60 protein-coding genes (2 of these 60 running past the window's edge) are annotated in these 56,354 nt (G+C 64.6%); 28 read left to right on the top strand and 32 right to left on the bottom strand.

The annotated features are described in order from the left end of the window. Together QTI04_RS24195 and QTI04_RS24200 are read left to right on the top strand one after the other, a co-directional pair. Positions 1-322 carry the end of a helix-turn-helix domain-containing protein gene (locus QTI04_RS24195; protein ID WP_286617829.1) on the top strand. The gene continues 506 nt to the left of window position 1, outside the view, so 322 of the gene's 828 nt are visible here — the last part of the coding sequence; its start codon lies beyond the left edge, outside the window; the stop codon is at positions 320-322. Positions 323-436: 114 nt separating this feature from the next. Then, complete coding sequence (locus QTI04_RS24200; RefSeq protein WP_286599485.1) at positions 437-937, top strand: pyridoxamine 5'-phosphate oxidase family protein; 501 nt, start codon at positions 437-439, stop codon at positions 935-937. Between the two features lie 69 nt (positions 938-1,006). Here QTI04_RS24200 and QTI04_RS24205 read toward each other — a convergent pair whose 3' ends face one another. The 5 genes from QTI04_RS24205 to QTI04_RS24225 all read right to left on the bottom strand — a co-directional run bounded on the left by QTI04_RS24205 (position 1,007) and on the right by QTI04_RS24225 (position 7,053). Then, positions 1,007-3,592: a bifunctional aconitate hydratase 2/2-methylisocitrate dehydratase gene (locus tag QTI04_RS24205; RefSeq protein ID WP_286617830.1), complete on the bottom strand. Its 2,586-nt coding sequence runs from the start codon at positions 3,590-3,592 to the stop codon at positions 1,007-1,009. Between the two features lie 71 nt (positions 3,593-3,663). After that, positions 3,664-4,227, bottom strand: a complete 564-nt coding sequence (locus tag QTI04_RS24210) for a hypothetical protein (protein WP_286599481.1) — start codon at positions 4,225-4,227, stop codon at positions 3,664-3,666. Between the two features lie 27 nt (positions 4,228-4,254). Then, positions 4,255-5,277 carry a CoA ester lyase gene (locus tag QTI04_RS24215; protein ID WP_286599480.1) on the bottom strand — a complete coding sequence of 341 codons (1,023 nt, stop codon included), beginning with the start codon at positions 5,275-5,277 and terminating at the stop codon, positions 4,255-4,257. After that, the gene (gene tam, locus QTI04_RS24220; protein WP_286617831.1) at positions 5,274-6,053 is read right to left on the bottom strand and encodes a trans-aconitate 2-methyltransferase; all 780 of its coding nucleotides are present in this window, start codon (positions 6,051-6,053) and stop codon (positions 5,274-5,276) included. Before tam ends, QTI04_RS24215 begins: the two co-directional genes overlap by 4 nt. A 13-nt stretch (positions 6,054-6,066) precedes the next feature. Next, the gene (locus QTI04_RS24225) at positions 6,067-7,053 is read right to left on the bottom strand and encodes a malate dehydrogenase (protein WP_286599478.1); all 987 of its coding nucleotides are present in this window, start codon (positions 7,051-7,053) and stop codon (positions 6,067-6,069) included. Between the two features lie 192 nt (positions 7,054-7,245). Between QTI04_RS24225 and QTI04_RS24230 the strand changes: the two genes are divergently transcribed. The 19 genes from QTI04_RS24230 (at position 7,246) to accD (ending at position 26,597) form a co-directional block, all read left to right on the top strand. Continuing rightward, on the top strand, positions 7,246-8,007 hold the full coding sequence (locus tag QTI04_RS24230; protein WP_286599477.1) for a GntR family transcriptional regulator: 762 nt from the start codon (positions 7,246-7,248) through the stop codon (positions 8,005-8,007). 135 nt (positions 8,008-8,142) lie between these two features. Next, on the top strand, positions 8,143-8,589 hold the full coding sequence (gene sdhC / locus QTI04_RS24235; protein WP_286617832.1) for a succinate dehydrogenase, cytochrome b556 subunit: 447 nt from the start codon (positions 8,143-8,145) through the stop codon (positions 8,587-8,589). An 11-nt stretch (positions 8,590-8,600) separates the two neighbouring features. Continuing rightward, positions 8,601-8,966, top strand: coding sequence for a succinate dehydrogenase, hydrophobic membrane anchor protein (sdhD, locus tag QTI04_RS24240; protein ID WP_286599473.1), 366 nt, complete (start codon positions 8,601-8,603; stop codon positions 8,964-8,966). A gap of 87 nt (positions 8,967-9,053) precedes the next feature. After that, positions 9,054-10,862: a succinate dehydrogenase flavoprotein subunit gene (sdhA, locus tag QTI04_RS24245; protein ID WP_286599472.1), complete on the top strand. Its 1,809-nt coding sequence runs from the start codon at positions 9,054-9,056 to the stop codon at positions 10,860-10,862. Positions 10,863-10,893: 31 nt separating this feature from the next. After that, positions 10,894-11,595: a succinate dehydrogenase iron-sulfur subunit gene (locus QTI04_RS24250; protein WP_286599471.1), complete on the top strand. Its 702-nt coding sequence runs from the start codon at positions 10,894-10,896 to the stop codon at positions 11,593-11,595. Between the two features lie 13 nt (positions 11,596-11,608). Next, complete coding sequence (locus QTI04_RS24255; protein ID WP_286599469.1) at positions 11,609-11,911, top strand: succinate dehydrogenase assembly factor 2; 303 nt, start codon at positions 11,609-11,611, stop codon at positions 11,909-11,911. A 24-nt stretch (positions 11,912-11,935) separates the two neighbouring features. Then, positions 11,936-13,246: a citrate synthase gene (gene gltA, locus QTI04_RS24260; protein WP_286599468.1), complete on the top strand. Its 1,311-nt coding sequence runs from the start codon at positions 11,936-11,938 to the stop codon at positions 13,244-13,246. A 149-nt stretch (positions 13,247-13,395) separates the two neighbouring features. Next, entirely contained in the window at positions 13,396-13,536 is a 141-nt protein-coding gene (locus QTI04_RS24265; RefSeq protein ID WP_286599466.1) for an entericidin A/B family lipoprotein, read from the top strand. Between the two features lie 118 nt (positions 13,537-13,654). After that, a complete protein-coding gene (locus QTI04_RS24270; protein WP_286599463.1) occupies positions 13,655-14,602 on the top strand; it encodes a LysR substrate-binding domain-containing protein in 948 nt (315 codons plus the stop codon). Positions 14,603-14,632: 30 nt separating this feature from the next. Further along, on the top strand, positions 14,633-16,054 hold the full coding sequence (leuC, locus tag QTI04_RS24275) for a 3-isopropylmalate dehydratase large subunit (RefSeq protein ID WP_286617833.1): 1,422 nt from the start codon (positions 14,633-14,635) through the stop codon (positions 16,052-16,054). Between the two features lie 17 nt (positions 16,055-16,071). Continuing rightward, on the top strand, positions 16,072-16,722 hold the full coding sequence (gene leuD / locus QTI04_RS24280; protein ID WP_286599459.1) for a 3-isopropylmalate dehydratase small subunit: 651 nt from the start codon (positions 16,072-16,074) through the stop codon (positions 16,720-16,722). A 29-nt stretch (positions 16,723-16,751) separates the two neighbouring features. Then, complete coding sequence (gene leuB, locus QTI04_RS24285) at positions 16,752-17,840, top strand: 3-isopropylmalate dehydrogenase (RefSeq protein WP_286617834.1); 1,089 nt, start codon at positions 16,752-16,754, stop codon at positions 17,838-17,840. An 89-nt stretch (positions 17,841-17,929) separates the two neighbouring features. Further along, positions 17,930-19,072, top strand: coding sequence for an aspartate-semialdehyde dehydrogenase (gene asd / locus QTI04_RS24290; protein WP_286617835.1), 1,143 nt, complete (start codon positions 17,930-17,932; stop codon positions 19,070-19,072). A 106-nt stretch (positions 19,073-19,178) separates the two neighbouring features. Next, the gene (locus QTI04_RS24295) at positions 19,179-22,001 is read left to right on the top strand and encodes a FimV/HubP family polar landmark protein (protein WP_336621902.1); all 2,823 of its coding nucleotides are present in this window, start codon (positions 19,179-19,181) and stop codon (positions 21,999-22,001) included. 26 nt (positions 22,002-22,027) lie between these two features. Continuing rightward, on the top strand, positions 22,028-22,840 hold the full coding sequence (gene truA / locus QTI04_RS24300) for a tRNA pseudouridine(38-40) synthase TruA (protein WP_286617836.1): 813 nt from the start codon (positions 22,028-22,030) through the stop codon (positions 22,838-22,840). Then, on the top strand, positions 22,837-23,523 hold the full coding sequence (locus tag QTI04_RS24305) for a phosphoribosylanthranilate isomerase (protein ID WP_286617837.1): 687 nt from the start codon (positions 22,837-22,839) through the stop codon (positions 23,521-23,523). Before truA ends, QTI04_RS24305 begins: the two co-directional genes overlap by 4 nt. Before the next feature lie 57 nt (positions 23,524-23,580). Beyond that, a complete protein-coding gene (gene trpB, locus QTI04_RS24310; RefSeq protein WP_286599451.1) occupies positions 23,581-24,858 on the top strand; it encodes a tryptophan synthase subunit beta in 1,278 nt (425 codons plus the stop codon). Then, the gene (trpA, locus tag QTI04_RS24315) at positions 24,855-25,700 is read left to right on the top strand and encodes a tryptophan synthase subunit alpha (protein ID WP_286599450.1); all 846 of its coding nucleotides are present in this window, start codon (positions 24,855-24,857) and stop codon (positions 25,698-25,700) included. Before trpB ends, trpA begins: the two co-directional genes overlap by 4 nt. A gap of 24 nt (positions 25,701-25,724) precedes the next feature. Then, the gene (gene accD, locus QTI04_RS24320; protein ID WP_286617838.1) at positions 25,725-26,597 is read left to right on the top strand and encodes an acetyl-CoA carboxylase, carboxyltransferase subunit beta; all 873 of its coding nucleotides are present in this window, start codon (positions 25,725-25,727) and stop codon (positions 26,595-26,597) included. A 21-nt stretch (positions 26,598-26,618) separates the two neighbouring features. Here accD and QTI04_RS24325 read toward each other — a convergent pair whose 3' ends face one another. Next, positions 26,619-27,179 (bottom strand): YggT family protein, encoded by a 561-nt coding sequence (locus QTI04_RS24325; protein WP_286599446.1) that lies wholly within the window; start codon positions 27,177-27,179, stop codon positions 26,619-26,621. A gap of 49 nt (positions 27,180-27,228) precedes the next feature. On the opposite strand from QTI04_RS24325, the gene QTI04_RS24330 reads away from it, so the two are divergent. The 4 genes from QTI04_RS24330 (at position 27,229) to QTI04_RS24345 (ending at position 31,339) form a co-directional block, all read left to right on the top strand. Then, entirely contained in the window at positions 27,229-27,876 is a 648-nt protein-coding gene (locus QTI04_RS24330) for an LON peptidase substrate-binding domain-containing protein (RefSeq protein WP_286599445.1), read from the top strand. A gap of 126 nt (positions 27,877-28,002) precedes the next feature. Then, entirely contained in the window at positions 28,003-29,559 is a 1,557-nt protein-coding gene (lysS, locus tag QTI04_RS24335) for a lysine--tRNA ligase (RefSeq protein WP_286617839.1), read from the top strand. Further along, complete coding sequence (locus tag QTI04_RS24340) at positions 29,556-30,833, top strand: Hsp70 family protein (protein ID WP_286617840.1); 1,278 nt, start codon at positions 29,556-29,558, stop codon at positions 30,831-30,833. Before lysS ends, QTI04_RS24340 begins: the two co-directional genes overlap by 4 nt. Then, entirely contained in the window at positions 30,830-31,339 is a 510-nt protein-coding gene (locus QTI04_RS24345; protein ID WP_286617841.1) for a M48 family metallopeptidase, read from the top strand. Before QTI04_RS24340 ends, QTI04_RS24345 begins: the two co-directional genes overlap by 4 nt. 15 nt (positions 31,340-31,354) lie before the next feature. Here the strand turns inward: QTI04_RS24345 and nagZ are convergent, their stop codons facing one another. From nagZ to QTI04_RS24455, 22 genes are all read right to left on the bottom strand, one after another. Then, positions 31,355-32,428, bottom strand: coding sequence for a beta-N-acetylhexosaminidase (gene nagZ, locus QTI04_RS24350; RefSeq protein WP_286617842.1), 1,074 nt, complete (start codon positions 32,426-32,428; stop codon positions 31,355-31,357). After that, positions 32,425-32,820, bottom strand: a complete 396-nt coding sequence (gene acpS / locus QTI04_RS24355) for a holo-ACP synthase (protein WP_286599439.1) — start codon at positions 32,818-32,820, stop codon at positions 32,425-32,427. Before acpS ends, nagZ begins: the two co-directional genes overlap by 4 nt. Continuing rightward, positions 32,817-33,572: a pyridoxine 5'-phosphate synthase gene (locus QTI04_RS24360; RefSeq protein WP_286599437.1), complete on the bottom strand. Its 756-nt coding sequence runs from the start codon at positions 33,570-33,572 to the stop codon at positions 32,817-32,819. Before QTI04_RS24360 ends, acpS begins: the two co-directional genes overlap by 4 nt. Then, positions 33,569-34,327, bottom strand: a complete 759-nt coding sequence (gene recO / locus QTI04_RS24365; protein WP_286617843.1) for a DNA repair protein RecO — start codon at positions 34,325-34,327, stop codon at positions 33,569-33,571. Before recO ends, QTI04_RS24360 begins: the two co-directional genes overlap by 4 nt. 15 nt (positions 34,328-34,342) lie before the next feature. After that, complete coding sequence (era, locus tag QTI04_RS24370; RefSeq protein ID WP_286599434.1) at positions 34,343-35,311, bottom strand: GTPase Era; 969 nt, start codon at positions 35,309-35,311, stop codon at positions 34,343-34,345. After that, complete coding sequence (gene rnc / locus QTI04_RS24375; RefSeq protein ID WP_286599432.1) at positions 35,308-36,006, bottom strand: ribonuclease III; 699 nt, start codon at positions 36,004-36,006, stop codon at positions 35,308-35,310. Before rnc ends, era begins: the two co-directional genes overlap by 4 nt. Positions 36,007-36,077: 71 nt before the next feature. Then, the gene (locus QTI04_RS24380; RefSeq protein ID WP_286599426.1) at positions 36,078-36,434 is read right to left on the bottom strand and encodes a DUF4845 domain-containing protein; all 357 of its coding nucleotides are present in this window, start codon (positions 36,432-36,434) and stop codon (positions 36,078-36,080) included. Between the two features lie 33 nt (positions 36,435-36,467). Then, positions 36,468-37,439 carry a signal peptidase I gene (lepB, locus tag QTI04_RS24385; protein WP_286599424.1) on the bottom strand — a complete coding sequence of 324 codons (972 nt, stop codon included), beginning with the start codon at positions 37,437-37,439 and terminating at the stop codon, positions 36,468-36,470. 4 nt (positions 37,440-37,443) lie between these two features. Next, on the bottom strand, positions 37,444-39,255 hold the full coding sequence (lepA, locus tag QTI04_RS24390; RefSeq protein ID WP_286617844.1) for a translation elongation factor 4: 1,812 nt from the start codon (positions 39,253-39,255) through the stop codon (positions 37,444-37,446). Between the two features lie 524 nt (positions 39,256-39,779). After that, a complete protein-coding gene (locus tag QTI04_RS24395) occupies positions 39,780-41,258 on the bottom strand; it encodes a DegQ family serine endoprotease (RefSeq protein WP_286599421.1) in 1,479 nt (492 codons plus the stop codon). Positions 41,259-41,345: 87 nt separating this feature from the next. Further along, on the bottom strand, positions 41,346-42,410 hold the full coding sequence (locus tag QTI04_RS24400; RefSeq protein ID WP_286617845.1) for a MucB/RseB C-terminal domain-containing protein: 1,065 nt from the start codon (positions 42,408-42,410) through the stop codon (positions 41,346-41,348). A 22-nt stretch (positions 42,411-42,432) separates the two neighbouring features. Next, positions 42,433-43,068: a sigma-E factor negative regulatory protein gene (locus tag QTI04_RS24405; protein ID WP_286599417.1), complete on the bottom strand. Its 636-nt coding sequence runs from the start codon at positions 43,066-43,068 to the stop codon at positions 42,433-42,435. A 13-nt stretch (positions 43,069-43,081) separates the two neighbouring features. Further along, positions 43,082-43,756: an RNA polymerase sigma factor RpoE gene (rpoE, locus tag QTI04_RS24410; RefSeq protein ID WP_286599415.1), complete on the bottom strand. Its 675-nt coding sequence runs from the start codon at positions 43,754-43,756 to the stop codon at positions 43,082-43,084. Continuing rightward, positions 43,753-44,298 (bottom strand): protein YgfX, encoded by a 546-nt coding sequence (locus QTI04_RS24415; RefSeq protein ID WP_286617846.1) that lies wholly within the window; start codon positions 44,296-44,298, stop codon positions 43,753-43,755. Before QTI04_RS24415 ends, rpoE begins: the two co-directional genes overlap by 4 nt. After that, complete coding sequence (fabF, locus tag QTI04_RS24420) at positions 44,252-45,496, bottom strand: beta-ketoacyl-ACP synthase II (RefSeq protein ID WP_286599413.1); 1,245 nt, start codon at positions 45,494-45,496, stop codon at positions 44,252-44,254. The genes QTI04_RS24415 and fabF overlap by 47 nt, the downstream gene beginning before the upstream one ends. Positions 45,497-45,590: 94 nt before the next feature. Continuing rightward, entirely contained in the window at positions 45,591-45,830 is a 240-nt protein-coding gene (gene acpP / locus QTI04_RS24425; RefSeq protein ID WP_007830471.1) for an acyl carrier protein, read from the bottom strand. A gap of 99 nt (positions 45,831-45,929) precedes the next feature. Further along, positions 45,930-46,673, bottom strand: coding sequence for a 3-oxoacyl-ACP reductase FabG (gene fabG, locus QTI04_RS24430; RefSeq protein WP_286599412.1), 744 nt, complete (start codon positions 46,671-46,673; stop codon positions 45,930-45,932). 24 nt (positions 46,674-46,697) lie between these two features. Further along, positions 46,698-47,651, bottom strand: a complete 954-nt coding sequence (gene fabD, locus QTI04_RS24435; RefSeq protein ID WP_286617899.1) for an ACP S-malonyltransferase — start codon at positions 47,649-47,651, stop codon at positions 46,698-46,700. 46 nt (positions 47,652-47,697) lie between these two features. Continuing rightward, positions 47,698-48,675 (bottom strand): beta-ketoacyl-ACP synthase III, encoded by a 978-nt coding sequence (locus QTI04_RS24440; protein ID WP_286617847.1) that lies wholly within the window; start codon positions 48,673-48,675, stop codon positions 47,698-47,700. Next, positions 48,675-49,727: a phosphate acyltransferase PlsX gene (gene plsX, locus QTI04_RS24445; protein WP_286599408.1), complete on the bottom strand. Its 1,053-nt coding sequence runs from the start codon at positions 49,725-49,727 to the stop codon at positions 48,675-48,677. Before plsX ends, QTI04_RS24440 begins: the two co-directional genes overlap by 1 nt. Positions 49,728-49,823: 96 nt before the next feature. Then, positions 49,824-50,006: a 50S ribosomal protein L32 gene (gene rpmF, locus QTI04_RS24450; protein ID WP_028248601.1), complete on the bottom strand. Its 183-nt coding sequence runs from the start codon at positions 50,004-50,006 to the stop codon at positions 49,824-49,826. Between the two features lie 149 nt (positions 50,007-50,155). After that, positions 50,156-50,704: a DUF177 domain-containing protein gene (locus tag QTI04_RS24455; RefSeq protein WP_286617900.1), complete on the bottom strand. Its 549-nt coding sequence runs from the start codon at positions 50,702-50,704 to the stop codon at positions 50,156-50,158. 38 nt (positions 50,705-50,742) lie between these two features. Between QTI04_RS24455 and QTI04_RS24460 the strand changes: the two genes are divergently transcribed. The 3 genes from QTI04_RS24460 to QTI04_RS24470 are packed head-to-tail and all read left to right on the top strand — an operon-like array spanning position 50,743 to position 53,242. Then, positions 50,743-51,324, top strand: a complete 582-nt coding sequence (locus QTI04_RS24460; protein ID WP_286599407.1) for a Maf family nucleotide pyrophosphatase — start codon at positions 50,743-50,745, stop codon at positions 51,322-51,324. Beyond that, positions 51,321-52,088: an SAM-dependent methyltransferase gene (locus QTI04_RS24465; RefSeq protein ID WP_286617848.1), complete on the top strand. Its 768-nt coding sequence runs from the start codon at positions 51,321-51,323 to the stop codon at positions 52,086-52,088. Before QTI04_RS24460 ends, QTI04_RS24465 begins: the two co-directional genes overlap by 4 nt. Beyond that, on the top strand, positions 52,025-53,242 hold the full coding sequence (locus tag QTI04_RS24470; protein WP_336621901.1) for an MFS transporter: 1,218 nt from the start codon (positions 52,025-52,027) through the stop codon (positions 53,240-53,242). The genes QTI04_RS24465 and QTI04_RS24470 overlap by 64 nt, the downstream gene beginning before the upstream one ends. Position 53,243: 1 nt before the next feature. On the opposite strand, the gene QTI04_RS24475 is transcribed toward QTI04_RS24470, so the two are convergent. The 4 genes in view from QTI04_RS24475 to QTI04_RS24490 are tightly spaced (at most 10 nt apart) and all read right to left on the bottom strand, a layout consistent with a single transcriptional unit that may run on beyond the window. Continuing rightward, positions 53,244-54,287 (bottom strand): S49 family peptidase, encoded by a 1,044-nt coding sequence (locus QTI04_RS24475; protein WP_286599405.1) that lies wholly within the window; start codon positions 54,285-54,287, stop codon positions 53,244-53,246. Between the two features lies 1 nt (position 54,288). Then, entirely contained in the window at positions 54,289-54,654 is a 366-nt protein-coding gene (locus QTI04_RS24480; protein ID WP_286599403.1) for a Rieske 2Fe-2S domain-containing protein, read from the bottom strand. Between the two features lie 10 nt (positions 54,655-54,664). Then, positions 54,665-55,333: an HAD-IIIA family hydrolase gene (locus QTI04_RS24485; protein WP_286617849.1), complete on the bottom strand. Its 669-nt coding sequence runs from the start codon at positions 55,331-55,333 to the stop codon at positions 54,665-54,667. After that, positions 55,326-56,354: the 3' portion of an RluA family pseudouridine synthase gene (locus QTI04_RS24490; protein ID WP_286617850.1), read on the bottom strand. The gene runs 21 nt beyond the window's last position; 1,029 of the gene's 1,050 nt are visible here — the last part of the coding sequence; its start codon lies off the right edge, out of view; it ends in the stop codon at positions 55,326-55,328. The genes QTI04_RS24485 and QTI04_RS24490 overlap by 8 nt, the downstream gene beginning before the upstream one ends.

The raw sequence follows: 56,354 nt of genomic DNA on the forward strand, positions 1-56,354 counted from the left end.
TGGGCATCTGCTCGAACGCCTGCAGCAGCAGATCGCCGCCACCGGCGATGCCACGCTGGTCGCCTTGCACGACGAACTGGCCGCGTATCCGGCGCCCAGCGTCAGCCACGATGCGCCGGCAGCCGGAGGTGAGCTCGCCAATGTGGTCGTGCCCTTCCAGCTCGTCACGCCCAACGGCGTGCTGAGCTTCATCAGCACCACCACGATCTTCGGTACGCCGGTCGACGTCACGTTGCAGGAACTCGCCGTGGAATCGTTCTTTCCGGCCGATGCGCAGACGGCGAAGGCCCTGGCCACGCTGGCGGAACACCCACCAGCCTGACGACTGCGCTCCGTCGGTCCTGGACGACACGCGAAAGCGCCATGCCTGCGCGCGGGCGTAGAAGGGATGGCTCTAGGTTGTAGCTTTCAACCCATTCATCCCCGGAGAACGCGCATGAGCACCACCGACGAACAAGCCAAGCTGTGGGACCTGATCAAGGACACCCGCTACGGCATGCTGACCCACCGTCACGACGACGGGCAACTGCATAGCCATCCGCTGACCACGCAGAACAAGAAGGTCGACGAAGGCGCGACCCTCTACTTTTTCGTGCCGAAGGACGGCGATATCGCCCGCCATGTCGTGGACGACCCTAGCGTCAACGTGGCCTACGCCAACACCGATGCGGACAGCTACGTCTCGATTTCCGGGCAGGCCGCACTGATCGACGATCAGGCCAAGAAGCAGGAACTGTTCACGACGATGGCAAAGGCATGGTTCCCTCAGGGCGCAGGCGACCCGAATCTGGGATTGCTGGCGGTTCGCATCGTCGATGCGGAGTACTGGGATGTGGACGACAGCAAGATGGTTCAGCTGTTCAAGATGGCGAAGGCGGCGATCACCGGCAAACCGCCGGCGAACCTGGCGGAGCACAAGAAGCTCGACGTTGTCTGACACGCGGCCTGCGTGACCGCCAAAAAAAAGCCCCGCCGAAGCGGGGCTTTTTATCGAGGCCCGGCTCGATCAGGCGGCGACGGTCGCAGCGACGTCCCTGTAGTCGTCGATCTTGTCGAAGTTCAGGTACTGGTAGATCTGCTCGCTGGAAGCATCGATGACGCCCACGTCCGTCATGTACTCCTCCCGAGTCGGAATGCGACCGAGGCGCGAGCAGATGGCGGCCAGCTCAGCGCTGCCGAGGTACACGTTGGTGTTCTTGCCCAGGCGGTTCGGGAAGTTCCGCGTGCTGGTCGACATCACCGTCGCGCCTTCGCGCACCTGCGCCTGGTTGCCCATGCACAGCGAGCAGCCCGGCATTTCCGTGCGTGCGCCAGCGTTGCCGAACACGCCGTAGTGGCCTTCCTCGGTCAGCTGCTGCGCGTCCATCTTGGTCGGCGGAGCGATCCACAGCTTGACTGGGATGTCGCGCTTGCCTTCGAGCAGCTTCGACGCAGCGCGGAAGTGGCCGATGTTCGTCATGCAAGAGCCGATGAACACTTCGTCGATCGTCGCGCCGGCCACGTCCGACAGCGTCTTCACGTCGTCGGGGTCGTTCGGGCAAGCGACGATAGGCTCGTGGATGTCGGCCAGGTCGATCTCGATCACGGCGGCGTAGTCGGCGTCGTCGTCTCCCTTCAGCAATTGCGGGTCCTTCAGCCAGGCTTCCTGCGCGGCAATGCGGCGGGCCAGCGTGCGGCCGTCGGCGTAGCCTTCGGCAATCATCCAGCGCATCAGCGTGATGTTGCTGTTGATGTACTCGATGATCGGTTCCTTGTTCAGGTGCACCGTACAGCCGGCAGCCGAGCGTTCGGCGGAAGCGTCGCTGAGTTCGAAGGCTTGTTCCACCTTCAGGTCCGGCAGGCCTTCGATTTCGAGGATGCGGCCCGAGAAGATGTTCTTCTTGCCCTTTTTCTCGACGGTGAGCAGGCCTTGCTTGATTGCATACAGCGGGATCGCGTTGACCAGGTCGCGCAGGGTCACACCGGGCTGCATCTTGCCCTTGAAGCGCACGAGCACCGATTCGGGCATGTCGAGCGGCATCACGCCGGTGGCGGCCGCGAAGGCCACGAGGCCCGAACCCGCCGGGAAGCTGATGCCGATCGGGAAGCGCGTGTGGCTGTCGCCGCCCGTGCCGACCGTGTCGGGCGTCAGCAGGCGGTTGAGCCAGCTGTGGATCACGCCGTCGCCCGGACGCAGCGAGACGCCGCCGCGCGTCGCCATGAAGTCGGGCAACTCGTGGTGCATCTTCACGTCGACCTTCTTCGGGTACGCCGCGGTATGGCAGAACGATTGCATCACCAGGTCAGCGCTGAAGCCGAGGCAGGCCAGGTCCTTCAGCTCGTCGCGGGTCATTGGGCCGGTGGTGTCCTGGCTGCCGACGGAGGTCATCTTGGGCTCGCAGTAGGTGCCGGGACGCACGCCCAGGCCCTCTGGCAGGCCGCAGGCGCGGCCGACCATCTTCTGCGCGAGCGAGAAGCCCTTCTTGGTGTCGACCGGACTGACCGGCAGGCGGAACAGCGTCGACGCAGGCAACCCCAGCGCCTCACGCGCCTTGGCCGTAAGGCCGCGGCCGATGATCAGCGGAATGCGGCCGCCGGCACGCACTTCGTCGAACAGCACATCGCTCTTGACGGAGAACTCGGCGATCACCTTGCCGTCCTTGAGCGCCTTGCCCTCGTAGGGACGCAGCTCGACGACGTCGCCCATGTTCATCTGGCTGACGTCGAGTTCGATCGGCAGCGCGCCGGAATCTTCCATCGTGTTGTAGAAGATCGGAGCGATCTTGCCGCCGAGGCACACACCGCCAAAGCGCTTGTTCGGCACATAGGGAATGTCTTCACCTGTGAACCAGAGCACCGAGTTGGTCGCGCTCTTGCGCGACGAGCCCGTGCCGACCACGTCGCCGGCGTAGGCCACCAGATGGCCGCGGGCGCGCAGGTCTTCGATGAACTTCACCGGGCCGCGCTTGCCGTCTTCCTCGGGAACGATGCCGGGGCGCGCATTCTTGTGCATCGCAAGGGCGTGCATCGGGATGTCGGGACGCGTGGTCGCGTCAGGTGCGGGCGACAGGTCGTCGGTGTTGATTTCGCCTGCCACCTTGAAGATGCTGACGGTGATGCTTTCCGGCACTTCGGGACGGCTGGTGAACCATTCGGCGTCGGCCCAGCTTTGCAGCACGGCCTTGGCGTTGGCATTGCCCTTGTCGGCCTTCTCCTTGACGTCGTGGAACTGGTCGAACATCAGCAACGTCTTCTTCAGGCCATCGGCCGCGACGGCACCGACTTCGGCATCGTCCAGCAGATCGACCAGCGGTCCGATGTTGTAGCCACCGAGCATGGTGCCGAGCAGTTCGGTCGCGCGGGCGCGTGTCAGCAGCAGGCTCTTTTCAGTGCCGTGCGCCACGGCGGCAAGGTAACTGGCCTTGACCTTGGCTGCGTCGTCCACACCCGCGGGCACGCGGTGCGTCAGCAGGTTGAGCAGGAACTCGGCACCGGCAACGGCCGGCGACTTCATGAGCTCGATCAGCTCGGCGGTCTGCTTGGCGGTGAGCGGCAGTGGCGGGATGCCGAGCGCGGCGCGCTCGGCGACATGGTCAACGTAGGCTTGCAACATCTTCTTTTCTCCGGAAACACAAATGGGCGGGCGGCTCTCGCGTCAAGCAAGAGCCGCGCCTTGCTTACTCTTCACTGCTTGGTGGGCTGCGCGTCGCCTTCGAACAGGCTCTTGGGCGGGTTCTTCTTCATGTCCTCAGCGAATTCCACCTGTTTGGCGGCCTGGCATTCGTCAGCCAGGCGCAGACCCTGCTTCTGGCTCATCAGCATCGACTTGTTGCCCAGCTGCAACCACATGGCCTCGCGCACCGGGTCTTCGAGCCGGACCGCGCCGGTGCGGCTGGCGACCGGATGCAGGCGGTACTTGACGCCGGCATGCGTCAGGACGAAGAAGCCGGGCTTCTTGGGGTCGGCCTCGATGTTCACGCTGGCGCCGAGTTCGCACTTGATCGTGCCAGTCAGGATGGTTTCAGCGACCTTCAGGTCCTGCTCCGACAGGGTGACGTCGGTTTCTTCGCTGATCGGCTTGGCCTCTTCGACCTTCTTGATGACGCGCTTGGGCACCACCTTTTGCACGATCTTCTTGCCAGTCGTATTGGCGGCCGGCTTCGCTGCGGAACCCGTAGCGTTGTTCTGGGCCATTGCGGCCATCGGCATGACGAAGGCGGCAGCGGCAATCAGCGCAATAGTCTTCATGGATGTAGTTCTTTCGCGGGTTGGATTTCAGGATGATGAAGATGCAAACCACGCCTGCGCCTCGGGGGGCAAGGAGCGGCCTGTGGCGTGCGCCCGTTCGAGTACCTGCCAAAAATGGCGGTAGCTGGCCCGGTCATGCAATGTGCCATCGATGCTGACCGGCGCCCACGCGGCGTCGGCTGCAGCAGCAGTGATTTTTGTAGCGATTTGAATCTGCCGGTCGTCGGGCGCGAAGGCCTCGAGGATGGGACGGATCTGGTTCGGGTGGATGCTCCACATGCGCGTGTAGCCGAATTCGCTGGCGGCTTTCTTCGCTGCCGCGCGCATCGCATCGATGTTGTTGAACTCTGTCACGACGCAGTGCGAAGGCACCTTGCCGTACGCGTGCGCGGCCGATGCGATATCGAGCTTGGCGCGCACCACCAGCGGATGCGAGAACTGCCCTGCCGCGCCCATGCCTTCGGCCGGAATCGCGCCGCCATGGGAAGACACGAAATCCATGAGCCCGAAGCTCAGCGATTGCACGCGCGGATGCGCGGCGATCTCGAACGCGCGATGAACAGCGAGCGGGGACTCGATCAGCACATGCAGCGGCAGGGCTTCGGCACCGGCGGCGTCGAGCGCCTCGACCGCATCGCGTACGTCGTCCACGGATTCCACCTTGGGAACCATCAGATGGCTCAGGCGATGGCCAGCACGTCCGGCGATCGTGATCACGTCACCGACAAAGCTCGGATGGTCGACCGGATGCACCCGTGCACCGACGCGCATGCCGGGCGCTGCAGACAGAGCGAGTTCGGTGACCAGCGCGGCATGCTCGGCCTCGCCGCCCACCGGGGCGCCGTCCTCGCAGTCGAGCGTCACATCGAAGACGCATGCGCCGAACTCCGCGGCCATCTCGGCCTGCAGCGCGAGACTCTTGCGCATGCGGGCTTCGACGCCGCTGTAGTGATCGCAGACGGGCAGCACGACTGCGCCAGCCTGCGCGCCAAGGAGAACCTCGCGCGGATGAAGACTTGGGGAAGAAGAAGCACTCATTCGGGTGTTCATGCCTTTCGCTGCGCCACGATGAACATGCGCGGGAAAGCCAGCAGCAAGCGGCCGTCGCTGCGCGGCGGATAGGCCGTCGCGATGCGCCGTTCGTATTCGGCCAGGTAGCTGCCGCGAAGCTCGGGCGTCAAGCGGTCGACGAAGGGCTTGAGCCCCGTGCCGCTCACCCATTCGACGATCGCGGCGGCCGAAGCCATGGGATGCTGGTAAGCGGTGCGCCAGACATCGACCTTCGCAGCATCAGCAGCGAGCAAATCGTAGTAGCTCGAAATCGACAGCAGTTTCGTGCGCAGCTTGTCGGCGTTGCCGATGACCTGCGCCCAGGGCGCCTCGGCCGCGACCTCGCGCATCACCCGATGCGTGGGTTCCTCGCGGTTGTCGGGCATCTGGATGGCCAGGACGCCGCCCGGCGCCAGCGCAGCAAAGAGCCGGGGAATCAGCGCTTCGTGGTCAGGCACCCATTGGAGGGCGGCATTCGCGTAGATGAGATCGGGTGGCAGCTCGGGCTGCCACGTGGCGATGTCGCCGAATTCGAAGCGGGCTGGTGGCAGGCGCTCCCGCGCGCTCGCCAGCATGGCCTCGGAGTTGTCGATGCCGACAACGGAGGCAGCGCCGGCGAAGCGCTGCACCAGAAGCTCGGTGGAATTGCCCGGCCCGCAGCCAAGATCGACCACTTGGGCCGCTTCGGTCAGCGGGACGCGCGCCAGCAACTCTGCTGCCGGGCGCGTGCGCTCGTCTTCGTAGCGACGATAGAGCGCGGGGTTCCAGTCGAGCATTCGGACGGTTGCTTTAGAGCAGGTGCGCGACGCCGGCTTGCTCGTCTTGCAGTTCCTTGAGCGTCTTGTTGATGCGTTCCTGGCTGAATTCGTCGATCGCGAGGCCTTCGACCAGCTTGTACTCACCGTTTTCGGTGGTGACGGGGAAGCCGAAGATCACGTCCTTCGGAATGCCGTACTGGCCGTCCGACGGGATGCCCATCGTGACCCACTTGCCGTTGGAGCCCAGGGCCCAGTCGCGCATGTGGTCGATGGCGGCGTTGGCAGCCGAGGCAGCCGACGACAGGCCGCGGGCCTCGATGATCGCTGCGCCGCGCTTGCCGACGGTCGGCAGGAACACGTCGGCATTCCAGACCTGGTCGTTGATGAGGTCCTTGACGCTCTTGCCGCCGACGGTGGCGAAGCGGTAGTCGGCGTACATCGTGGGCGAGTGGTTGCCCCAGACGGTGAGCTTCTCGATGTCGCCCACGGCGGTGCCGGTCTTGGCAGCGATCTGGCTGGCAGCGCGGTTGTGGTCCAGGCGCAGCATGGCGGTGAAGTTCTTGCGCGGCAGGCTCGGTGCGCTCTTCATGGCGATGTAGGCGTTGGTATTGGCGGGGTTGCCGACCACCAGCACCTTGACGTTGCGGCTCGCCACCTGGTCGAGGGCCTTGCCCTGGGCCGTGAAGATCTGGGCATTGGCTGCCAGCAGGTCGGCACGCTCCATGCCGGGGCCGCGCGGGCGGGCACCGACCAGCAGTGCGTAGTCGGCGTCCTTGAAGGCGACCAGCGGGTCACCCGTGGGAATTACGCCGGCGAGCAGCGGGAACGCGCAGTCTTCGAGTTCCATGATGACGCCCTTGAGGGCCTTCTGGGCCTTCTCGTCGGGGATCTCGAGCAGTTGCAGGATGACCGGCTGATCCTTGCCGAGCATTTCGCCGGAGGCGATGCGGAACAGCAGGGCGTAACCGATTTGGCCAGCGGCACCGGTGACGGCAACGCGAACAGGCTTTTTGCTCATGGGAAAACTCCAGGAAATGATGAAAACGGTGCACGGCCGCGGAGCGCGGCCACGAGGTCGACCCGGACAAAGACGCCCGGGCTTCAGGCCGTCTTCGATTTTATGCCGATTTGAGCTTTCGATGGCGCCTGTCTTATGTCTTATATAAGATGTCGATCCTGAAGGCACCTTCACGGTGCGCAGACGCACCCCATGACCACCTCCCCCACCGCCATCGCGGAGCTCTCGACGCCGTCGTTCAGTCCGCTCTACCAGCAGATCAAATCGCTGATCCTGCAGAGCCTGCACGCTGGCGAATGGAGGCCGGGAGAGCCGATCCCCAGCGAAATCGACCTCGCCGCGCGCTTCCGCGTGAGCCAGGGCACCGTGCGCAAGGCGATCGACGAACTCGCCGCCGAAAACCTCGTGGTGCGCCGCCAGGGCAAAGGCACATTCGTTGCGACGCACGCCGAGCAGCACGTCCAGTACCGCTTCCTGAAGCTGGTGCCCGATAGCGGCGACGTCGACACCGAAGGCCCCGCAGAGCGCGAGATCGTGGACTGCCGCCGCCAGCGCGCCACCGCCGACGTGGCGCGTGCGCTAGCACTGCGTACCGGCGACCCGGTGCTGCAGGTCCGGCGCGTGCTGGCGTACCGCGGCACGCCGACCATCCTGGAAGACCTCTGGCTGCCCGGCACCCCCTTCAAGGGACTCACAGCAGAGCGGCTGACCGCATGGCATGGGCCGATGTACGCGTTGTTCGAAACCGAATTCGGCGTGCGCATGGTGCGCGCCGAAGAAAAGATCCGCGCCGTGCTGCCCGACGCGGCGCAAGCTGCGCTGCTCGCAGTCTCCACGGCGACACCAGTGCTGAGCGTCGAAAGAGTCGCCCACACCTATCACGACACCCCGATGGAACTGCGCCGCGGCCTCTATCGCACGGACACGCACCACTACCGCAATGAGTTGGGATGAGCGCGCAGCATCCGACCGCGCCAGTGCGATGACCGGGCAACTTGAGCAGCGTGATGGTGCGTTGCAATAGAATTTTGAGTTGTTTGCATTTTTGCTACAGATCAAGCCGCCCCTCGAAAAATACCGAAAGCCCCCATGACAGAGCTGGCCACACCACCCCGACCGCCGCGGCGCGAGTTCCGCAATATCAACGCCATCACCGACCTGACCACCTACCGGCTCCCGCCGGCCGGCATCGTGTCGATCCTGCACCGCGTGAGCGGCGCGCTGATGTTCCTGCTGCTGCCCTTCATCATCTGGATGTTCGACACCTCTGTTTCATCCGAGATCTCGTTCGCCCGCTTCAAGGCCGCCTTCAACAGCGGCCTTGGTTTCGTTCCGGGCTGGTTCATCAAGCTGGTCGCACTCGCTCTGATCTGGGCTTACCTGCATCACATCATCGCCGGCCTGCGCCATCTGTGGATGGACGTGAGCCACGCCGCAGTGAGCAAGGAATTCGGCCGCAGCTCGGCCATCGCCACGCTCGCCATCAGCATCCTGCTGACCGTCGTCCTCGGCGCCAAGCTGTTTGGCCTGTACTGAAGGAGCACCCCATGTCTGTGAATTACGGCTCCAAGCGAATCGTCGTCGGCGCGCACTACGGTTTGCGCGACTGGCTCAGCCAGCGCATCACGGGCGCCCTGATGGCGCTCTTCACCGTCATCCTGCTGGCGCAGGTGATCTTCACGCGCGGACCCGTCGGCTACGACGCATGGGCCGGCATCTTCGCCTCGCAGTGGATGAAGGTTCTCACCTTCGTGGTGATCGCCTCGCTGCTGTATCACGTCTGGGTCGGCATGCGCGACATCTGGATGGACTACGTCCAGCCGGTCGGCATCCGCCTGGTGTGCCAGGTTTTCACGATCGTCTGGCTTGTAGCGTGCGCAGGTTGGGCCATTCAAGTGCTCTGGAGGGTGTGATGCCCCCACGCTTTTCGTTTCACATAATCGCTGCCCCCCGCGGGGGCGAGGCCTCCCTTGGGGCGGCCCGGCAGGAGTCCTGACCCCATGACCTACACCAAAGAACAAATCACCAAGCGGAAGTTCGACGTCGTCATCGTCGGCGCCGGCGGCTCCGGCATGCGTGCCTCGCTGCAGCTCGCTCGCGCCGGCCTCAACGTGGCCGTGCTGTCCAAAGTGTTCCCGACGCGCTCGCACACGGTCGCTGCCCAGGGGGGCGTCGGCGCCTCGCTCGGCAACATGAGCGAGGACAACTGGCACTTCCACTTTTACGACACGATCAAGGGCTCCGACTGGCTCGGCGACCAGGACGCGATCGAGTTCATGTGCCGCGAAGCACCGAAGGTGGTCTACGAGCTCGAGCACTTCGGCATGCCCTTCGACCGCAATCCGGACGGCACGATCTACCAGCGTCCCTTCGGCGGCCACACGGCCAACTACGGTGAAAAGCCCGTCCAGCGCGCCTGCGCAGCGGCCGACCGTACCGGCCACGCGATGCTGCACACGCTCTATCAGAAGAACGTCGAAGCGCGCACTCAGTTCTTCGTCGAGTGGATGGCGCTCGACCTGATCCGCGACGACGAAGGCGACGTGGTCGGCGTGACCGCGCTCGAAATGGAAACCGGCGACCTGCACATCCTGCAGGCCAAGACCGTGCTGCTCGCCACGGGTGGCGCAGGCCGCATCTTCGCGGCGTCGACCAATGCCTTCATCAACACCGGCGACGGCCTCGGCATGGCCGCACGCGCAGGCATTCCGCTGCAGGACATGGAGTTCTGGCAGTTCCACCCGACCGGCGTGGCCGGCGCCGGCGTGCTGCTGACCGAAGGTTGCCGCGGCGAAGGCGCGATCCTGCTGAACAGCAACGGCGAGCGCTTCATGGAACGCTACGCGCCCACGCTGAAGGACCTCGCACCGCGCGACTTCGTCTCGCGTTCGATGGATCAGGAAATCAAGGAAGGCCGCGGGTGCGGTCCGAACAAGGACTACGTGCTGCTCAAGCTGGACCATCTCGGTGCCGAGACGATCCACAAGCGCCTGCCTTCGGTGTACGAGATTGGCGTCAACTTCGCCAACGTCGACATCACGAAGGAACCGATCCCGGTCGTGCCCACCATCCACTACCAGATGGGCGGCATTCCGACCAACATCAACGGCCAGGTCGTCATCCAGAAGGGCGAGGAGAACAGTGCCGTCGTGAACGGCCTCTACGCAGTCGGCGAATGCTCCTGCGTAAGCGTGCACGGTGCCAACCGCCTGGGCACGAACTCGCTGCTCGACCTGCTGGTGTTCGGCCGCGCGGCGGGCAACCACATCGTCGAGTTCAACGACAAGCTCAAGGAGCACAAGGACCTCCCGGCCGATGCCGCCGACCGCACGTTGGAGCGCCTCAACCAGCTCGAACGCTCCACCAGCGGCGAATACGCGCAGGACGTCGCCAACGAGATCCGTTCGGTCATGCAGCAGCACGCCGCCGTGTTCCGCAAGCAGGCATCGATGGACGAAGGCGTGCAGAAGATTGCCGCCGTGCGCGAGCGCGTTGCAGCGGTCACGCTCAAGGACAAGTCGCGCGTGTTCAACACCGCTCGCATCGAAGCGCTGGAAGTCGACAATCTGATCGAAGTGGCGCAAGCCACGATGGTCTCGGCCGCCGCACGCAAGGAATGCCGCGGCGCCCACACGGTGGAAGACTACGAACGACCGGCCGACGACCCCGTCGCACCGCTGGGCCGCGACGACGCCAACTGGATGAAGCACACGCTCTGGTACAGCCAGGACAACCGCCTCTCGTACAAGCCCGTCAAGCTGCAGCCGCTGACAGTCGAGTCCGTGCCGCCCAAGGTCCGCACGTTCTAAGCCCACGAGAAAGCATCACAAGGTCATCACGATGAAGCGCACATTTCAAATCTACCGCTACGACCCGGACAAGGACGCCAAGCCCTACATGCAGACCGTCGAGATCGAACTCGACGGCCACGAGCGCATGCTGCTCGACGCCCTGATGAAGCTCAAGGCGCAAGATCCGACGCTGTCCTTCCGCCGCTCGTGCCGCGAAGGCGTCTGCGGCTCGGACGCCATGAACATCAACGGCAAGAACGGTCTGGCCTGCCTGACCAACATGCTGACGCTCAAGGGCACGATCGTGCTGAAGCCGCTGCCCGGCCTGCCGGTGATCCGCGACCTGATCGTGGACATGACGCAGTTCTTCAAGCAGTACAACTCGATCAAGCCCTACCTGCAGAACGACACGATTCCGCCCGAGAAGGAGCGCCTGCAGTCGCCCGAAGAGCGCGACGAGCTCAACGGCCTCTACGAGTGCATCCTGTGCGCAAGCTGCTCGACGAGCTGCCCGAGCTTCTGGTGGAACCCCGACAAGTTCGTGGGCCCTGCAGGCCTCCTGCAGGCTTACCGCTTCATCGCCGACAGCCGCGACGACGCGACCGGCGAGCGCCTGGACAACCTTGAAGACCCCTATCGCCTGTTCCGCTGCCACACGATCATGAATTGCGTGGACGTGTGCCCCAAGGGGCTGAATCCGACCAAGGCGATCGGCAAGATCAAGGAACTCATGGTGCGTCGCGCCATCTAGCGAGTTGAACCCCATGCAAGCCACCGACGACTTCGACCAGCCGATCAGCGAACGCGCGCTGAGCAAGCTGAAATGGCGTTGCCGGCGCGGCCTGCTCGAAAACGACCTGTTCATTGCGCGTTTCTTCGAACGACATGAAGCAAGCCTGACCCGCGGGCAGGCACAGGCACTGGAGACATTGATGGACCTGTCGGACAACGATCTGCTCGACCTTCTGCTTCGGCGAAAGGAGCCTGAGCCCGAATGGGCCGGGGCCGGGGTGGTCGCACTGTTGCAGCTGATGCGCACCGACGGCGCGCAATCCTTATCTTCCTGAACAATCCTTTGAAAGACACTCGAAATGAAAGCATCCGAGACCAAGGCCACTCTGTCGTTCAGTAACGGCGGACAGAACGTCGAGCTACCGATCTACAAGGGCACGATGGGCCCCGACGTGATCGACATCCGCAAGCTCTACGCCCAGACGGGCATGTTCACCTACGACCCGGGCTTCATGTCGACGGCCTCTTGCGAGTCGGCGATCACCTATATCGACGGCGACAAGGGCGAACTGCTGTACCGCGGCTACCCCATCGAGCAACTCGCGACCAACTGCGACTTCCTCGAGACCTGCCACCTGCTGCTCTACGGCGAACTGCCCAACGAGGGCCAGAAGGTCGGCTTCACCAAGCTCGTGACCAACCACACAATGGTCAACGAGCAGATGCAGTTCTTCCTGCGCGGCTTCCGCCGTGATGCGCACCCGATGGCCATCATGACCGGCCTGGTTGGCGCGCTCTCGGCCTTCTATCACGACAGCACGGACATCAATAATCCGAAGCACCGTGAGATCGCCGCGATCCGCCTGATCGCGAAGATGCCGACACTGGTCGCCATGGCCTACAAGTACACGGTGGGCCAGCCCTACATGTACCCGAAGAACGAACTCAGCTATGCAGGCAACTTCCTGCACATGATGTTCGCGACGCCGTGCGAAGAGTACAAGGTGAGCCCGGTTCTCGAGCGCGCGCTCGACCGCATCTTCATCCTGCACGCAGACCACGAGCAGAACGCCTCGACCTCAACCGTGCGCCTGTGCGGTTCGTCGGGCACGAACCCCTTCGCGGCGATCGCAGCGGGCGTGGCCTGCCTCTGGGGCCCGGCCCATGGCGGCGCCAACGAAGCGGCGCTCAACATGCTCTACGACATCCAGAAGGCTGGCGGCGTCGAGAAGATCGGCGAGTTCATCAAGCAGGTCAAGGACAAGAACTCGAACGTCAAGCTCATGGGCTTCGGGCATCGCGTCTACAAGAACTACGACCCGCGCGCCAAGCTGATGCAGGAAACCTGCAAGGAAGTGCTCGGCGAACTGGGCCTGGAAAACGACCCGCTGTTCAAGCTCGCCATGGCGCTCGAGAAGATTGCCCTCGAAGACGAGTACTTCGTTTCGCGCAAGCTCTACCCGAACGTCGACTTCTACTCGGGCATCGTGCAGCGCGCGATCGGCATCCCGGTGCCGCTGTTCACCGCCATCTTCGCTCTGGCCCGTACGGTGGGCTGGATTGCACAACTCAACGAAATGATCGGCGACCCCGACTACAAGATCGGCCGCCCGCGTCAACTGTTCGAAGGCTCGGCCAAGCGCGACGTGCAGCCCATCGCTCAACGCTGATCTTCCGTTCGACCCTCAACCAGGAAAGCTGCCTTCGGGCAGCTTTTTTGCGTTTTTGCTGACACGGACAGGCCGGCCAGGGCGATAAGTTTCATCGGGGGAATGAATCCATTCACCTTTTTCGCCAATTTGAACGAAGGAGTTCCATCATGAAGAAGCTTGCCGCGTTGATCACAGTCGCCTTTGCTTTCGCCGTTCCGCTGGCCGGTTGCAACACCATGAAGGGTGCCGGACAGGACATCCAGAAGGGCGGCGAAAAGATGGAGGATGCGGCGAAGAAGAAGCAGTAACGGCCCTGGGGCGCTCATCGCCCCACGGCAATGAAGTCATCGCGCATCGCGATGACTCCCACCCGAAAACGGAGAGAAAATACGGGCCTCCATCTCAGAACGAGATGCCAAAACCCGTATGACCTCCTCCGAACGCAGCTTCGCCCGGCGCATCGACCTTACGTCCTTGCAGTTGTTCGTGGCCGTCTGCGAACTGGGCAGCATCGGCCGTGCTGCCGAACGCGAATTCATCGCGGCCTCGGCGATCAGCAAGCGCCTGTCGGACCTCGAGGCCACGCTGGGCACCCCTCTCCTCTATCGCCATGCGCGCGGCGTCGACTTGACGCCCGCTGGCGAGAGCCTGCTCCATCATGCGCGTTCGGTGCTCTACAGCCTCGAAAAGATGCAGGGCGAACTCAGCGAGTACGCCGACGGCGTGCGTGGCCATGTGCGGGTGCACGCCAACATCTCGGCGATCGTGCAGTTCCTGCCTGAAGACCTCGGAGCCTTCACGCGCGAGCACGACGCGATCAAGATCGACCTCGAGGAACATCTGAGCAGCGAAGTCGTCCGCGCGGTGCACGAAGGCGCGGCCGACCTCGGCATCTGCCATCTCCCCGAAGGCGCGAGCGAACTGCAAAGCCTGCCATACCGCGAAGATGCATTGGTGCTGATCGTGCCGACGGGCCACCCTCTGGCAGGCCAACGCGCAATCGATTTCTCGGACTCGCTGGACTTCGACCATGTCGGGCTGCACACCAACAGTTCGATCTATGTCGCCATGCACCAGGCTGCCCTGGCCGCCAATCGCACGATCCGGCTGCGCATCCACGTGACGGGCCTCGACGCCATGTGCCGCATGATCGAGAACGGCCTCGGCGTCGGCGTGATGCCCCGCCGGGCCTTCGAATTGATGCGCGGTGGCATCGGCCGCAGCCTTCAGAGCGTGGCGCTCAACGATTCCTGGGCGGCACGCGAGATCCGGTTGATTGCACGCGACTTCTCGACGCTGCCGGTTGCGGCGCGCATGCTCGTCAAACACCTGCACACCCCGGCGGGGGCCACTGCCCAGTTCGCCGCCGCATAAGACAAATTCCTTCCCACGAAAGAGACCACCATGGCACGCACCCTCTACGACAAACTCTGGGACGAACACGTCGTCCACACCGAGGAAGACGGCACCGCGATCCTCTACATCGACCGGCACCTGGTCCATGAAGTGACCAGCCCGCAGGCCTTCGAAGGCCTGCGCGAAGCCGGCCGCAAGCTGTGGCGCATCAGCTCGGTCGTGGCCACGGCCGACCACAACACGCCGACCACCCACTGGGAACGCGGCTACGACGGCATCGAGGACCCGATCAGCAAGGAACAGATCACCACGCTCGACAGCAACATCAAGGAGTTCGGCGCCGCCGCGTTCTTTCCGTTCCTGAGCAAGCGCCAGGGCATCGTGCACGTGATCGGACCGGAATCGGGCGCCACGCTGCCGGGCATGACCGTGGTGTGCGGCGACTCGCACACGTCCACGCACGGCGCCTTCGGTGCACTGGCGCATGGCATCGGCACGAGCGAAGTCGAGCACGTCATGGCCACGCAGACCTTGCTCGCCAGGAAGGCGAAGAACCTGCTCGTGAAGGTCGACGGCAAGCTGCCGCTGGGCTGCACGGCCAAGGACATCGTGCTCGCCGTCATCGGCAAGATCGGCACTGCCGGTGGCACGGGCTACACGATCGAGTTCGCCGGCTCCGCCATCCGTGACCTCACGATGGAAGGCCGCATGACGGTCTGCAACATGGCGATCGAAGCCGGTGCACGCGCCGGGCTCGTCGCCGTCGACGAAAAGACCATCACCTACGTGAAAGGCCGCCCGCTCTCCCCCACCGGCGTCGAGTGGGACCAGGCGGTCGAGTACTGGAAGACGCTGCACTCGGACCCGGGCGCGCACTTCGACACGGTGGTCGAGTTCGACGCCGCGCAGATCAAGCCGCAAGTGACCTGGGGCACCTCGCCCGAGATGGTCGTTCCCGTGGATGGCCGCGTGCCCGATCCGGACAAGGAAAAAGACGCCAACAAGCGCGGCGCCATCGAGCGTGCGCTCACCTACATGGGCCTGGAGCCGAACAAGCCGATGAACGACATCCTCATCGACAAGGTGTTCATCGGCTCCTGCACCAACAGCCGCATCGAGGACATGCGGGAAGCTGCAGCCATGGTCAAGAAGCTCGGCCAGAGGGTCGCCAAGAACGTGAAGCTGGCGATGGTCGTTCCCGGGTCGGGCCTCGTGAAGGAGCAGGCCGAGCGCGAAGGCCTCGACCAGATCTTCAAGGCGGCAGGCTTCGAATGGCGCGAACCCGGCTGCTCGATGTGTCTCGCGATGAACGCCGACCGGCTCGAACCCGGCGAGCGCTGCGCATCGACCAGCAACCGCAATTTTGAAGGACGGCAAGGCGCCGGCGGTCGCACCCATCTCGTAAGTCCGGCCATGGCCGCGGCCGCGGCTGTGCATGGCCATTTCGTCGACGTCCGCCAATTCGCCTGAACCAGGAGCCAGACACCATGCAGAAATTCACAGTGCACAAGGGCCTCGTGGCGCCGATGGACCGCGAGAACGTCGACACCGACGCGATCATCCCCAAGCAGTTCCTGAAGTCGATTCGCAAGACCGGCTTCGGTCCGAACCTCTTCGACGCCTGGCGCTACCTGGACCCGGGCGAGCCCGGCCAGGATCCGACGACGCGCAAGCCCAACCCCGACTTCGTGCTGAACCAGCCGCGCTACGCGGGCGCCTCCGTGCTGCTCGCGCGCAAGAACTTCGGCTGCGGCTCGTCGCGCGAGCACGCGCCCTGGGCGCTGGACCAGTACGGTTTCCGCGCCATCATCTCGCCGAGCTACGCGGACATCTTTTTCAACAACAGCTTCAAGAACGGCCTGCTGCCGATCGTGCTGAGCGAATCCCAGGTCGCGCAACTCTTCGACGAAACCTTGGCCTTCCCGGGCTACAGCTTGACGATCGATCTCGAGCGCCAGGTCGTGATCAAGCCGGACGGCGTCGAGCTTCCGTTCGAAGTGCAGGCCTTCCGCAAGTTCTGCCTGATCAATGGGCTGGACGACATCGGCCTGACCCTGCGCCAAAAGGACAAGATCAAGGCCTTCGAGGCCGAGCGCCTGGCGAAGAAGCCCTGGCTCACGCACCAGTTGATCGCCTGAACCCTTCACTCTCTTCAGAACAGACTCTCATGAAAATCGCAGTTCTCCCCGGTGACGGCATCGGCACTGAAATCGTCGCCGAGGCGCTTCGCGTCCTCGAAGTGCTTGACCTCTCGTTCGAGACCGAATCGGCGTTGGTCGGCGGCGCGGCCTACGAGGCCCACGGCCATCCGCTGCCCGAATCCACGCTCAAACTCGCCAAGGAAGCCGACGCCGTGCTGTTCGGCGCGGTCGGCGACTGGAAGTACGATAAGTTGGAGCGGTCACTTCGGCCCGAGCAGGCCATTCTGGGCTTGCGCAAGAACCTCGGCCTGTTCGCCAACTTCCGTCCGGCCATCTGCTACGAGCAACTGGTGGACGCATCGAGCCTCAAGCCCGAACTGATCGCAGGCCTGGACATCCTCATCATTCGCGAGCTGACAGGCGACATATATTTCGGCCAGCCGCGCGGCCGCCGCACCGCGGTCGACGGCCACTTCCCGGGCGCCGAAGAAGCCTTCGACACGATGCGCTACTCGCGCCCCGAGGTCGAACGCATCGCCCACGTCGCATTCCAGGCGGCGCGCAAGCGCAGCAAGCGCGTGACCAGCGTCGACAAGGCCAACGTGCTGGAGACCTTCCAGTTCTGGAAGGACATCGTGACCGAGGTCGGCAAGGAATACCCCGACGTCGAGCTCGACCACATGTACGTCGACAACGCGGCCATGCAACTGGTCAAGGCGCCGAAGAAATTCGACGTGGTGGTCACCGGCAACATGTTCGGCGACATCCTGTCCGACGAGGCCGCGATGCTCACGGGGTCGATAGGCATGCTTCCGTCCGCATCGCTCAATTCGAGCAACCAGGGCCTCTACGAGCCCAGCCACGGCAGCGCGCCAGATATCGCCGGGAAAGGGGTTGCCAACCCATTGGCTACAATCCTGTCCGCTGCCATGATGCTTCGCTTCTCCCTCAACCAGCCCCAGGCTGCCGACCGGATCGAGTCGGCGGTCAAGCACGTGCTGGCGCAGGGACTGCGCACGGCAGACATCTGGTCCGCAGGGACCACCAAGGTCGGCACCCGCGAAATGGGCGATGCTGTGGTGGCTGCCATCACGAAAAAGACGATTACCGGCTAACCGCAGCCCGATTCGTCACGCCCTCCCCCGGCTCTGACGAGCCGGGCACAAAGAGAAGACAACTTTCTTTTTTACAAGGGCAAACTGAAATGGCGAACGCAAATCAACCTCTGGTCGGCCTGGTGGGCTGGCGCGGCATGGTCGGCTCGGTCCTCATGGACCGCATGCAGGCCGAAGGCGACTTCGGACTGATCGAGCCGGTCTTCTTCTCGACGTCCAATGCCGGCGGCAAGGCCCCGGCGATGGCGAAGAACGAAGCCACGCTCCAGGACGCGCACGACATCGACGCACTGAAGAAGTGCGACATCATCGTCACCGCGCAGGGCGGCGACTACACGACCGAAGTCTTCCCCAAGCTGCGTGCAGCCGGCTGGAAGGGCCACTGGATCGACGCAGCCTCCACGCTGCGCATGAACGACGATGCGATCATCGTGCTCGATCCGGTCAACCTCCCCGTCATCCAGAACGCACTGGCGAAGGGCGGCAAGAACTGGATCGGCGGCAACTGCACCGTCAGCTGCATGTTGATGGGCGTCGGCGCCCTCTACAAGGCCGGCCTGGTCGAGTGGATGACCAGCATGACCTACCAGGCCGCTTCCGGCGGCGGCGCCCAGCACATGCGCGAACTGCTGACCCAGTTCGGCACGATCAACGCCGAAGTGCGCGCCCTGCTGGATGATCCGAAGTCGGCCATCCTCGAAATCGACCGCAAGGTGCTCGCCAAGCAGCAGTCGCTGACCGCCGCGGAAACGGCGAACTTCGGCGCGCCGCTCGGCGGCAGCCTGATCCCGTGGATCGACAAGGATCTCGGCGACGGCATGAGCAAGGAAGAGTGGAAGGGCGGCGCCGAAACCAACAAGATCCTCGGCCAGGGCGCTGGCTTCGGAACGGCGGCGACGCCGGTCGACGGCTTCTGCGTGCGCATCGGCGCCATGCGCTGCCACAGCCAGGCGCTGACCTTCAAGCTCAAGAAGGACGTCCCGGTGGCCGACATCGAGGCGCTCATCGCGGCGGACAACGATTGGGTCAAGGTCGTGCCGAACTCCCGCGAGGCCACGGTCAAGGACCTGACCCCCGTCGCCGTCACCGGAACGATGACGATCCCCGTCGGGCGCGTGCGCAAGCTGGCCATGGGCCCCGAATACGTCGGCGCCTTCACCATTGGCGACCAGCTGCTGTGGGGCGCGGCGGAACCGCTTCGCCGCATGCTGCGCATCCTCCTGGAGGCTTAAAACGGGGAGCGCGTACCTCGTGGTGCGCGCTCCGTTGCTACGCCGCAACGGCGGATGCATGACGAAGTTTGCACGCACTGGGTAGATAACGCCTGTCGCCTTGTCAGTGCGGGGTGATGATGTTAACGTCCTCTTACACTTTTGGGCCGAGCTGCCCCCTAACAGCATGACACGACATCCGTTGCCTGCGGCCCGCCCTTCGGCCATCCGCCCGACTCCGACGATTTCTGGTCGGAACCAGCTTTCCCTTCTCAGTGCTGCTGTTGCTTTGGCCCTGGGCGCGTTCGGCGCCGATGCCAGCGCTTTGGCGCTGGGTCGGCTGAACGTCCAGTCAGCGCTCGGCGAGCCGCTCCGCGCGGAAATCGAAGTCACGGAGATCACGCCCGCAGAGGCAGACGGCCTGAAGGTCAACATCGCTTCGTCCGAGGCCTTCCGCTCTGCCGGCGTCCCCTACAACTCCGCACTGCTGGATGTGCGCGTCGGCGTGCAGAAGCGCGCCGACGGGCGCTACGTGGTGCGCCTGTCCAGCAACCGCCTGGTCAGCGAGCCCTTCATCGATCTTCTGCTCGAAGCCAACTGGGGTTCGGGCCGGATCATGCGCGACTACACGGTGCTGCTCGATCCCCCGGCCAGTCGCCAAGCCGCCAGAACCGCTCCCATCGCGCCGACCGCGCCTCAAATCAGTCCGACACCGCCGCTGGCCGTCGTTCCGGCGGTGGTTCAAGCGCCCGCACCCCGCAGGCAGCGACCGGCTTCCGTCGCCGCGGTCACGCCGACGGAAGCCGATACGGTTCGCACCGGAGGCGGCGAGCAGGTCACCGTGCGCCCCGGCGACACCGCCAGCAAGATCGCAGGCGCGTACAAGCCCACCGAGGTCTCGCTCGACCAGATGCTCGTGGCCCTGCTGCGTGCCAATCCCAACGCGTTCATTGGCGGCAACATCAATCGAATCAAGGCGGGCGCGGTACTGGAAATGCCTGGCGCATCGCAGGCCGAAGCTGTTGCGCCGGCTGAAGCACGCCGCACCGTGACCGCGCAGAGCCAGGACTTCAGCGAATACCGCCGCCGCCTGGCCGACAACGCACCGACTTCGCAGCAGGCCGATGCCGGCCGCCAGGCTTCGGGGAAGGTGGATGCGAATGTCGAGGACCGTAATGCGGCCAACGCGCCGACCGACAAGCTCAAGATCTCGCAAGGCATCGCACCTGGCCGTGCGACCGAAGAGCAGCTCGTGCAGGCACGCCAGGAGCAGGCGAACAAGGCGCGCGTCGCCGAATTGTCCAAGAACATCGAGGACATGAACAAGCTGAAGGCCGAGACGGGCAAGTCGCCTTCGACCGCAGCAAGCCCCGCACCCGCTACACCGGCTCCGACGGCCGCGGCTCCGGCAACTCCCGCACCGGCAGTTGCAGCCGCCCCAGCCGCGACCGCAGCACCTGCCGCGACAGTTGCGCCCGCCCCAGCTGCCGCAACGCCGCCGGCCGTTGTCGCGCCCGCTGCAACCGTGACAGCCGCTCCTGGCACTGCCGCAGCGCCCTCGGCGGAGCCCTCCACAGCAGCGGCCCCGGCCGCTGCGAGTCCAGCACCCGTGCCGGCAGCAGCGCCGGTCGCCGCCAATCCGGTCAAGGCAGCACCACCCCCGCCACCTCCGCAGCCCAGCTTCTTTGCCGAACTGATGGAGAACCCGCTCATGGTCGGCGCTGCGGCGTTGATCGCCTTGCTGATCGGCTTCTTGCTCTATCGCGTATTGGGCCGCAAGCGCCGTGACGCCGGCGACAGCGTGTTCATCGAAAGCCGCATCCCCAAGGATTCGTTCTTCGGCGCCAGCGGTGGCGAATCGGTCGATACGAAAAACCGCGGCAATTCCGTGGTGTCCTCGCTGTCGTACTCGCCGAGCCAGCTGGATGCTGGCGACGTCGATCCGGTGGCCGAAGCCGACGTGTACCTTGCCTACGGCCGCGACCTGCAAGCAGAGGAAATCCTCCGCGAAGCGTTGCGCGTCAACCCGGAACGCACGGCGATCCATCTCAAGCTGCTCGAAATCCACGCCAAGCGTCGTGACCTGCGCGCCTACGAGGCACTCGCCGCCGACGTGCACAAGCTGACAGGCGGCACCGGCTCCGAGTGGAACCGCGTCGTCGAACTGGGCAAGGACCTCGATCCGGGCAATCCGCTGTATGAGACGGGAAGCCGCGGCGTATCGGCCGCCGAAGCCGCTGCTTTCGCAGGAACGCTGGCTGCCGCGACAGCAACGGCGCCCGCGGCATCGACCGCACCTGTTGCCAGCCTTGTCGAAGAGCCTGAAGCTGCGGCACCGCCACCGGCCTTCGTGCCTTCGGTCGCTCCGCTGGACTTCGACCTGGATCTGAGCAAGCCATCGGTGGCGCCGGCTACCGCGCCGGCGCCGCTCAGCGCCAGCCTTCCGCCTGCTGCCGCGACCCCGCCGGCGGAGCCCTTCATGTCGACCCTGCGCGAAGCACCCCGCGCCATTCCGGCCGCGATGGGCATGAATGGCGTCAACGGCCACATGAACGGAAACGCCGCGGCCAGGCTCGACCTCGAGAACGACTTCGACACAGCCCCTGGCGCCCTCGAACCGGCCACACGTGCTCCGTCGCTTCCTGAAGAAGAGCGCACGCAGCCGGCGCCCCTGCGCGCTGGCCTGCCGGCGGATTCCGGCTTCATCGAATTCGACATGAGCTCGCTGGCCGGCCTGTCGGGCCGCCCCCCCGCCGACACTGAGCGCGGCCGCCTCGAACCGCTCGAAGAAAGTGGTGAAAGCCCCCACGCGATCAAGCTTTCGCTGGCACGCGAACTCAAGGCGTTGGGCGACGTCGAAGGCGCCCGGTCGTTGGTCGAGGAAGTGGCTGCCGAAAGCTCCGGCGACATCAAGGCCGAAGCCAAGCAACTGCTCGGCCAGTTGCACTGAGTGGCCGCGCGGCCGCCCAATTCACCGTGAGGCTGGCGCTCGGCGTCCGCTACAACGGCCAGGCGTACGAGGGCTGGCAGAGCCAGCTCTCGGGCCGCACTGTTCAGGACAAGCTGGAAGCGGCACTCGCTCAATTTGCCGCGCAGCCCATCTCCACGCTCTGCGCCGGCCGCACCGATGCCGGTGTCCATGGCCTGATGCAGGTGGTGCATTTCGACACGTCCGTCGAGCGCACGCCCTTCTCCTGGGTGCGCGGCACCAACCGCTTCCTTCCCGGCGATATCGCGGTGCAATGGGCACAACCCGTCCCGGACCAGTTCCACTGCCGCGCGAGCGCGCTGGCACGCCGCTATCTCTATGTGCTCTCGCAATCGCCGGTCAGGCCGAGCCTCGACGCCGGCCGGGTCGGCTGGTCGATGCATCCGCTCGACAGTGATGCGATGCGGACGGCCGCCGAGATGCTGCTGGGCCAGCACGACTTCAGCTCGTTCCGCGCTTCGGCCTGCCAGGCGCGGTCACCCGTCAAGGACGTGCGTCGGATCGCAATCACCCGACACGGCGAAACCGAGCGTTGTCGCTGGCATTTCGAGTTCGAGGCCGATGCCTTTCTCCACCACATGATCCGCAACATCATGGGTTGCCTGGTGCGCATCGGCCGCGGTGACGAGCGTCCAGAGTGGATGGGCGAAGTGCTGGAAGCACGCAGCCGCGTCGTCGCAGCGCCGACCTTCTCGCCCAACGGGCTCTATTTCGTGGGCCCGCTGTATGCGGCCGGTTGGGGCTTGCCGCCCGAAGCAACGATGGAGGGCACGGGCGCTGCGTATGATGGCCCGCCATGACTGCCGCCGTCGCCACTGCCCGTACCCGAATCAAGATCTGCGGACTCACCCGTGAGCAGGATGTGGACGCCGCCGTCCACGCTGGTGCCGATGCAGTCGGCTTCGTCCTTTATCCGGCCAGCCCGCGCGCAGTGACGGTCGAACGCGCGGCCCAGTTGGCCGCGCGCCTGCCGCCGTTCATGACACCGGTGCTGCTGTTCGTCAATGAATCCGCCGAAAACACCGTGGATACGCTCTCCAAAGTGCCTGGTGCCATCGCCCAGTTTCACGGCGATGAATCGCCCATCCAGTGCTGGGATGGCTGCGGCCAGGGCGCCTACCGGTTCATGCGCGCGGCCCGCATTCCGCTCGGTGCGGCCGGCGCCGGCTTCGACCTCGTAAAATACGCGTCCGATTACTCCCGCGCCCAGGCCATCCTGCTCGACGCTCATGTCGAAGCGTATGGCGGTGGCGGCAAGGCATTCGATTGGTCACTTCTTCCACCCGCCGTCGACGCTCACCTCGTCTTGAGTGGTGGGCTCACACCTGCAAACGTGGGCGATGGCATTCGTCAGCTGCGGACGCGCTGCAAATCGCTGTCCGTTGACGTGAGTTCGGGCGTCGAGGCCTCCAAGGGCATCAAGGACGCCGCAAGGATTCGCGATTTCGTCGCCGCCGTGCAGGCGGCCGATGCCTCTTCCTAGTTTGCCGCTGGCCGCCGCCTCGATCGTCTGGCGCCGGCCAGCCCACCGATCGAGACCATGAACACCTACCAGCAACCCGACGCCAGCGGCCACTTCGGCATCTACGGCGGCACCTTTGCCAGCGAAACGCTGACCCACGCGATCAGTGAACTTCGAGACGCCTACGCGAAGTACAAGGACGACCCCCAGTTCCAGGCCGAGTTCCACTACGAGCTTGCGCATTTCGTGGGCCGGCCTTCGCCGATCTACCACGCAGCGCGCACCAGCCGCGAAATGGGCGGCGCACAGATCTACCTGAAGCGCGAGGACCTGAACCACACCGGCGCCCACAAGGTGAACAACACCATCGGCCAGGCGATGCTTGCCAAGCGCATGGGCAAGCCCCGGGTGATCGCCGAGACCGGCGCCGGCCAGCACGGCGTGGCCACCGCCACCATCTGTGCGCGGTATGGCCTCGAATGCGTGGTCTACATGGGCAGCCAGGACGTCAAGCGCCAAAGCCCCAACGTCTACCGCATGAACCTGCTGGGCGCGACAGTGGTGCCGGTCGAATCCGGCAGCAAGACCCTGAAGGACGCGCTCAACGAAGCGATGCGCGACTGGGTCACCAATGTCGAGAACACCTTCTACATCATCGGCACGGTGGCCGGCCCACACCCCTACCCAACCATGGTGCGCGACTTCCAGAGCGTGATCGGCAACGAGTGCATCGAGCAGATGCCTGCCATGCTGGCCGCGCAGGGCATCACGGGCGAAGCCGAGGGCAGGCAGCCCGACGTGGTGGTCGCCTGCGTGGGCGGCGGCAGCAACGCGATGGGCATCTTCCACCCCTACATCCCGTTCGCGGGCACTCGCCTGATCGGCGTCGAAGCAGCGGGGGAAGGGCTGGACAGCGGCAAGCATTCGGCCTCGATCCTTCGCGGCAGCCCCGGCGTTCTGCATGGCAACCGCACCTACCTGCTTCAGAACGAAGACGGCCAAGTGACCGAAACCCACAGCATCAGCGCGGGCCTCGACTATCCCGGAGTCGGCCCCGAACATGCCTATCTGGCGGACATCGGCCGCGCTGAGTACGTCGGCGTCACCGACAGCGAAGCGCTCGAAGCCTTCCACTACCTGTGCCGCACAGAAGGCATCATCCCGGCGCTCGAATCGAGCCATGCGATGGCCTACGCGATGAAGCTTGCGAAGACCATGCGCGCGGACCAATCGATCCTGGTCAACCTTTCGGGCCGCGGAGACAAGGACATCGGCACGGTCGCCGATCTGTCGGGCGTGGACTTCTACGATCGGCCGTCGATGCGCGGCCTCAGCGTGAAGGGAGGCAAGGCATGAGCCGCATTGCTGCAACCTTCGAAGCCTTGCAGAAGGATGGACGCAAGGCTCTGATCCCGTACGTGACGGCCGGCTTCCCCTTCGCCGACATCACTCCCGAACTCATGCACGGCATGGTCGAGGCGGGTGCCGACGTGATCGAGCTCGGCGTTCCCTTCTCCGATCCGATGGCTGACGGCCCGGTGATCCAAAGTGCCGGCGAGGCCGCGCTGGCGCTGGGCATCGGCATGAAGCAGGTGCTGGCCATGGTCACCGCCTTCCGGAAGAAGGACGACCGCACGCCGGTCGTGCTGATGGGCTATGCCAACCCGGTCGAGCGCTACGACCTCGTGCACGGCAAGGGAAGCTTCGTCCGAGACGCAGCCGCTGCGGGCGTCGATGGCTTGCTCGTGGTCGACTACCCGCCCGAAGAGTGCGAGGATTTCGCCGCCGAGCTTCAGGCCCACCATATCGACCTGATCTTCCTGCTTGCGCCCACGAGCACCAGCGAGCGCATGGCCCAGGTCGGCCGCATCGCGACCGGCTACGTCTACTACGTCTCGCTCAAGGGCGTGACGGGCGCCGGGCACCTCGACACCGAGGCGGTCGGCCAGATGATTCCGCGCATCCGCCAGCACGTGAAGGTGCCGGTCGGCGTGGGCTTCGGCATCCGCGATGCACGCACGGCGCAAGCGGTCGGCTCCACGGCCGATGCGGTCGTGATCGGCTCCCGCATCATCCAGCTGATCGAGGACCAGCCCCGCGATGCCGTAGTGCCGCGGGTGCGCGAGTTCCTGGCCGAGATCCGCCAAGCGCTTGACGCGCTGCCCGCCGCCACGCCCAAGAACGCGGCTGGCCGATAATCCACGCCAACACTAGGAGCCCCCATGAGCTGGCTTGAAAAACTGCTACCCGCCAAGATCGCGCCCTCCGACCCGAGCGAGCGCCGCCAGATGCCGGAAGGCCTCTGGATCAAGTGCCCGAGTTGCGAAACCGTGCTCTACAATACGGATCTCGAGCACAACCAGAACGTCTGCCCGAGCTGCGGCCACCACCATCGCATCGGCGCCCGCGCGCGGCTCGATGCCTTCCTGGACGCTGAAGGCCGTTACGAAGTGGGGCAGGAGGTCTTGCCCGTCGACGCCCTCAAGTTCAAGGACAGCCGCAAGTACCCCGAGCGGCTCAAGGAAGCGCTCGAGAACACCGGCGAGACCGACGCACTCGTCGTGATGGGCGGCTCCGTGCACAGCATCAACGTGGTGGTCGCCTGCTTCGAGTTCGACTTCATGGGCGGCAGCATGGGCAGCGTGGTCGGAGAGCGATTCGTGCGCGGCGTCGAGACCGCCATCGAGCAGAAGGTCCCCTTCATCTGCTTCACCGCCACCGGCGGTGCTCGCATGCAGGAAGGCTTGCTGTCCCTGATGCAGATGGCGAAAACCAACGCATCGCTCACCCGCCTCGCGAAGAAGGGTCTGCCCTATATCAGCGTGCTGACCGATCCAACCATGGGTGGTGTGAGCGCAGGCTTCGCCTTCGTCGGCGACGTGGTCATCGCCGAACCCAAGGCGCTGATCGGCTTTGCCGGCCCGCGCGTGATCGAGTCCACCGTGCGTGTGACCCTGCCCGAAGGCTTCCAGCGGGCGGAGTTTCTGCAAACCAAGGGTGCGATCGACTTCATCTGCGATCGCCGCGAACTGCGCAAGACGGTCGCGAACACGCTCGCCATGCTGCTACGCCAACCCGCCGACGCTGTAGTCTGACCCGATCGCCTGGGGCGCGGGCTAGCGCCCCAGGGTGAAGACCGAGCCCATCACGTTGCCGAGGATGATCGCGCCGACCTGCAGAATCACGATGGCGGCCAGCGGCGACAAGTCGACCCCACCCACCAGCGGGATGAAGCGCCGCAGCGGACGCACCAGCGGCTCCGCGAGCCGCGCGATCAGGTCGTGCAGCATCGACGAGGCGTTCGGCACCCACGACAGGACGGCGTAGACGATCAGCAAGGCGGTGAGCCCCGACACCGCGAGTTGCAGCAAGCCGATCAACGACACCAGTGGCAGGATCGCCCAGCGCTCCAACGTCCCCATCAGCATCCAGAGCAGCAAGAACTTCACCAGCACCAACAGCCATGCAGCCACCGTGCTCGCCAAATCCCAGCGCTTGACCGACGGCACGACGCGCCGTAGCGGCAGCACGATCCAGTCGGTGACCGCGAACACGAACCGCCCCAGGGGATTCCCGAAGGGCACGCGGTGGTATTGCATGTAGAGACGCAGCAGACAAGCGCCGCCCAGAAGGCCGACGATCACGTCGAGCAGGAACGAAGGAATCTGATAGAACATGGCGCGAGGTCGTGAGCGGAATGCGATGATAGCCACGCAAGGTTCATCGATGACGACACAACCCCTTCTGAGCTCCCTCCCCTTGTTTCCCCTGGGCACCGTGCTGTTCCCCGGCGGCCTCCTGCCCTTGCGGATCTTCGAGGTGCGCTACCTCGACATGATCGGCAAATGCCACAAGGCCGGCTCGCCCTTCGGCGTGGTCAGCCTCACGCAGGGATCGGAAGTCCGCAGGGCTGGCGCGGAAGCCGAAAGCTTTGCGACGCTCGGCACGCTCGCCGTCATCCGCGAGTTCGAAATGCCCCAGTCGGGCCTCATGCAGATCGAATGCGTCGGCACACAGCGTTTTCGCGTCCGCTCCAGCGAATTGCAGAAGTACGGACTGTGGACAGCCGAGGTCGAGTCCGTGCCCGACGACATCGCCCTGGAAGTCCCCACAGACCTCCAGCACGCGGCCAACGCGCTGCGCCGCCTGGTCGACACGCTCGAAGAACGACGGCGCATCGAGGGTGACGAAAGCGTTCGCCTGCCCATCGCGCAGCCCTATCGCTTCGAAGATTGCGGCTGGGTCGCCAATCGCTGGTGCGAGTTGCTGCCGATGCAGGCCGAACTCAAGCAGCGGTTGATGGAGCTCGACAGCCCGCTCATGCGCCTGGAATTGGTCAGTGATTTGCTCGCGCGCACCGGTATCGCTGAATAGCTTGCTATAACTTCAATAGCACTCGATGCAGCATCGGTGAGCGCTGCAGACCGGTCCTCCGCGGAGCCCGGGCGGCTAAAATGGTGGGTTGCGCGCGCTCCCGCCCGTGCCCCATCCTGCTTCCCCATGTCCGACCATCTGACCCCCTCCGTACCCGTTCCTGCCTCCACGCCAGCCGCCGCGACCGACGACAACCAGCTCATTGCCGAACGGCGTGAAAAGCTCAAGGCGCTGCGTGCCGCCCAGGCCGAAGGCAAGGGTGTCGCCTTCCCGAACGACTTCAAGCCGGGCGACCGCGCCGCCGCGCTCGTCGCGGCACACGGCGAGACCCCGTCCGACGTGCTCGAAGCGACCCCCATCGCGGTCAGCGTGGCTGGCCGCATGATGCTGAAGCGGGTGATGGGCAAGGCCAGCTTCGCGACGATCCAGGACGCCACGGGCCGCATCCAGCTCTACATCACCCGCGACGCGGTCGGCGAAGAGGCCTACACCGAATTCAAGCACTGGGACCTCGGGGACATCGTCGGCGCCGAAGGCTCGGCGTTCAAGACCAAGACCGGCGAACTCTCGGTCAAGGTCACGAAGCTCCGGCTCTTGACCAAGAGCCTGCGCCCGCTGCCGGACAAGTTCCACGGCATGGCCGACCAGGAACAGAAGTACCGCCAGCGCTATGTCGACCTGATCACCGATTCCACGGCACGCGAGCGATTCGCGGCACGCAGCCGTGCCGTGAGCGCGTTGCGCGAGTTCATGGTGGCCAACGACTTCCTCGAAGTCGAGACGCCCATGCTGCACCCCATTCCCGGCGGCGCGAACGCCAAGCCCTTCAAGACGCACCACAACGCGCTCGACCAGGAGATGTTCCTGCGCATCGCGCCCGAGCTCTACCTGAAGCGGCTGATCGTCGGCGGCTTCGAGCGCGTGTTCGAGATCAACCGGAGCTACCGCAACGAAGGCATTTCGGTGCGGCACAACCCCGAGTTCACCATGATGGAGTTCTACGCGGCCTACTGGAACTACCGCGACCTGATGGACTTCACCGAGACGCTGATCCGCACGATCGCCGACAAAGCGGTAGGCACCCAGCAGCTGACCTACCAGGGCAAGGCGGTCGATCTGACCCAGCCCTTCGAACGGCTCACGATCCGCGAGGCGATCCTCAAGCACACCGATGCCGACACGAACGTGGATGACGCCACCTGGCTGATCAACGCGCTGCGCAAGATCGGCCTGAGCGAGGAAAAGGACAAGCTCTCGCAGCGCAGCCTCGCCAGCCTGCAGGTGATGTACTTCGAGGAGACGGTCGAGGAAAAGCTCTGGCAGCCGACTTTCATCATGGAGCACCCCACCGAGATCTCGCCGCTGGCACGTGCCAACGACGAACGCCCGGAAGTGACGGAACGCTTCGAGCTCTACATCACCGGCCGCGAGTTCGGCAATGGCTTCAGCGAACTCAACGACGCCGAAGACCAGGCCGCGCGCTTCAACGCGCAGGTCGCGGCCAAGGACAGCGGTGACGACGAAGCCATGTTCTACGACCACGATTTCGTGCGCGCGCTCGAATACGGCATGCCACCGACCGGCGGCTGCGGCATCGGCATCGACCGCCTGATGATGCTGCTGACCGACTCGCCGAGCATCCGCGACGTGATTCTGTTCCCTGCGCTGCGTCGGGAATCTTGAGTACGCGCGCACCTGCCATCGGGATCGACTTCGGCACGTCGAACTCCGCAGTCGCCTTCGTGGCGGACAACGGGCTGGCGCGCCCGTTGACGCTCGAAGGCTCGGCCACCGCCATCCCGACCGCCCTCTTCTTCAATGCCGAGGATCGCAGCACGCACTTCGGCCGCGATGCCATCGCGCATTACCTCTCGGGCACCGAAGGCCGGCTCATGCGCTCGCTCAAGAGCCTGCTGGGCAGCTCGCTCATGCAGGAGCAGACGGAGATCCTGAATGAACGGGTCAGCTTCGAGGACATCGTCACCCTCTTCCTGTCGGAACTCGGGGCGCGCGCCCGCAAGGAGCTTGGCGCACAACCCGGGCGCGTGGTGATCGGCCGGCCGGTCCGATTCGTCGACGACGACGAGGAGCGCGACAGGCTGGCCGAAGACACCCTGCGCCGGGCCGCACTGAACGCCGGGCTCGGTGACGTCGAGTTCCAGTACGAACCGATCGCGGCGGCCTTCGACTACGAGCGCCGCGTCAGCCGCGAATCGCTGGTGCTGATCGTCGACATCGGCGGCGGCACGTCCGACTTCACGGTCGTGCGCCTGGGCCCCGAGCGCACGGCGCACGCCGACCGGACCAGCGACGTGCTGGCGACCACCGGCGTACACATCGGCGGCACCGACTATGACCAGCGCCTCAGCCTCGAGTGCGTGATGCAGCACCTCGGCTTTCGGCACATCGGGCCGCAGGGCCGCGAAGTGCCGAGCAGAACCTTCTTCGACCTGTCGTCCTGGCACCTGATCAACTGGCTCTACGCGCCCAAGGCGATCCGGCAGGTGCAAGACCTGCGCACGAGCTACCTGGACATGCGCCTGCACGAACGCCTGGTGAATGTGCTGGTCGATCGGCAAGGGCACCGAATCGCCAGCGAAGTCGAGGAGGCGAAGATCCGCACCTCCATGACGAACGATGGGGTGGCGATCGACCTGTCCTGCGCGGAGCCGGGCCTGAGTGCGGCACTCGGCGCCGACGACATGGCGCGTCATCTTTCCGCGCTGCTCGACAGCGTGGTCGCTTGCGCGCGTGACTGCGTGCGGCGCGCGGACCTTGCTGAAGGCAAGCTCGACGCGATCTACCTGACCGGCGGCTCTTCCGCATTGCGCCCCTTTCAGAGGGCGTTGGGGGCTGCGTTTCCGGGCACGAAACTGGTCGAAGGTGACCTGTTCGGTGGCGTTGCCGCTGGCCTGGCCTATGCCGCCGCCAACGCGCGGACGCCGCAAACCGCATGAAGTACCTTGCCGCGTATCCCGCGGCGCTGCGCGCCCAGGTCGAGCAGCTGATCGTGCAAGGTCGCCTGGGCGAGTGGCTGCAGAAGCGCTACGGCAGCACGCACGACATCCGCACCGACCGAGCGCTCTACGACTATGTGAACGATCTCAAGAGCCAGTTCATGCGAAACGCCGAGCCGCTCTCCAAGGTCGCCTTCGACAACAAGCTCCACGTGATCCGCAACGCGCTCGGCACCCACACGACCGTCTCGCGCGTGCAGGGCAGCCGGCTGAAATCCAAGCGAGAGATCCGCGTGGCGAGCCTGTTCAAGGAAGTGCCGGTCGAATGGCTGCGCATGATCGTCGTGCACGAGCTCGCTCACATGAAGGAGCGCGAACACGACAAGGCCTTCTATCAGCTCTGTGCCCACATGGCGCCGGACTACCACCAGCTGGAGTTCGACTTGCGCCTGTATCTAACGCATCTCGACGGCGGCGGCGAGCGGCTCTGGTCGGCAGCCGCCTGAGCACGCACGCCAGTGCTAGGGACGCGGAAGTATCTCGATGGCGCGTCGATACGCGGGCGATTGCTGCAGCGCGCCCCAATCCGATGCGGGAGCACGCGGCAGCAGGCTTCGCCGGCGCGACTCGCTGGCTGCACGCGGCGTCCATCGGCCGCTGCGCTGTGCGGCAGCGAAACCGTCAAGCATTTCGTCCAGAGCAGCGCCTTCGCCGATGCTCTGGTTGCACAGCAAGGCCAGGTCACAGCCCGCCGCGAGCGCGGCAAGCGCGGCGTCCGCGTAGCTCAACAGCTCACCATTGACGCGGCGCGCTGCCTCCATGCTGAGATCATCGCTGAACACCGCGCCGTCGAAGCCGAGCTTGCCGCGCAAGATCTGCTGCAGCCACTTCGATGAAAAGCCGGCCGGTCGGTCGTCCACCTTCGGATAGATCACGTGGGCCGGCATCACCGCGGCGAGCGTGCCTGTCAGCCAATCGTAGGGTCGCGCATCGTCGGCGAGGATCGCCTTGAGGCTGCGCCGGTCCACGGGGATCGCGACGTGTGAATCGGCCTTGACGAAACCGTGCCCCGGAAAATGCTTGCCGCAATTGGCCATGCCCGCTTGCAGCAGACCGTGCATCAAGCTCCTGGCAAGCATTGCGACCACGCGCGGATCGCGGTGAAAACTGCGGTCGCCGATGACGCTGCTTTCGCCGTAGTCCAGGTCGAGCACCGGCGTGAAGCTGAAATCGACGCCGCAGGCCCGAAGCTCGGCCGCCAGAACGTGGCCGCAGGCGACGGCAACCTGGGTCGCACGCAGGGCATCTTTCATCCAGAGCTCGCCGAGCACGCGCATCGGCGGCAGGCGCGTGAAGCCATCCGTGCGAAAGCGTTGCACGCGGCCGCCTTCATGGTCCACGCAGATCAGGATGTCGGGACGCAGCGCCTTGATCTCGGCATTGAGGGCGGTCATCTGCGCCCGGTCGTGCCAGTTGCGCGCGAAATGGATCACGCCGCCCACCAGCGGGTCGGCGAGCCGGCGACGATCGGCCGCGGTCAATTCGGTGCCCGCCACGTCGATGATCAGAGGGGCATGCAGTGCGTTGTCGGTCATTCTTGGCGTTCGACCACGACGAAGCTCGCCGCGTAGTCGGTTTCATCGGTGACGGTCACGTGGGCGCTCAAGCCCTCCGCTTCGAACCATTCCTTGAGGCCGCCGTGCAGGACGATCACGGGCTTGCCGCTTTTCAGATTGGCGATCTCGCACAGGCGCCAGCTCATCGGCATGCGCATGCCCGTGCCGATGGCCTTGCTGAACGCCTCCTTGGCGGAGAAGCGCGTGGCCAGGTAGCGCAGGCCGCGCTGGGGCCAGCGTGCGCTGCGGGCCTGCCAGACCGCGTACTCGGCGTCGCTCAGGACCTTCTGGGGGAAACGATCGCCCTGGCGCTCGAGGGTCGCGGCGATGCGCCGGACATCGCAGATATCGGTGCCGATGCCGTAGATCACTTGGCTTCGGCGATGCGCTGCAGGTACTCGCGCGTCGCGGCCGAGTAGCCGAGTTCCAGGGAGTCGGCGACGAAGGCATGGCCGATCGACACCTCGCGGACGGCCGGCACGGCGCGCAGGAACTCGGTCAGGTTGTCGCGGCTCAGATCATGGCCGGCGTTGACTTCGAGACCGGCGGCATGCGCCGCGCGCGCAGCATCGACATAGAGCTGCAGGACGGCATCCGCCTTGGGGGTGTCGCGGGATGCCGCGTAGCCTTCGGTGTAGAGCTCGACCCGGTCCGCGCCGACCGCCTTGGCCGCGGCCATCATGTCGGGGTTCGGGTCCATGAAAAGGCTCACGCGCACGCCAAGCGCCCGCGTCTCTGCGATCAGCGGCCGCAGGCGCCCGGCATCCTCGGGGAAGCTCCAACCGTGGTCGCTGGTCGATTGGGTTTCGCTGTCGGGCACGAAAGTGGCTTGGTGCGGCCGCAGTTCGCGCACGAACTCCATCAGGTTGTGAAAAGGGTTGCCCTCGATGTTGAACTCGGCCCGAGGCCAATCCTTGCGCAGCAGCACGGACAGGTCGCGCACGTCCTGCGGTCGGATGTGGCGTTCGTCCGGCCTCGGGTGCACCGTGATTCCGTGCGCGCCGGCATCCAGGCACATCGCAGCGGCAAAGAGCACGCTGGGGATGCCGAGCGGTCGCGTATTGCGTACCAGCGCGACCTTATTGAGATTGACGGACAAGGCGGTAGGTTTCAGTAGGCTCATAGGGCTTGCAGGTCTCGCATCATCTGCCGCGTACGCAGCGTTGCAACGCCACAATGGTAGTTGAGCAAGGTGCGCAGTTGCGTGCGCAGTGCGCCGTTGACGCCCGCGCAGGCTCTCAACGTGGCGGCAAAGGGTGCGCGATCGTCGAGCGCGGCTTGCAGCGCCTGCCAGTCGGCGCCTTGCAGCGCGGCCTCCTCGTCTGCCGCTTCGCGCAGGCCGGCCTCGGGCACCAGCGCATAGCGTGCGTTGTGCACCAGCGGTGCCAGCGTGAGCGTCTGGGCGTCGAGGGTAGGCAGCAAACCGACTTCGCGCAGAACCAGCAACTCGAAGGCGCGCAACGCGGCCGATTGCGTCGCAGCCTGCGCGCCCGCATGTTCGCTCGCCAGCACCTGCACCACCGCTGCATAAGCATCGAACAGCGCCTCGTGGGGGTCGTCACGCGCCAGCAGGCGCAGCAGCAGTTCGTTCACGTAGTAGCCCGACAGCAGCGCCTCGCCAGTCGGCATCACGTGCCCGCCCATCCATTCGGCGCCCTTGAGCGTGCGGATCTCGGCGTCGCCGCTGAAGTTGAGCTGGAGCGGCTGCAAGGGCAGCAACACAGGGCGAAAGTTGGAGCTGGGCCGCTTCGCGCCTTTGGCCACGATGGCGATGCGGCCGTGGTGACGCGTGAAGGTCTCGAGGATCAGGCTCGATTCGCTCCAGTCATAGCGATGCAGCACATAAGCCGGCTCGTGCGAAACGCGCTTTAAGGCCATACGCCCGGGGCGTGCTCATTCATAGCCGAAGGAGCGGACCCTCGCTTCGTCGTCGGCCCAGCCGGAACGCACCTTGACCCAGAGCTCGATGAACACCTTGGCATCCATGAGCTTCTCGAGTTCCTGCCGCGTCTCGGTACCGATGCGCTTGATGCGCTCGCCCTTGTCGCCGATCACCATGGCCTTGTGACCGTCGCGCTCGACGACGATCGTCGCCGCGATCTTGAGCAGTCGCTTCTGGCCCTTGCGAGCCGGGGGCTCCTCCTCGAACTTGTCGATGATGACGGTCGAGGTGTAGGGAAGCTCGTCGCCGGTCAGGCGGAACAGCTTCTCGCGCACCATTTCGCTGGCGAGGAACTGCTCGCTACGGTCAGTGAGCTCGTCCTCGGCGTACCACCAGGCTTGCTCCGGCAGGTACTTTTCGCAGATGCCGAACAGGCGCTCGATGTCCTTCGAGTTCTTGGCCGACATCGGAACGAATTCGGCGAAGGCATGCTTCTGCTGCATGGTTTGCAGCCACGGCGCGATGTCGCCACGGCGATGGACATTGTCCAGCTTGTTGGCGATCAGCACCGTTGGGATGCCGGAGCCGAGCAGCCTCAGCACCCGCTCGTCCGCCGGGGTGAAACTGCCGGCTTCGACGACGAACAGGATGAGATCGACGTCCGATACCGCGCCCACCACCGTCTTGTTGAGCGAACGGTTCAGCGCGTTGGCATGCAGCGTCTGGAAGCCAGGCGTATCGACGAAGACGAACTGCGTCGCGCCCAGCGTGCGCATGCCCGTGATGCGGTGCCGCGTGGTCTGCGCCTTGCGCGAGGTGATGCTGATCTTCTGGCCAACCAGGGCGTTGAGCAGCGTTGACTTGCCCACGTTGGGCTTGCCGACGATGGCGACCAGGCCGCAGCGCTGGGACGCCTGAGCGCCTGGAGCTCCGGACCCGTCTTCGGGCGCAGGAGGATTGGATTCGATGGGGTCGTTCATGGGGATGCCTTCGCGCCGCGCGCCTTGAGCCGGATCAACATGGCCGCCGCGGCGGCCTGCTCACCGGCGCGGCGCGAGCCGCCGATGCCGCGCTCGCGAAGACCCAGTTCGGGCACCTCGCATTCGACATCGAAAGTCTGCTTGTGGGCCGCGCCGAGCGTGCCAACCACGCGATAAACCGGCAGCTTCATTTTGTGGCCCTGGAGCCATTCCTGCAATTCGGTCTTCGGGTCCTTGGCCGCAGCATCCATGCGCGGGTTGATCTCGACGGATTCGTAAAGTCGGTGCACCAGCGCTTGTGCGGCGTGATAGCCGGCGTCGAGATAGACCGCGCCGATCACTGCTTCCAGCGCATCGGCCAGGATCGACGGGCGGTTCTGGCCACCCGAGCGCGACTCGCCTTCACCAAGCCGCAGCAGCGGCGACAGCGCCAGCTTGACCGCCAACTGATGCAGCGTGTCCTGCTTGACCAGATTAGCCCGGACCCGAGAGAGGTCGCCTTCGGGCAACGCCGAAAGACGCGTGTAGAGCAAATGGGACACGGCGAGATTGAGCACCGAGTCGCCCAGAAACTCGAGCCGCTCGTTGTGATCAGCCGAGAAACTGCGGTGAGTTAGCGCCAGCTGGAGCAACCGGACGTCGCCGAACGAATGCTGAAGACGCGCCTGCAACGCGCCGAGCCCACCTTCACTCACAACGCAGCCGCGGCCGGCAAAGCCAGGCCCGTTCCACGCCACAGGAAGTGGGCAAGCCTGGGGGTGCGCATCTACTTGGACTGGCCCTGGTATTTCAGGACCAGGTAGGCAGGGCCGAAGAGATGGATTTCGCGATCGTAAGCAAAGGACACGATCACCTTGTCGCCATCCTTCCTTACGTCGAGATCCTTGCCGGTAACCGACTTGAAGTCGTCGATGGCCTGGGCACGGTCGAAGATGGCGCGGACCTCAGGCACCGTTGCGCCTTCCTTGGCCTTGTTGGCGGCCTTGGTGATCGCCTGGTATTCGATCAACGTGGGAATCACCTGCGCGACGACCACGCCGACGCAAGCCAATACGACCGCCACGAACAGCAGGCCGATGAACGAGATGCCGCGCTGTTTATGCCTTGTCTGCTTTGCTCTCATGCCCTCTACCCCTCGAATGAAAAACTCGAATATTTATTGGAAACTGCCGATGCGCTTGAAATTGCCGAAATTCATCCAGACCAGGAAGGCTTTGCCAACGATGTTCCGGTCGGGGACGAATCCCCAATAGCGCGAGTCCAGGGAATTGTCCCGGTTGTCGCCCATCATGAAATAGTGACCTTCGGGCACCTTGCACACCACGCCTTCAACACTGTAGCGGCAATTTTCCTGATACGGGAAAGCCATGATCTCGGCTTCGGACAACCCGGCACGGCGACTGTCGTCATTGAGCAATTTGTGCTCCTTGTCGCCCAGTTTTTCGGTGTATTGCTTGAGGTAGCGCATGGCCTCCTCGTCGAAATACTCGGGGATGGCATTCTTGCTTACCGGCTGGCCGTTGACCGTCAATTTCTTGTTGAGGTAGGCCACTTCGTCGCCCGGCACGCCGACCACGCGCTTGATGTAATCCATGCTCGGCTTGGGCGGATAGCGAAAGACCATGACTTCGCCTCGCGCAGGAGGCCGGCCCTCGGTGATCTTGGTGTTGATGACCGGCAGACGCAGGCCGTAGACGAACTTGTTCACCAGGATCAGGTCACCGGCAAGCAAGGTCGGCATCATCGAACCGGACGGAATCTTGAACGGCTCGAACAGGAACGAGCGCAACAGGAACACCGCCAGGATCACGGGGAACAGGCCTGCGGTCCAATCCAGCCACCAGGGCTGCATGACCAGGCGTTCGCGCGCCTTGGTGTCGACGGTATCGACCTGGGTGATGCCCTGTTTCGCCAGTTCTTCGCGTCGCTGCGCCAGCGAGGCGTCGAGCGCCGCCGCTGCGCGCCGGCGCTTGGGCAGAAAATAGAAGCGCTCGGCCACCCAATAGATGCCGGTGACAAGCGTTGCGAGAAACAGCAGCAACGCGAAGTTGCCTTCGACCGCGCCGAAATACCAGGCGCCGATGTAGCCGACAAAGGCCGCGAGGATCAATGAGGTGAGGAATGCCATCTTTTTAGTCTTCGACCTGCAGGATGGCGAGGAAGGCCTCTTGCGGGACTTCGACCGAGCCGATCTGCTTCATTCTTTTTTTGCCCGCCTTTTGCTTCTCGAGCAGTTTCTTCTTACGGGTGATATCGCCGCCATAGCACTTGGCGAGCACGTTCTTCCGGAGGGCTTTGATTGTCTCACGCGCAATGATGTTGGCCCCGATCGCGGCCTGGATCGCGACGTCGTACATCTGGCGGGAAATGATCTCGCGCATCTTGGACACGACCGCGCGGCCACGGAATTGGCTCTGGCTGCGGTGCACGATGATCGACAGCGCATCGACCTTTTCGCCGTTGAGCAGGATGTCAACCTTGACGACGTCCGACGCACGGTATTCCTTGAACTCGTAGTCCATCGAGGCATAGCCGCGGCTGACCGACTTCAGCTTGTCGAAGAAATCCAGCACGATCTCGCCAAGCGGCATCTCGTAAGTCAGCATGACCTGCCGTCCGTGGTAAGCCATGTTCATCTGCACACCGCGCTTCTGGTTGGCGAGCGTCATGACAGAGCCGACGTACTCCTGCGGCATATAGAGATGCACCGTAACGATCGGCTCACGGATCTCCGCCATCCTGCCGACGTCGGGCATCTTGGATGGGTTCTCGACCATGAGCACTTCGCCGTCGTTCTTCACGACCTGGTAGACCACGCTCGGCGCGGTCGTGATCAGGTCCTGGTCGAACTCTCGCTCCAACCGCTCCTGCACGATCTCCATGTGCAGCAGGCCCAGGAAGCCGCAGCGGAAGCCGAAGCCGAGTGCCTGGCTCACTTCGGGTTCGTAGCGCAGCGACGAATCGTTGAGCTTGAGCTTCTCCAGAGCGTCGCGCAGCGAGTCGTACTCGCTCGCCTCGGTCGGATAGAGGCCGGCAAACACCTGCGGCTGGATTTCCTTGAAGCCGGGGAGCGCCTCGGTTGCGGTGGCTGCGGCGCCGCCGGTCCCTGGCTTGATCAATGTGACGGTGTCGCCGACCTTCGCGGCCTGCAGCTCCTTGATGCCGGCAATGATGTAGCCCACTTCGCCCGCTTCGAGCGACGCGCGGGGTTCATTGGCGGGCGTGAACACGCCGATGTTGTCGGCGTTGTACATCGCACCGGAGGCCATCATCTTGATGCGCTCGCCCTTGGCGAGCCGGCCGTCGACCACGCGCACCAGCATCACCACGCCGACGTAGGAATCGAACCAGCTGTCGATGATCATCGCGCGCAGCGGGCCATCGGGATTGCCGCGCGGCGCAGGCATCTTCATCACCACCGCCTCGAGAATCTCGTCGATGCCCATGCCCGTCTTCGCGGAGCACGGAATCGCATCCGTCGCATCGATGCCGATCACATCTTCGATCTCGCTGCGCGCGTTGTCGGGGTCCGCGTTCGGCAGGTCCATCTTGTTGAGTACCGGCACCACTTCGACACCGAGGTCGAGCGCGGTGTAGCAGTTGGCAACGGTCTGCGCTTCGACGCCCTGGCTTGCATCAACAACGAGCAACGCGCCTTCGCATGCAGAGAGCGAGCGACTCACCTCGTAGGAGAAGTCGACGTGGCCCGGTGTGTCGATCAGATTGAGGTTGTAGACCTGCCCATCGCGCGCCTTGTAGTGCAGCGCAGCGGTCTGTGCCTTGATGGTTATCCCACGCTCTTTCTCGATGTCCATCGAGTCGAGCACCTGCGCTTCCATCTCCCGTTCGGCGAGGCCGCCGCAGCGTTGGATCAAGCGATCCGCAAGCGTCGACTTGCCGTGATCGATGTGCGCAATGATCGAAAAGTTTCTGATGTGATTCATCAACGGGAACGCTTAAGTACTTGAATTGGCTCGTGCGCAGAAGGCGACAGGCAAGAAAAAAGGGCGCGTCCACAAGAGACGCGCCCTGAACCAACAAGCAATGGCAACTGCAGTAGTTGGAACTTCATTGTAGGCAAAAAGGGGGGCGCGTACAGCCGGGCCGGAGCCCTGGGACGGTCGTTGCAGGTCAGCAACATGGGACTTATGAACAGCTTATCAACAGAATCGGTGGACCGTTTCCTTAACAACTTGTGGGCGAACTGTGGAACGCCGGTGGATGGGCTGCGGGTATCTCGCATCGTGAAGATTCCAGGGTCGCTTATGCGTCGACTGATGCCCGAAGGGGCTCTATTCTACCGAAAATCATCATTAGAGGACTTTGAAGTTAGTGAATACCAACCAAAATCGACCCGCTCGACTGCCAAGAAAAATTTCATGATGCTGCTGTCCGCACGCGACAGCGTCCCAAAAAACGGGCCCCAAACCCGACTGACGGGTGGGGCCACTTGACGCATCGTGCGAGATCAGCGTGAAGGCCGGATCAACGCATACTGCGCCCAGTCGCCCCGGCGGAACAGCAGGGTGACGGGCTTGCCCTTTTCGCTCTTCGCCAGGGCAGTCTCGAATTCCTTGACGCTGGCGATCTCGGTGTTGCTGATGGCGAGAATCACATCGCCTTCGCGCAGGCCGGCTCGCGCAGCTGCATCGGTGGCCGCGTCGATCTTGACGCCACCCTTGACCTTGAACTCCTTCTTCTGCGCATCAGTGAGGTCACTGAGCACGAGCCCCATGGACTTCGTGGCGGCCGATGGCGGCTTGTTGGCCGGCTCGTCCCGATCCGCGACACGCTTGGCAGGCTTTTCGGGCTCGATCTCGGCGATGGTCACGTTCAGGTCGCGCGAACTACCACGGCGGAACACCGTGACCAGGCTTTTCGTACCGGGCTTCGTGTTGCCGACGAGGCGCGGCAAGTCACTCGGCTTGTCGATGGACTTGCCATCGAACTTGGTGATGATGTCGCCCGGCTCGATGCCGGCCTTCTCGCCTGGCGAGCCCGATTCAACCCCGCGCACGAGAGCGCCCTGCGCCTTGCCAAGTCCGATCGACTCCGCCACGTCCTTCGTGACCTGATCGATCTGCACGCCGATACGGCCGCGCGAAACCCGTCCGAACTGACGCAGTGCGTCGCTCACGCGAATCGCCTCGTCGATCGGGATCGAGAAGGAGATGCCCATGAAGCCGCCGGACCGCGAATAGATCTGGCTGTTGATGCCGACCACTTCGCCACGCATGTTGATCAGCGGGCCGCCGGAATTGCCGGGGTTGATGGCGACGTCGGTCTGGATGAAGGGCAGGTAGTCGCCCGTATCGCGCTGCTTGGCGCTCACGATGCCGGCAGTGACGGTGTTCTCGAGGCCGAACGGCGAGCCGATCGCCATCACCCATTCGCCGACACGGAGCTTGGAAACGTCGCCGACCCTGACCGCCGGAAGGCCAGTGGCGTCGATCTTCACGACCGCCACGTCTGTGCGCTTGTCAGCGCCGATGATCTTCGCCTTGAACTCACGCTTGTCAGGCAAGGTCACCAGCACCTCGGATGCGCCGTCGACCACGTGCGCATTGGTCATGACAAAGCCGTCGGACGACAGGATGAAGCCGGAGCCTACACCGCGCGGACGCTCCTCCTCCTGGGGCTGCTGGGGACGGTTCGGTCGCGGGCCCTGGCGCGGAACGCCAGGCATCGGCTGACCGAAGAAGCGGCGGAAGAACTCCTGCATCTCCTCGTCCATCTCGCCACTGCCGCTTCCCTGCGCCACTTTCTCGATGGTGCGGATATTGACCACGGCCGGGCCGACCTGGTCGACGAGATCGGTGAAGTCCGGGAGCACGCGCGCCTGCGCTTGAGCGGGTGTTGACGGCAGCAGCGCGGCGGTCGAAGCAACTACCATGGCGCAGGCCATGAGACATGAGCGGAATGTGTTCCCTTCGAACTTGAACATCATCGGTTTCTTTCGTTGAGACTAGGACTAGAACAAAGAAATTCTGCGAACGCTCGCGAGGTCGCGGGCGAAAGGCCTCGAGTCGCCGGCTTACCGTGCACGCGTCAGGCTCTGGGCGAACGCGTCGAGTGTTTCCGGCGGAACTTCGCCAACCGCAGTCAACCACCAATCGCCGTCCTTGTCGACCAGACGACGGGTGAGCGTGTAGGTGGCGCCGAGCGCAAGAAGGACCTCCCGCGGCTTGCGCTGCGCGTCGTAGGGCTCGACGAACAGAGAGACCGAAGCCAGCCCGTCGGAGAAAGTCCATTGCATGGTGTGGCCCCGCGCATCGCCGCCCATCGAACGTCGATAGCAGTTGATGGGTTTGAAACCCGCAACAGGTGCCTTGAGCGACCAGCCCTCGCTCTGCGCCGTCGTGCGCTCGAGTTCGGACTTCTCGACGCGGTAGCCTGCCGTGCTGCTCATCATCTGGGTCAGGGCGTGCGTCTTGATGGGTGCATCGAGTTGGAGTTCGGAGAACGCCGACTGCTCGATCACCTTGCTTTCGCCGTCGATGGTCTGCAGCTTGACGACTAGGCCCGAGCGGCGCTCGCTCCAGACACGGTAGCCGAATCGGAAGCCGTCGCGAGGCTCCACCTGCACGACGTCGGCGTCGAAGCCTGCCACGCGATCCTTGCCGATCACGCGCACCCCGTAAAGCGCGGCGATGGACGAATCGGGATTGCCCAGCAGGTTGGGAAACAGTTCGAGGTTCTCGCGCCTCTCGCTCTTGACGACCTTCGATTCGGGCAGGAAGGTCACGACCTTGTCGTTGCGACGGAACGTCGAGCGCGGTGGGCCTGACAAGGCCTCGATGCGCTCCATCTGGAGATCGCCCTCGGACACGTGCCAGATGCGGGCACTGGAGAGCGTGCCCGTCGCAGCGGAGACGACGAAGGTCCCGATGTAGCTGCGCTGGCGCGAGGCCGTATGCATGCGCTGGAGCCATTCGACCACGCTCAAGGTCGGCGCTTCGCCGCCCGCCGCATTCGATGAACTCGGAGTCTTGGGTGGCGACGAAGAAGTCCGACTCTGGGCCACAGCGGCCTGTGCCATGCACAGGGCCGCCATCAGGGTCACAAATCCACGCACAGGAATCGGCATCGGAACAATCATTGCAACGGATGGATATGCGCGATCAGCGCGACGGCCTCTCGAACGTCGCATTTCGCAGGAAGCCCGAGGGCATCTGCGACGCACCTCCCGTTTGCTGATGCGCTTCCAGCAGTTGATCCAGGCGTGGATCGCGCAGCATGATCTGCGGACTACCGTTGCCGACCATGACACGCGTCGGCGTCAGGGCCTGGACTGGTGGCTGGGCGGCGGCCACGACCGTCGGCGCCGCCTGCTGCACCGAGGCCAACTGAGCACCGGACGCTCCGAGGCCGCCCACGCCGACCCAATTCCACCCGATGGCGGCCGCCGCAGCCAGGGACGCCGCACCGGCGACCAGCTTCCAACGGAACACCGGCTCGTTGGCGGCCTCGACGTGCCGCCGGACCGGAGCTGCCTTGGGGAGAACAGGAATCGAGGACGGGATCATGGATTCCACTGCAAGCCGCCCCTGCAGCCGAGACAGGAAAATCGAGGTGTCGCTGCACCTCGCGTGGACGCCTGAGCGCAGTACGTCCCCGACCAGGTGATAGGTCTGCCAGGTCGCCCTCAGGTCGTCGTCGACGCCGAGCTTGTCAATCACTTGGGCGAACTCGTCGTCCTGCAAATGACCGTCGGCAAGCGCCGAGACCTGTTCGTGGACCGTGTTTGTGTTGTTCATTTCATTCACCTGCTTACCAACGCTTGCCGGACTGGTTGTCCAGCAAGGGCTTGACTCTCGCCGAAATAGCTTCGCGGGCCCGAAAAATCCGAGACCGCACCGTGCCGATCGGACAATTCATCACCTCGGCAATCTCTTCGTAACTCATACCTTCGATTTCGCGCAGCGTCACCGCCTGCCTCAACTCGGCAGGCAGCGCTTCCATCGCTGCCTCGACGGCTGCCGCAATTTCATTCGCAGCCATCACGGATTCGGGGGTCTCGTCGCTGATTGGTTCGTTTCCGGGCCGGTAAGTTTCATCCTCGTCTTCAGAAGACGAACGCAGGGCACTTTCCGAAACCGTCGGGTCGCGCTTCATGTCGACCAAAGCCTTCTTGGCCGTGTTGACGGCAATCCGGTAGAGCCAGGTGTAGAACTGGGCCTCGCCCCGAAACTGGTGAAGGGCGCGATAGGCGCGGATGAAGGTCTCCTGCGCGATGTCCTCGACCAGGTTCACGTCGCGGACCATGCGGCCGATCAGCCGCTCGATCCGGCGCTGGTACTTGATGACAAGCAGCTCGAAGGCCTTCTGGTCCCCCGCGACGGTGCGCTGGACCAGCTGAAAGTCGACCTCGCCCGGCCTCGCTCCCGCGGCGGGCTCATCGGTCAGGCCGGCGTCCGGTGGCACCGGGGGTAGCGAAGCTGTCATGAGGAGGAATGATTCACGTCGACGCCCTTCGAATCGGCCTTTTGGGCGGTCGGCTCCGGCGAAGGCGCGCGCGAATATAGCGCACGGCGCAAATCGCGCCAGCGTTCCGGCATGGCCCGCCGGTCGACCCAGACCCAGCGTCGCGCCCGCGCGGGCTCTGATAGGTGCACCAGCAGCAAGGCTTGCAGGTCGAGCACGACATTGGCCTGTGCGGCTCGAAGCGCCGCATGGCCCGAGATCGACCAATGTTGGCCGTCAAAGCTCAGATCGGCCGGGTCCGTGCATCGAAGGACGCCGGTCCATGCGGCAAGACCGGCGACAGCCGCGCTGAGCGCCAATATCCCTTGCCGCCAGTCGAACCCGGCCGCCTGGACGCAAGCGACGGTCACACCGAGGACACCAAGGGCCCAAAGACCCAGCAGAAGCCGCTCCGCATAGCGAGAACGCCCCACCGGGTAGTTCACCGATGGGGCGCTGTGCATGAGACGAAAAGATTCAAACGCGCTTGAACACCAGCGTGCCGTTGGTGCCGCCGAATCCAAAGTTGTTCTTGACCGCCACGTCGATCTTCAGATCGCGCGCCTCATTGGCGCAGTAGTCGAGATCGCACTCCGGATCCTGGTTGAAGATGTTGATCGTCGGCGGGCTCTTCTGGTGGTGCAGCGCCAGAACGGTGAACACCGATTCGATGCCGCCGGCGCCGCCAAGCAGGTGCCCGGTCATCGACTTCGTCGAATTCACGATCAGCTTCTTGGCGTGGTCGCCGAAGGCATTCTTGATCGCGTTGGTTTCGTTCAGGTCGCCCAGCGGCGTCGAGGTGCCGTGGGCATTGACGTACTGGACCTCATCGGCGTTGACGCCCGCGTTCGCCAGCGCCATGGCCATGGAACGGCGTGGGCCGTCCACGTTGGGCGCGGTCATGTGGTAGGCGTCGCCGCTCATGCCGAAGCCGGAGACTTCCGCATAGATCTTGGCGCCGCGAGCCTTAGCGTGTTCGTACTCCTCGAGCACCAGCACGCCGGCGCCCTCGCCCAGCACGAACCCGTCGCGGTCCTTGTCCCAAGGGCGGGAAGCCGTCTTGGGATCGTCGTTGCGGGTCGACAGGGCGCGAGCCGCAGCAAACCCACCCAGGCCGAGCGGCGATACCGTCGACTCCGAGCCGCCCGCAATCATCACGTCGGCATCGCCGTACTCGATCATTCGGGCGGACGTGCCGATGGCATGCAAGCCGGTGGTGCACGCGGTCACGACTGCGATGTTCGGGCCCTTGAAGCCGTACTTGATCGAGACATGCCCCGAGATCATGTTGATGATCGATGCCGGTACGAAGAAGGGCGACACGCGGCGCGGACCCCGCGCGACCAGTTCGGCGTGCGTGTCCTCGATCAAGGGCAGGCCCCCGATGCCGGAACCGATGTTGCAGCCGATGCGGACCGCATCTTCTTCTGACAGCGCGTCACCCGTGGGCAGGCCGCTGTCCTGTACCGCCTGAATCGCGGCAGCGAGCCCGAGATGGATGAAGCGGTCCATGTGGCGCGCTTCCTTCTCGGGGATGTATTCCTTGATGTCGAAACCCTTCACCTCGCCCGCGAACTTGCAGGAGAAGCCGCTCACGTCGAACTTGGTGATGGTGTCGATGCCCGAATTCCCGGCCAGCAAATTGGCCCAGGATTCGGCAACGGTGTTTCCGACAGGAGCGAGGCAACCGAGTCCGGTCACGACGACGCGGCGTTTGGTCATGCCGGCAAACCTTTCTGGGAGCACTGAGGCCGTTATACGGTATGCGCGAGCGTTGGGGCTGCGGACCGAAGGAACGGTGACTCAGCGTGGCCGATCAGGCCTTTTGATTCTTGGTGGCGTAATCGACGGCGTTCTGCACCGTCGTGATCTTCTCGGCGTCTTCGTCCGGGATCTCGATGCCGAACTCGTCTTCGAGCGCCATCACGAGTTCGACCGTGTCGAGCGAGTCCGCGCCGAGGTCAGCCACGAAGGCCTTTTCGTTGGTGACTTGGGACTCTTCCACGCCGAGTTGTTCGGCAATGATTTTCTTGACACGTGCTTCGATATCGCTCATTTGGTTCCCTCTGAGGGTTGTAGGTAATCGGTGGATTTTAGCCGGCCGCATTGTGGCATTTGCCGCACGGCCGTCGGTGAAAGGTATTGCTCAGCGCACTTACATGTGCATGCCGCCGTTCACGTGCAGTTCCTGCCCCGTGACGTACGCGGCCTGGGGAGAGGCCAGAAAAGCGACCGCGTGGGCGATGTCGGCTGGTTTGCCGAGGTGGCCGAGCGGAATCTGCGCGAGCAGGGCCTGTTGTTGCGCTTCGGGGAGGCTGGCCGTCATGTCGGTTTCGATGAAACCTGGAGCCACGCAGTTGACGGTGATGCTGCGGCTGCCGAGTTCGCGCGCCAGCGCACGGGTCATGCCCGCCACGCCGGCCTTTGCAGCCGCGTAGTTGGCCTGGCCTGCATTGCCGGAGGCGCCCACCACACTGGTGATGCTGATGATGCGGCCGTAGCGCTGCTTCATCATCGGACGGATGACCGCTCGCGAGAGACGGAAAACCGCTTTCAGGTTGGTGTCCAGCACCGCGTCCCAGTCAGCGTCCTTGAGGCGCATCGCCAGGGTGTCGCGGGTGATGCCGGCGTTGTTGACCAGCACGTGGACGGCGCCGTAGACCTTGACGATCTCATCGATCAGCGCCTCGACCGCTGCGCCGTCATTGACGTCCAGCGCACAGCCGCGGCCATCGTAGGCACTCAGGGCGGACGTGATCTTCGCGGCCCCTTCTTCCGTGGTGCCGGTGCCAATGACCTTGAGGCCGCGTTGGGCCAGTTCCAGCGCAATGGCGGCGCCGATTCCGCGGGACGCGCCAGTGACCAGCGCAACCTGGCCTTCGAATTTGGGAGTACTCATGAAAGTGACCTCGAGGCTCAATGCTCAGGCAGTGAGCAGTTGTCTGGTTTCGGCAAGGGTTGCCGGGTCGTAGACTGAAGCCGCACCAAGCTCCGGCGCGATGCGCTTGGCCATGCCGGCCAGGACCTTGCCCGGGCCGCATTCGACGACGGCGGAGACCTCACGCGCTTTCAGTGCCTGCACGGTTTCGACCCAACGGACCGGACCCGCAGCCTGGCGCACCAGGGCATCGCGAATCCGATCGGGATCGGTTTCGATGGTCACGTCGATGTTGTTGATGACGGGAATCTCGGGCGCTGCCAGGCTGACCGACGCCAGACGCTCCCGCAGCGCCTCGGCCGCCGGCTTCATCAGGCTCGAATGGAAGGGGGCCGAAACCGGCAAGGGAAGCGCGCGCTTGGCGCCATTGGCCTTCAACACTTCACAGGCCTTGTCGACGGCCGCCTTGCTTCCGGCGATCACCGTCTGCATCGGATCGTTGAAGTTCACCGCCTCCACGACCTCGACGCTGCCAGCGCCGAATCCAGCCGTCACTTCGGCGCAGCCGGCCTTCACCTTGTCCGCATCCATGCCCAGAATGGCCGCCATGGCGCCCACTCCGATCGGCACGGCCTGCTGCATCGCCTGGGCGCGAAAACGCACCAGTGGCGCCGCTTGAGCCAGCGTCAGGACTCCGGAAGCCACCAGCGCGGAATACTCGCCGAGCGAATGACCCGCGACGACCGACGGCTTGTCTCCACCTTCGGCCAACCAGGCGCGCCAGGCGGCAACGCCAGCAATGAGCATCACGGGTTGCGTGTTGGTCGTCAGGGCCAGGACCTCCTTGGGACCCTCATGAATCAGGCGGGCGACATCTTCGTCCAGGGCGTCGGATGCCTCGCGCAGCGTTTCAAGCACTGCGGGGTGATCGCCCCAAGCGTCGAGCATGCCGACGGCCTGCGAGCCCTGACCCGGAAAGACGAAAGCGAAGGACTTCATTGTTGTGTCTCCAATCGCGCCGCTGCCACTTGGGCAACGCACTGTATTAGTAGTTGAGCAGGACCGCGCCCCAGGTGAAGCCGCCACCAACGCCTTCGAGCATCAGCGTGTCGCCCTTCTTCACCTTGCCCGAGCGAACTGCGTTGTCCAACGCCAGCGGAATCGAGGCTGCCGAAGTGTTGCCGTGTTCGTCGACGGTCACGATCAGCTTCTCGCGTGCCAGCTTCAGCTTCTTCGCCGTGCCTTCCATGATCCGGATGTTGGCTTGATGGGGGATCAGCCAGTCGATGTCCGCTTCTGTCTTACCCGCCTTTTGCAGCGTGGTACGCGCGGCTTCCTCGAGGACTCGCACGGCCAGCTTGAACACGGCTTGCCCATCCATGTGGAGCAAGGGCGTGCCGAGCACAGAGCCGCCGGACACGTGGCCGGGCACGCAGAGAATGCCGACGTGCTTGCCATCGGCGTGCAAGTCGCTCGCCAGAATGCCGGGCTCTTCGCTGGCTTCGAGGACCACTGCCCCGGCGCCGTCGCCGAACAGCACACAGGTGGTGCGGTCGTTGAAGTCGAGGATGCGGGAAAACACCTCGGTGCCCACGACCAACGCGCACTTGGCACTGCCCGTGCGGATCATCGCGTCCGCCACCGTCAGCGCATACACGAAGCCGCTGCAGACTGCCTGCACGTCGAACGCCGGGCACCCTGCAATCCCCAGCTTGTTCTGGAGGATGGCAGCCGACGAGGGAAACACCATGTCGGGCGTCGAGGTCGCGACGATGATCAGATCGATGTCGCTCGCGCTTCGGCCCGCAGCTTCCAGCGCCTGCTTGGCGGCTTCCAGTCCGAGGTCGCTGCTCGCGACGTCGGGTGCCGCGAAATGTCGGGCGCGGATGCCGGTGCGCTCGATGATCCACTGATCCGAGGTTTCGATGCCGCGTGCGGCCAGATCCCGGGTGAGGTCGTCATTGGTCACACGGCGCGGGGGCAGATAGCTGCCGGTGCCTGTGATTCGAGAAAAAGGAGTCATCAAACGTGGAGCGCCGCCGCGTCGGCCGGCGCCGCCGATTCTTGCCGCGCGAGCAGGGGCGCGGCGTGGGCGATGCGGGCCCGCACACGATCGAGCAGGTTGTTGCGAGCGGCATCATAAGCGCGATCCAGCGCGTGGCCGAAGGCCACTTCGTCCGCGGAGCCGTGGCTCTTGAACACAAGACCACGAAGCCCCAAAAGAGCCGCACCGTTGTACCGTCGATGATCCAGCCTCCGCTTAAGCGCTTTTAGGACCGGATAGGAAACGATTGCAGCAAATTTGCTGAAGATACCGTTCGAGTATTCGATTCGCAAGAAGTCAACGATCATGGAGGCGACGCCCTCGGTCGCCTTTAACGTGACATTGCCAACGAAGCCGTCACAAACAACGATATCTGTCGTTCCCTTGAAAATGTCGTTGCCTTCCACGTTGCCGTAGAAATTCAAATCTTGGGAACTCGCCGCTTTTCGCAGCAGTTGGCTGGCCTTCTTGATGGTTTCGCTGCCCTTGATGGCTTCTTCGCCAACATTGAGCAAGCCCACCGTTGGGGACTCGTTCCCCGTCAAGGCAGACACCAGCGCGGAGCCGAGAACGGCAAACTGCAGCAGGTCTTCGGCATCGCAATCGACGTTGGCGCCCAGATCGAGCACTGTCGTCGCCCCACCCTTGCTGTTGGGCAACTGAGGCGCGATGGCCGGCCGATCGATTCCATCCAGCGTTTTCAGCAAGTAGCGCGCGATGGCCATCAGTGCGCCGGTATTTCCGGCCGAGATCGCGGCTTGGGCGGCGCCGTCCTTGACCTGCTGAATGGCGACTCGCATGGACGAGTCCTTCTTCTTGCGCAGCGCCACCTCGATGGGATCGTCCATCCCGACCACTTCGCTGGCCGCGATGACCGTGGCTCGAGGATGCGCGAAGCCAGCCAATGCCGCCGGCGCACCGACGAGAAGCAACGACGCTTCGGCGTGGCGCTCGAGAAATGCGCGGCAGGCCGCAAGCGTGACGCGCGGCCCATGGTCGCCGCCCATGCAATCAACGGCCAGCGTGATCACAGACGGCGCAGGAGAGATTTCGGAAGGCGTGACCATCAAAACAAAGGCCCGACGCTACGGCAAAAGTAGCTTCGGGCCCTGGCCTTGAAACGAAGATCAGGCTTCAGACTTGGTCTTGAGCACCTTGCGGCCGCGATAGAAGCCGTTCGGGCTGATGTGGTGACGCAGATGCGTTTCGCCGGTGGTGGGCTCGACGGCAATGCCGGGCACGCCCAGGGCGTTGTGCGAACGATGCATGCCGCGCTTCGACGGCGACTTCTTGTTTTGCTGGACGGCCATGCTGGCTCCTGGAAGTATTCGGTTGGGTGGGTGTGCATGCGGGGCGGCGGTAACGCTTGCAAAGCTTGTAATGCGTTATCGGCGGCGCGCGCGAAGCCCATGATTATAGCCCAGGACGGCATCGGACACCAGAGCGGGGTATCGGCGACCTATTTGGGCTTGTCCGAACGCAAGTTGCCGAGCACGGCAAAAGGGTTCGGGCGAGCGGCTTCCGCAGCGTCGAAGTCGGGGTCCACGGCAGAAAGCTTCATCGGCTCCGGACAGACTTCATGTCGCGGCGTGACGGGGATGTCCATCAGCAACTCGTCCTCGATCAGGGCATGGAGATCGAATTCGCGGCTCGCCACCAGGACGTCTTCCTCGGCCTCTTCGTCCTCGGCCGCGGCGGTGGCCTCGTCGGCGGCAAAGCGGAACCAGCGGTCGACAGCCAGATCCACATCGACGGGCGTTAGGCAACGCTGGCAGATCAGGGGAACCTTGGCGCCCGCCGTCAGGTGCAACCAGGAAATTGGGGAGCCGGCAGCACCGCTGCGGCGCTGGCCAACGGCCGTCCATTCGACGGTCAGGTCCGCGGCCGGCGAGGCCAATTCCGCACTCAGGCGCTCGTACGACTGAAGCGGATCGATTCCGGAAATGGGGGCTGCGGCTTCGGCAAAGCCGTTCACGTCGAGCCGCCGAGGGGCAAATTCTCTGGTCATTCGCATCAGTCTAAACCGCTCACGCACAATCGTGGCCCATGCAACGCAATGTCATCCTTGCTTCGACCTCGCGCTACCGCCGCGAACTTCTTGGGCGCCTGCGCCTTCCCTTCGATGTCCAATCGCCGGAAGTCGACGAGACGCCGCTCCCTGGCGAAACGCCCCGCGCACTGGCTGAACGCCTCGCGCTGGAGAAGGCGAACGCGATCGCCCGCCGCTTTCCCGATGCGGTCGTGATCGGCTCCGACCAGGTCGCCGACCTCGCCGGCGAGCCCCTGGGCAAGCCCGGCGACCATGCGCGCGCCACCGCCCAACTGCGGCGCATGCGCGGCCAGACACTCATCTTTCAGACGGCCGTCGCCGTTGTCTGCCAGGCCACGGGCTTCGTCCAGCGCGACCTGGCGCCGGTACGCGTGGTCTTTCGGGACTTGAGCGATGCGGCGATCGAGGCCTATCTGAATGCAGAACAGCCGTATGACTGCGCCGGCAGCGCCAAGAGCGAAGCCCTCGGCATCGCCCTGCTCGACGCCATCGACAGCGACGACCCGACCGCCCTGGTGGGCCTGCCGTTGATTCGCACCGCGAAGATGCTGCGTGCGGCGGGAGTCGACCTGCTGTGAATACGCCGAGCCGCGGAAAGCTCTACCTCGTCCCCGCCCCGCTCGATTTCGGGTGCGACGAGCAGGCGCCGCTCCAGGACGCTTTGCCGCTCGGCACGCTGCAGGCAGCCGCACGAATCACGCACTGGATCTGCGAGAACGCCAAGTCTGCACGCGCCTATCTCAAACGCATCGACTCCGTCGTACCGCTCGCGGCCCCGCTGCAGGCCCAGCAGATCCAGGAACTGCCGCGCGAAGTGCACAAGAAGGGTGATCACGCGGGACAGTTCGATGCGCGTCCACTCCTCGCTGCCGCGCTGGAAGGCCACGATGTCGGGCTGCTCAGCGAAGCTGGCATGCCGGCCGTCGCGGACCCCGGGTCGTCGGTTGCCAAGGCAGCGCATGAAATGGGCATCACCGTGGTCCCGCTGACGGGGCCCGTGTCGGTCCTGCTGGCGCTGGCCGCGAGCGGCCTCAACGGCCAGAACTTCGCATTCGTCGGCTATCTGCCGCAGGATGCCGACGCGCGCGCGCAGCGCATCCGCGAACTCGAGGCCCTGGCGCTCAAGACCGGCCAGACCCAGCTCTTCATCGAGACACCCTACCGCAACACAGCCTTGCTGCACGCGCTTACCCAGACGTTGCAGCACAACACGCGTCTCGCGGTAGCCCGAGGGCTCACGCTGGCGTCCTCCCAGGTACGAAGCGAAACCGTGAAGGCATGGCGGGCCAAGCCATCACCGGCCGACGAACGGGCGCCTGCCGTATTCGCCATCGGCCGCTAGCGCTGTCCAACCTGATGATGGATTTCCCCGCACGCATGCGCTGGGCCTCGCGCACGCAGTTCTTCGGCTCCGGCTTCGTTTTCGCGACATGGGGGGTGCACATCCCTACGGTGAAAGCCCACTACGGCGTCAACGAAGCCGAACTCGGCCTCGCCATGCTCGCGGCGGGCGTTGGCGCCCTGCTGGGCCTGACGCAGGCCAGCCGCTGGATCGGCCGTCACGGCGCCCGATCCATGGCTGGCGTTTGCGGCACCGTCTACGCCTTGCTCCTTGCCGGCCTGCTGGTCATGCCGGCCTACGCGGCCTTGCTTGGCTTGCTCGTCGTGTTCGGCATCGTGACGAGCGTGTTCGATGTGGCAATCAATACGGAAGCCGCGCAACTCGAACTCCGCGGTGGCAAGCCCTTGATGAGCGGCATGCACGGCATGTTCAGCCTGGGTGGGATGGTCGGCGCCATGACCGGCGGTGCGGCCATAGCGTCGGGAATGGCGCAGCAACACCACTTGATGCTGGTTGCCACGGCGATGGCGCTTTCGATTGCCGTATCCGCCCGCTGGATGCTGCCAAAGGAATCGACGGCGTTCAGCAGCGATGGCCATGGCTTCCGATTGCCGCGAGGCACCCTGGCCGTCCTCGGCCTGCTGGCTGCGTTGGGACTGATTGCAGAGGGCGCCATCTACGACTGGAGCGTGCTCTATCTCCACCAGGAACTGGGCAGCCCCCAGCAGCAGGCGGCACTGGCTTACGCCAGTTTCTCGGCCGCGATGGCGATGGCGCGCTTCGGCGGCGATGCGATGCGGGCGCGCTTCGCACCGGCCGTGCTGCTTCGTGGCAGCGCATTGCTGGCAGCGGCGTCCATGACCCTGGTGCTGATCACCAACCTACCCTGGCTGGCATTGGCCGGTTTTGCGGGCGTGGGCGTCGGGTTCGCCAACGTGGTGCCCATCCTCTTCGCGACGTCCGCACGCGTGCCCGGGGTCGAGCCGGCGCGCGGCATCGCCGCAGTATCGGCGGCGGCATATCTGGGCTTCATGGCGGGTCCGCCGGTGATCGGCTTCCTGGCCCAGGTCAGCTCACTGACCGTGGCGCTCTACGTGGTGGTGGCGTTTGCTGCAGCCCTAGCCGCGTCGGCTCGCTACGCCGACGTCCCCTGAATCAACGCAGCGCGGGCGCCGTGCGCATCGCGCGGACGGAGGCGTCGCCCAATGCGGCGCCGAATTTCTTGGCGAGCTTCTCGGCCACGTTGTCGCGGCGCGTGTAGTCGATGACTTCCTCGGCCTTGATCACTTCGCGCGCAACGAAGTCGACGTTGCCGAGTTGGTCCGCCAGACCCAGCTCGACCGCCTGCTGGCCGCTCCAGAAAAGGCCACTGAAGAGGCCGGGCGTGCCGGCCTTCAGCCGGTCGCCGCGCCCGGTCTTGACCACGTCGATGAACTGCGTGTGGATCTGGTCGAGCATCTGCTGCGCGTGGGCGCGCTGGGCGTCGCTCATCGGGCTGAACGGATCCAGGAATCCCTTGTTCTCGCCGGCCGTCAGGAGCCGGCGCTCCACGCCGACCTTGTCCATGAGGCCCGTGAATCCGAAACCGTCCATCAGCACGCCGATGCTTCCGACGATGCTCGCCTTGTCGACGAAGACCTTGTCGGTGGCAGCGGCGATGTAATACGCGGCCGACGCGCAGGTCTCCTCGACCACCGCGTAGACGGGCTTGTTGTACTTGGCCCGCAGGCGCTTGATCTCGTCGTTGATGATGCCGGCCTGCACAGGACTGCCGCCCGGCGAGTTGATGAGCAGCACGACGCCCTTGGCGCCTTCGTCCTCGAAAGCGGTCTTCATGGCCGCGACTACGAACTCGGCGCTGGCGTCCGCGCCGCTGGCGATTTCGCCCTTGATCTCGATCACGGCGGTGTGGGCCGTCGCCTTGGCCGTCGCCGGCGTTCCGCGCGACAAGGCGAACCACGCCAGGAAAATGAAGAAGGCAAGCCAACTCAGCCGCACGAAGGTTTTCCAGCGGCGCGTGGCCCTCTGTTCGCGCAGTGAGGCGAAGGCCAGTTTTTCCAGCGTTGCGCGCTCCCAGCCGGACTGCAGCGTCGGGTCGTTCTTGGACATGCTTCTTGGTCCGCCTTGCGCGGAAGGAATGGGCGCGGCGCGCTCGAAGGGCTCGAAACCTTCGGGCTCCGTGCGGTTGGAATCGGTCATCTCAGAAAGCGAGGGGTTGGAGGTTCCAGGCAGTATGCCAGTGCACCACGCCGTCACGTTCGCTGAGAGCGATCTTCACCAGCCCTCCGCGGCACGGCCCGCCAGCGCACTCGCCGGTGTCCGGCCTGTAGACAGCGCCATGGGTGGCGCACAGGAGCCATTGGCCGCTGTCATCGAAGAAGCGATCGGGCTGGAAGTCCAGCTCCATCGCTACGTGGCTGCAACGGTTGAGGTAGGCATGCGCCACCCCCTCGAAGCGAACCGCAAACGCCCGGCAAGTCTCACCACCATGCAGGACGTCGAATGGCACGGCTCGGCCGCCTTCGACCAGATCGGAGGCATTGCAGAGAGGAATGCATTCGCTCATGGACGGATTTTCATGCGTTCGCCAGAAGCCACTCCGCCAATCCGGAAACCGAATGCGCCACGTGCAGCGGCGCCAACGCGTCGAAGGTGTCGGGTTCATGCGCGCCGTAGGACACGCCCACGCTCGCGCAGCCGGCGTTGATCGCGAGTTGCAGATCGTGCGTCGTGTCGCCGATCATCAGGGTTCGGTCGGCTGGCACGTCGAGTTCGTCCATCAGTTCCAGCAGCATGCGCGGGTGCGGCTTGCCGAACGTTTCGTCGGCGGTGCGGGAGGCATCGAATCGTTCACGCAGGGCAACGGTGGCCAGCGCTTCGTTCAGGCCGCGGCGCGACTTGCCGGTGGCCACCGCGAGCTTGTAGCCCCGCTCCCGAAGTGCATCGAGCATCGGCAGGACACCATCGAACAACACGACGTCATCCTGGTGCTGGAGATAGTGGTAGCGGTAGCGCGCACCGAGTTCGGCGTACTTTTCCTTGGGCACGTCGGGCGCGGCGCGGGCGAGCGCCTCGGCCAAGCCGAGGCCTATGACCCACGCAGCGTCGTTCTCGCTGGGCTTGGCTCCGCCGACGTCGACCACTGCGGCCTGGATGCAGCGAACGATGAGGCGCGTGGAGTCGTACAGGGTCCCGTCCCAATCGAAGGCGATCAGATCGAAACGGCGGGGACGGATATCAGTCATGGGGCGTTGTCGAAGGATGGGCCGCGAGCGCGTCGAGCGCGATGGGGGGCATCAAGGCATGCAGTTCCGGCGGCAGGTCTGCCTGAAGTGCCATGCGCTCTCCGCTCGCAGGATGGGTGAACTGCAGGCGCCAGGCGTGCAGGAACATGCGTTTGAGGCCGACTTTCTGGAGCGCACGGTTGCGCTCGAAGTCGCCGTACTTGTCGTCACCGGCGATCGCATGGCCGGCCGACGCCAGGTGCACGCGAATCTGATGCGTACGGCCGGTCTTGATGGTGACCGCCAGAAGCGAGAAGGAAGCAGCATCGCCGGGCAGGGCGAATCGCGCCAAAACCTTGACCAGTGTGACGGCGCGCATCGCATCGGGATGGTCCTTGGCGACGACGCGCACCCGCCGCTCCCCCTCTGCCGAGCCCGCTTGGCTGGGCAACAGGTATTTGGCAAGCGCCGCGTCGAGCACCTTCTTGTTGGCGGGCCAGTTGCCTTCGACCAGCGCCAGATAGGTCTTGCCGGTCTCCCGCTCGCGAAACTGATCCTGAAGGGCCGTCAGCGCGCTGCGCTTCTTGGCGACCAGCAGGATGCCTGAAGTTTCGCGATCCAGGCGATGCACGAGTTCCAGGAAGCGGGCCGCGGGCCGTGCCGTTCGAAGTTGCTCGATCACTCCGAAGCTCACTCCGCTCCCGCCATGGACTGCGACGCCCGCCGGCTTGTTGACGGCAAGCAGCGCGTCGTCCTCAAACAACAAGGGAAACTCCCGACCCGGCGCGGGTGGGGTCGCGCCCTCTTCCGACCGGGCCGCCACCCGCACCGGAGGCAGCCGCAACACATCGCCCTCGGCGAGACGCGTCTCCGCCTGGGCGCGCCCCTTGTTGATGCGCACCTCTCCCGAGCGAATGATTCGGTAGACGTGGGTCTTGGGCACACCCTTGAGGTGCCGAAACAGGAAATTGTCCAGTCGTTGGCCGGCAGATTCCCCGTCGACTGTCAGAAAGCGAACTTCTGCCGCCGCGGGGCTTGGCTT

The organism is Variovorax sp. J22R115 (assembly GCF_030317005.1).
Classification (GTDB): domain Bacteria; phylum Pseudomonadota; class Gammaproteobacteria; order Burkholderiales; family Burkholderiaceae_C; genus Variovorax.

Coding starts and splice junctions, on each gene's coding strand:
- QTI04_RS24200 (WP_286599485.1), top strand. CDS start 437: ATGAGCACCACCGACGAACAAGCCAAGCTGTGGGACCTGATCAAGGAC.
- QTI04_RS24205 (WP_286617830.1), bottom strand. CDS start 3,592: ATGTTGCAAGCCTACGTTGACCATGTCGCCGAGCGCGCCGCGCTCGGC.
- QTI04_RS24210 (WP_286599481.1), bottom strand. CDS start 4,227: ATGAAGACTATTGCGCTGATTGCCGCTGCCGCCTTCGTCATGCCGATG.
- QTI04_RS24215 (WP_286599480.1), bottom strand. CDS start 5,277: ATGAACACCCGAATGAGTGCTTCTTCTTCCCCAAGTCTTCATCCGCGC.
- tam (WP_286617831.1), bottom strand. CDS start 6,053: ATGCTCGACTGGAACCCCGCGCTCTATCGTCGCTACGAAGACGAGCGC.
- QTI04_RS24225 (WP_286599478.1), bottom strand. CDS start 7,053: ATGAGCAAAAAGCCTGTTCGCGTTGCCGTCACCGGTGCCGCTGGCCAA.
- QTI04_RS24230 (WP_286599477.1), top strand. CDS start 7,246: ATGACCACCTCCCCCACCGCCATCGCGGAGCTCTCGACGCCGTCGTTC.
- sdhC (WP_286617832.1), top strand. CDS start 8,143: ATGACAGAGCTGGCCACACCACCCCGACCGCCGCGGCGCGAGTTCCGC.
- sdhD (WP_286599473.1), top strand. CDS start 8,601: ATGTCTGTGAATTACGGCTCCAAGCGAATCGTCGTCGGCGCGCACTAC.
- sdhA (WP_286599472.1), top strand. CDS start 9,054: ATGACCTACACCAAAGAACAAATCACCAAGCGGAAGTTCGACGTCGTC.
- QTI04_RS24250 (WP_286599471.1), top strand. CDS start 10,894: ATGAAGCGCACATTTCAAATCTACCGCTACGACCCGGACAAGGACGCC.
- QTI04_RS24255 (WP_286599469.1), top strand. CDS start 11,609: ATGCAAGCCACCGACGACTTCGACCAGCCGATCAGCGAACGCGCGCTG.
- gltA (WP_286599468.1), top strand. CDS start 11,936: ATGAAAGCATCCGAGACCAAGGCCACTCTGTCGTTCAGTAACGGCGGA.
- QTI04_RS24265 (WP_286599466.1), top strand. CDS start 13,396: ATGAAGAAGCTTGCCGCGTTGATCACAGTCGCCTTTGCTTTCGCCGTT.
- QTI04_RS24270 (WP_286599463.1), top strand. CDS start 13,655: ATGACCTCCTCCGAACGCAGCTTCGCCCGGCGCATCGACCTTACGTCC.
- leuC (WP_286617833.1), top strand. CDS start 14,633: ATGGCACGCACCCTCTACGACAAACTCTGGGACGAACACGTCGTCCAC.
- leuD (WP_286599459.1), top strand. CDS start 16,072: ATGCAGAAATTCACAGTGCACAAGGGCCTCGTGGCGCCGATGGACCGC.
- leuB (WP_286617834.1), top strand. CDS start 16,752: ATGAAAATCGCAGTTCTCCCCGGTGACGGCATCGGCACTGAAATCGTC.
- asd (WP_286617835.1), top strand. CDS start 17,930: ATGGCGAACGCAAATCAACCTCTGGTCGGCCTGGTGGGCTGGCGCGGC.
- QTI04_RS24305 (WP_286617837.1), top strand. CDS start 22,837: ATGACTGCCGCCGTCGCCACTGCCCGTACCCGAATCAAGATCTGCGGA.
- trpB (WP_286599451.1), top strand. CDS start 23,581: ATGAACACCTACCAGCAACCCGACGCCAGCGGCCACTTCGGCATCTAC.
- trpA (WP_286599450.1), top strand. CDS start 24,855: ATGAGCCGCATTGCTGCAACCTTCGAAGCCTTGCAGAAGGATGGACGC.
- accD (WP_286617838.1), top strand. CDS start 25,725: ATGAGCTGGCTTGAAAAACTGCTACCCGCCAAGATCGCGCCCTCCGAC.
- QTI04_RS24325 (WP_286599446.1), bottom strand. CDS start 27,179: ATGTTCTATCAGATTCCTTCGTTCCTGCTCGACGTGATCGTCGGCCTT.
- QTI04_RS24330 (WP_286599445.1), top strand. CDS start 27,229: ATGACGACACAACCCCTTCTGAGCTCCCTCCCCTTGTTTCCCCTGGGC.
- lysS (WP_286617839.1), top strand. CDS start 28,003: ATGTCCGACCATCTGACCCCCTCCGTACCCGTTCCTGCCTCCACGCCA.
- QTI04_RS24345 (WP_286617841.1), top strand. CDS start 30,830: ATGAAGTACCTTGCCGCGTATCCCGCGGCGCTGCGCGCCCAGGTCGAG.
- nagZ (WP_286617842.1), bottom strand. CDS start 32,428: ATGACCGACAACGCACTGCATGCCCCTCTGATCATCGACGTGGCGGGC.
- QTI04_RS24360 (WP_286599437.1), bottom strand. CDS start 33,572: ATGAGCCTACTGAAACCTACCGCCTTGTCCGTCAATCTCAATAAGGTC.
- recO (WP_286617843.1), bottom strand. CDS start 34,327: ATGGCCTTAAAGCGCGTTTCGCACGAGCCGGCTTATGTGCTGCATCGC.
- era (WP_286599434.1), bottom strand. CDS start 35,311: ATGAACGACCCCATCGAATCCAATCCTCCTGCGCCCGAAGACGGGTCC.
- QTI04_RS24380 (WP_286599426.1), bottom strand. CDS start 36,434: ATGAGAGCAAAGCAGACAAGGCATAAACAGCGCGGCATCTCGTTCATC.
- lepB (WP_286599424.1), bottom strand. CDS start 37,439: ATGGCATTCCTCACCTCATTGATCCTCGCGGCCTTTGTCGGCTACATC.
- lepA (WP_286617844.1), bottom strand. CDS start 39,255: ATGAATCACATCAGAAACTTTTCGATCATTGCGCACATCGATCACGGC.
- QTI04_RS24395 (WP_286599421.1), bottom strand. CDS start 41,258: ATGATGTTCAAGTTCGAAGGGAACACATTCCGCTCATGTCTCATGGCC.
- QTI04_RS24400 (WP_286617845.1), bottom strand. CDS start 42,410: ATGATTGTTCCGATGCCGATTCCTGTGCGTGGATTTGTGACCCTGATG.
- QTI04_RS24405 (WP_286599417.1), bottom strand. CDS start 43,068: ATGAACAACACAAACACGGTCCACGAACAGGTCTCGGCGCTTGCCGAC.
- rpoE (WP_286599415.1), bottom strand. CDS start 43,756: ATGACAGCTTCGCTACCCCCGGTGCCACCGGACGCCGGCCTGACCGAT.
- fabF (WP_286599413.1), bottom strand. CDS start 45,496: ATGACCAAACGCCGCGTCGTCGTGACCGGACTCGGTTGCCTCGCTCCT.
- acpP (WP_007830471.1), bottom strand. CDS start 45,830: ATGAGCGATATCGAAGCACGTGTCAAGAAAATCATTGCCGAACAACTC.
- fabG (WP_286599412.1), bottom strand. CDS start 46,673: ATGAGTACTCCCAAATTCGAAGGCCAGGTTGCGCTGGTCACTGGCGCG.
- fabD (WP_286617899.1), bottom strand. CDS start 47,651: ATGAAGTCCTTCGCTTTCGTCTTTCCGGGTCAGGGCTCGCAGGCCGTC.
- QTI04_RS24440 (WP_286617847.1), bottom strand. CDS start 48,675: ATGACTCCTTTTTCTCGAATCACAGGCACCGGCAGCTATCTGCCCCCG.
- rpmF (WP_028248601.1), bottom strand. CDS start 50,006: ATGGCCGTCCAGCAAAACAAGAAGTCGCCGTCGAAGCGCGGCATGCAT.
- QTI04_RS24455 (WP_286617900.1), bottom strand. CDS start 50,704: ATGACCAGAGAATTTGCCCCTCGGCGGCTCGACGTGAACGGCTTTGCC.
- QTI04_RS24460 (WP_286599407.1), top strand. CDS start 50,743: ATGCAACGCAATGTCATCCTTGCTTCGACCTCGCGCTACCGCCGCGAA.
- QTI04_RS24470 (WP_336621901.1), top strand. CDS start 52,025: ATGGCGGGCCAAGCCATCACCGGCCGACGAACGGGCGCCTGCCGTATT.
- QTI04_RS24475 (WP_286599405.1), bottom strand. CDS start 54,287: ATGACCGATTCCAACCGCACGGAGCCCGAAGGTTTCGAGCCCTTCGAG.
- QTI04_RS24480 (WP_286599403.1), bottom strand. CDS start 54,654: ATGAGCGAATGCATTCCTCTCTGCAATGCCTCCGATCTGGTCGAAGGC.
- QTI04_RS24485 (WP_286617849.1), bottom strand. CDS start 55,333: ATGACTGATATCCGTCCCCGCCGTTTCGATCTGATCGCCTTCGATTGG.